This window comes from Myxococcus sp. MxC21-1, from assembly GCF_032612255.1.
Lineage (GTDB): Bacteria > Myxococcota > Myxococcia > Myxococcales > Myxococcaceae > Myxococcus > Myxococcus virescens.
This window is the reverse complement of sequence record NZ_CP123278.1, coordinates 4,293,260-4,350,930: the sequence shown is the minus strand read 5'-3', so window position 1 is coordinate 4,350,930 and position 57,671 is coordinate 4,293,260. Positions and strand designations below refer to the sequence as shown.

The 57,671-nt window shown below is 69.3% G+C and carries 48 protein-coding genes, 3 tRNA genes and 4 pseudogenes (2 of these 55 running past the window's edge); 14 read left to right on the top strand and 41 right to left on the bottom strand.

The genetic code is table 11. The features are described from left to right. Positions 1-699: the 3' end of a TIM44-like domain-containing protein gene (locus QEG98_RS19755; protein ID WP_316567710.1), read on the top strand. 927 nt of this gene lie to the left of the window's left edge; the window shows 699 of its 1,626 coding nt (coding positions 928-1,626); its start codon lies off the left edge, out of view; its stop codon occupies positions 697-699. Then, positions 657-1,037 carry a hypothetical protein gene (locus QEG98_RS19750; protein WP_316567709.1) on the top strand — a complete coding sequence of 127 codons (381 nt, stop codon included), beginning with the start codon at positions 657-659 and terminating at the stop codon, positions 1,035-1,037. The genes QEG98_RS19755 and QEG98_RS19750 overlap by 43 nt, the downstream gene beginning before the upstream one ends. 76 nt (positions 1,038-1,113) lie before the next feature. Here QEG98_RS19750 and QEG98_RS19745 read toward each other — a convergent pair whose 3' ends face one another. The 6 genes from QEG98_RS19745 to QEG98_RS19720 form a co-directional block, all read right to left on the bottom strand. Then, entirely contained in the window at positions 1,114-2,508 is a 1,395-nt protein-coding gene (locus QEG98_RS19745) for a methyl-accepting chemotaxis protein (protein ID WP_316567708.1), read from the bottom strand. A 319-nt stretch (positions 2,509-2,827) separates the two neighbouring features. After that, positions 2,828-3,805 carry a hydroxymethylglutaryl-CoA lyase gene (locus QEG98_RS19740; RefSeq protein ID WP_316567707.1) on the bottom strand — a complete coding sequence of 326 codons (978 nt, stop codon included), beginning with the start codon at positions 3,803-3,805 and terminating at the stop codon, positions 2,828-2,830. After that, the gene (locus QEG98_RS19735) at positions 3,798-4,526 is read right to left on the bottom strand and encodes a class I SAM-dependent methyltransferase (protein ID WP_316567706.1); all 729 of its coding nucleotides are present in this window, start codon (positions 4,524-4,526) and stop codon (positions 3,798-3,800) included. The genes QEG98_RS19740 and QEG98_RS19735 overlap by 8 nt, the downstream gene beginning before the upstream one ends. Further along, on the bottom strand, positions 4,523-5,713 hold the full coding sequence (locus QEG98_RS19730) for an aminotransferase class I/II-fold pyridoxal phosphate-dependent enzyme (RefSeq protein WP_316567705.1): 1,191 nt from the start codon (positions 5,711-5,713) through the stop codon (positions 4,523-4,525). Before QEG98_RS19730 ends, QEG98_RS19735 begins: the two co-directional genes overlap by 4 nt. A gap of 36 nt (positions 5,714-5,749) precedes the next feature. Continuing rightward, positions 5,750-6,658: a phosphatase PAP2 family protein gene (locus QEG98_RS19725; RefSeq protein WP_410478076.1), complete on the bottom strand. Its 909-nt coding sequence runs from the start codon at positions 6,656-6,658 to the stop codon at positions 5,750-5,752. A gap of 35 nt (positions 6,659-6,693) precedes the next feature. Next, positions 6,694-9,351, bottom strand: coding sequence for an efflux RND transporter permease subunit (locus QEG98_RS19720; RefSeq protein ID WP_316567703.1), 2,658 nt, complete (start codon positions 9,349-9,351; stop codon positions 6,694-6,696). 275 nt (positions 9,352-9,626) lie between these two features. On the opposite strand from QEG98_RS19720, the gene QEG98_RS19715 reads away from it, so the two are divergent. The 3 genes and pseudogenes from QEG98_RS19715 to QEG98_RS19705 all read left to right on the top strand — a co-directional run bounded on the left by QEG98_RS19715 (position 9,627) and on the right by QEG98_RS19705 (position 13,372). Next, positions 9,627-11,165, top strand: a complete 1,539-nt coding sequence (locus QEG98_RS19715; protein WP_316567702.1) for an aminotransferase class I/II-fold pyridoxal phosphate-dependent enzyme — start codon at positions 9,627-9,629, stop codon at positions 11,163-11,165. Positions 11,166-11,172: 7 nt separating this feature from the next. After that, positions 11,173-12,345, top strand: coding sequence for an N-acetyltransferase (locus QEG98_RS19710; protein WP_090492582.1), 1,173 nt, complete (start codon positions 11,173-11,175; stop codon positions 12,343-12,345). 27 nt (positions 12,346-12,372) lie between these two features. Beyond that, positions 12,373-13,372: pseudogene (locus QEG98_RS19705) on the top strand (NAD-dependent epimerase/dehydratase family protein). 68 nt (positions 13,373-13,440) lie between these two features. On the opposite strand, the gene QEG98_RS19700 reads toward QEG98_RS19705, so the two are convergent. Beyond that, positions 13,441-14,046: a phospholipid-binding protein MlaC gene (locus QEG98_RS19700; protein WP_090492577.1), complete on the bottom strand. Its 606-nt coding sequence runs from the start codon at positions 14,044-14,046 to the stop codon at positions 13,441-13,443. Positions 14,047-14,101: 55 nt separating this feature from the next. Continuing rightward, a complete protein-coding gene (locus tag QEG98_RS19695) occupies positions 14,102-15,460 on the bottom strand; it encodes a TolC family protein (protein WP_316567701.1) in 1,359 nt (452 codons plus the stop codon). Positions 15,461-16,099: 639 nt separating this feature from the next. Here QEG98_RS19695 and QEG98_RS19690 point away from each other — a divergent pair. Further along, on the top strand, positions 16,100-17,023 hold the full coding sequence (locus tag QEG98_RS19690) for a class I fructose-bisphosphate aldolase (protein ID WP_090492573.1): 924 nt from the start codon (positions 16,100-16,102) through the stop codon (positions 17,021-17,023). Positions 17,024-17,085: 62 nt separating this feature from the next. Here the strand turns inward: QEG98_RS19690 and QEG98_RS19685 are convergent. From QEG98_RS19685 to QEG98_RS19660, 6 genes are all read right to left on the bottom strand, one after another. Further along, a tRNA-Ala gene (locus tag QEG98_RS19685) sits at positions 17,086-17,158 on the bottom strand. 82 nt (positions 17,159-17,240) lie between these two features. Further along, a tRNA-Ala gene (locus QEG98_RS19680) sits at positions 17,241-17,313 on the bottom strand. A gap of 56 nt (positions 17,314-17,369) precedes the next feature. Next, complete coding sequence (locus tag QEG98_RS19675) at positions 17,370-17,771, bottom strand: hypothetical protein (RefSeq protein ID WP_026114128.1); 402 nt, start codon at positions 17,769-17,771, stop codon at positions 17,370-17,372. 56 nt (positions 17,772-17,827) lie between these two features. Next, entirely contained in the window at positions 17,828-19,114 is a 1,287-nt protein-coding gene (locus QEG98_RS19670) for an RsmB/NOP family class I SAM-dependent RNA methyltransferase (RefSeq protein ID WP_090492569.1), read from the bottom strand. 101 nt (positions 19,115-19,215) lie between these two features. Further along, entirely contained in the window at positions 19,216-19,890 is a 675-nt protein-coding gene (locus QEG98_RS19665; protein ID WP_316567700.1) for a response regulator, read from the bottom strand. A gap of 102 nt (positions 19,891-19,992) precedes the next feature. After that, a tRNA-Leu gene (locus tag QEG98_RS19660) sits at positions 19,993-20,078 on the bottom strand. A 96-nt stretch (positions 20,079-20,174) separates the two neighbouring features. Here QEG98_RS19660 and QEG98_RS19655 point away from each other — a divergent pair. From QEG98_RS19655 to QEG98_RS19645, 3 genes and pseudogenes are all read left to right on the top strand, one after another. Beyond that, positions 20,175-20,918 carry a tetratricopeptide repeat protein gene (locus QEG98_RS19655; protein ID WP_090492564.1) on the top strand — a complete coding sequence of 248 codons (744 nt, stop codon included), beginning with the start codon at positions 20,175-20,177 and terminating at the stop codon, positions 20,916-20,918. A 399-nt stretch (positions 20,919-21,317) separates the two neighbouring features. Continuing rightward, positions 21,318-22,274, top strand: a complete 957-nt coding sequence (locus tag QEG98_RS19650) for a diguanylate cyclase (protein ID WP_090492562.1) — start codon at positions 21,318-21,320, stop codon at positions 22,272-22,274. Between the two features lie 48 nt (positions 22,275-22,322). Next, positions 22,323-24,054, top strand: a pseudogene (locus tag QEG98_RS19645) (response regulator). On the opposite strand, the gene QEG98_RS19640 reads toward QEG98_RS19645, so the two are convergent. The 18 genes and pseudogenes from QEG98_RS19640 to QEG98_RS19555 form a co-directional block, all read right to left on the bottom strand. Continuing rightward, a complete protein-coding gene (locus QEG98_RS19640; RefSeq protein ID WP_316567699.1) occupies positions 24,042-25,010 on the bottom strand; it encodes a bestrophin family protein in 969 nt (322 codons plus the stop codon). The pseudogene QEG98_RS19645 and the gene QEG98_RS19640 overlap by 13 nt on opposite strands. A 76-nt stretch (positions 25,011-25,086) precedes the next feature. Beyond that, positions 25,087-25,647: an HdeD family acid-resistance protein gene (locus QEG98_RS19635; RefSeq protein ID WP_316567698.1), complete on the bottom strand. Its 561-nt coding sequence runs from the start codon at positions 25,645-25,647 to the stop codon at positions 25,087-25,089. A gap of 234 nt (positions 25,648-25,881) precedes the next feature. Then, positions 25,882-26,808: a tRNA (adenosine(37)-N6)-dimethylallyltransferase MiaA gene (miaA, locus tag QEG98_RS19630; RefSeq protein ID WP_316567697.1), complete on the bottom strand. Its 927-nt coding sequence runs from the start codon at positions 26,806-26,808 to the stop codon at positions 25,882-25,884. Next, the gene (locus tag QEG98_RS19625; protein WP_316567696.1) at positions 26,801-27,652 is read right to left on the bottom strand and encodes a hypothetical protein; all 852 of its coding nucleotides are present in this window, start codon (positions 27,650-27,652) and stop codon (positions 26,801-26,803) included. The genes miaA and QEG98_RS19625 overlap by 8 nt, the downstream gene beginning before the upstream one ends. Next, the gene (locus QEG98_RS19620) at positions 27,640-27,786 is read right to left on the bottom strand and encodes a hypothetical protein (RefSeq protein WP_167371169.1); all 147 of its coding nucleotides are present in this window, start codon (positions 27,784-27,786) and stop codon (positions 27,640-27,642) included. The genes QEG98_RS19625 and QEG98_RS19620 overlap by 13 nt, the downstream gene beginning before the upstream one ends. A gap of 36 nt (positions 27,787-27,822) precedes the next feature. After that, complete coding sequence (locus QEG98_RS19615) at positions 27,823-30,921, bottom strand: PQQ-binding-like beta-propeller repeat protein (protein ID WP_316567695.1); 3,099 nt, start codon at positions 30,919-30,921, stop codon at positions 27,823-27,825. A gap of 14 nt (positions 30,922-30,935) precedes the next feature. Continuing rightward, positions 30,936-31,463, bottom strand: coding sequence for a hypothetical protein (locus QEG98_RS19610; RefSeq protein WP_316567694.1), 528 nt, complete (start codon positions 31,461-31,463; stop codon positions 30,936-30,938). Next, positions 31,463-31,759, bottom strand: coding sequence for a PqqD family protein (locus QEG98_RS19605; protein WP_011553743.1), 297 nt, complete (start codon positions 31,757-31,759; stop codon positions 31,463-31,465). The genes QEG98_RS19610 and QEG98_RS19605 overlap by 1 nt, the downstream gene beginning before the upstream one ends. Positions 31,760-31,943: 184 nt before the next feature. Next, positions 31,944-32,093 (bottom strand): annotated as a pseudogene (locus QEG98_RS19600) (peptidase S24); the annotation flags it as partial. A gap of 214 nt (positions 32,094-32,307) precedes the next feature. Beyond that, a complete protein-coding gene (gene hisS, locus QEG98_RS19595; RefSeq protein WP_090492543.1) occupies positions 32,308-33,585 on the bottom strand; it encodes a histidine--tRNA ligase in 1,278 nt (425 codons plus the stop codon). Further along, positions 33,582-34,424 (bottom strand): archaetidylserine decarboxylase, encoded by an 843-nt coding sequence (asd, locus tag QEG98_RS19590; protein WP_090492541.1) that lies wholly within the window; start codon positions 34,422-34,424, stop codon positions 33,582-33,584. The genes hisS and asd overlap by 4 nt, the downstream gene beginning before the upstream one ends. 15 nt (positions 34,425-34,439) lie before the next feature. Further along, the gene (locus tag QEG98_RS19585; protein WP_316567693.1) at positions 34,440-35,168 is read right to left on the bottom strand and encodes a hypothetical protein; all 729 of its coding nucleotides are present in this window, start codon (positions 35,166-35,168) and stop codon (positions 34,440-34,442) included. A gap of 54 nt (positions 35,169-35,222) precedes the next feature. After that, complete coding sequence (locus QEG98_RS19580; protein ID WP_090492537.1) at positions 35,223-35,954, bottom strand: metallophosphoesterase family protein; 732 nt, start codon at positions 35,952-35,954, stop codon at positions 35,223-35,225. 27 nt (positions 35,955-35,981) lie between these two features. Beyond that, entirely contained in the window at positions 35,982-36,335 is a 354-nt protein-coding gene (locus tag QEG98_RS19575) for a TIGR02266 family protein (protein ID WP_217917601.1), read from the bottom strand. 100 nt (positions 36,336-36,435) lie between these two features. Then, positions 36,436-37,362, bottom strand: coding sequence for a PfkB family carbohydrate kinase (locus QEG98_RS19570; RefSeq protein ID WP_011553737.1), 927 nt, complete (start codon positions 37,360-37,362; stop codon positions 36,436-36,438). Between the two features lie 111 nt (positions 37,363-37,473). Further along, complete coding sequence (locus QEG98_RS19565) at positions 37,474-39,003, bottom strand: MlaD family protein (RefSeq protein ID WP_090492533.1); 1,530 nt, start codon at positions 39,001-39,003, stop codon at positions 37,474-37,476. A 107-nt stretch (positions 39,004-39,110) separates the two neighbouring features. After that, entirely contained in the window at positions 39,111-39,848 is a 738-nt protein-coding gene (locus tag QEG98_RS19560; protein ID WP_316567926.1) for an ABC transporter ATP-binding protein, read from the bottom strand. A gap of 41 nt (positions 39,849-39,889) precedes the next feature. Then, positions 39,890-40,705 carry an MlaE family ABC transporter permease gene (locus QEG98_RS19555; protein WP_090492530.1) on the bottom strand — a complete coding sequence of 272 codons (816 nt, stop codon included), beginning with the start codon at positions 40,703-40,705 and terminating at the stop codon, positions 39,890-39,892. A gap of 165 nt (positions 40,706-40,870) precedes the next feature. Here QEG98_RS19555 and QEG98_RS19550 point away from each other — a divergent pair, with 165 nt between their 5' ends. Both QEG98_RS19550 and QEG98_RS19545 read left to right on the top strand, forming a co-directional pair. Then, entirely contained in the window at positions 40,871-41,557 is a 687-nt protein-coding gene (locus QEG98_RS19550; RefSeq protein WP_316567692.1) for a hypothetical protein, read from the top strand. Beyond that, positions 41,487-43,013 carry a hypothetical protein gene (locus tag QEG98_RS19545; protein ID WP_316567691.1) on the top strand — a complete coding sequence of 509 codons (1,527 nt, stop codon included), beginning with the start codon at positions 41,487-41,489 and terminating at the stop codon, positions 43,011-43,013. The genes QEG98_RS19550 and QEG98_RS19545 overlap by 71 nt, the downstream gene beginning before the upstream one ends. 14 nt (positions 43,014-43,027) lie before the next feature. On the opposite strand, the gene QEG98_RS19540 is transcribed toward QEG98_RS19545, so the two are convergent. Genes QEG98_RS19540 through QEG98_RS19515 form a run of 6 tightly spaced genes read right to left on the bottom strand, consistent with a single transcriptional unit; the run spans position 43,028 to position 49,301 of the window. Continuing rightward, positions 43,028-43,732 (bottom strand): RNA pseudouridine synthase, encoded by a 705-nt coding sequence (locus QEG98_RS19540; protein ID WP_316567690.1) that lies wholly within the window; start codon positions 43,730-43,732, stop codon positions 43,028-43,030. Further along, on the bottom strand, positions 43,729-45,168 hold the full coding sequence (locus QEG98_RS19535; protein ID WP_316567689.1) for a pitrilysin family protein: 1,440 nt from the start codon (positions 45,166-45,168) through the stop codon (positions 43,729-43,731). Before QEG98_RS19535 ends, QEG98_RS19540 begins: the two co-directional genes overlap by 4 nt. A 29-nt stretch (positions 45,169-45,197) precedes the next feature. Beyond that, a complete protein-coding gene (locus QEG98_RS19530) occupies positions 45,198-46,511 on the bottom strand; it encodes a M16 family metallopeptidase (protein WP_090492520.1) in 1,314 nt (437 codons plus the stop codon). A gap of 27 nt (positions 46,512-46,538) precedes the next feature. Then, a complete protein-coding gene (locus QEG98_RS19525) occupies positions 46,539-47,204 on the bottom strand; it encodes a response regulator (protein ID WP_186817824.1) in 666 nt (221 codons plus the stop codon). Positions 47,205-47,206: 2 nt separating this feature from the next. Next, a complete protein-coding gene (locus QEG98_RS19520; RefSeq protein ID WP_316567688.1) occupies positions 47,207-47,989 on the bottom strand; it encodes a hypothetical protein in 783 nt (260 codons plus the stop codon). After that, on the bottom strand, positions 47,952-49,301 hold the full coding sequence (locus tag QEG98_RS19515) for a serine/threonine-protein kinase (RefSeq protein WP_316567687.1): 1,350 nt from the start codon (positions 49,299-49,301) through the stop codon (positions 47,952-47,954). Before QEG98_RS19515 ends, QEG98_RS19520 begins: the two co-directional genes overlap by 38 nt. A 380-nt stretch (positions 49,302-49,681) precedes the next feature. Here QEG98_RS19515 and QEG98_RS19510 point away from each other — a divergent pair, with 380 nt between their 5' ends. Further along, the gene (locus tag QEG98_RS19510; RefSeq protein WP_316567686.1) at positions 49,682-51,391 is read left to right on the top strand and encodes an HAD-IG family 5'-nucleotidase; all 1,710 of its coding nucleotides are present in this window, start codon (positions 49,682-49,684) and stop codon (positions 51,389-51,391) included. 116 nt (positions 51,392-51,507) lie between these two features. Further along, positions 51,508-52,101, top strand: coding sequence for a Uma2 family endonuclease (locus tag QEG98_RS19505; RefSeq protein ID WP_316567685.1), 594 nt, complete (start codon positions 51,508-51,510; stop codon positions 52,099-52,101). A gap of 9 nt (positions 52,102-52,110) precedes the next feature. Here the strand turns inward: QEG98_RS19505 and QEG98_RS19500 are convergent, their stop codons facing one another. Next, positions 52,111-52,974 carry a class I SAM-dependent methyltransferase gene (locus QEG98_RS19500; protein ID WP_316567684.1) on the bottom strand — a complete coding sequence of 288 codons (864 nt, stop codon included), beginning with the start codon at positions 52,972-52,974 and terminating at the stop codon, positions 52,111-52,113. Between the two features lie 183 nt (positions 52,975-53,157). Here QEG98_RS19500 and QEG98_RS19495 point away from each other — a divergent pair. Continuing rightward, positions 53,158-55,403, top strand: a pseudogene (locus QEG98_RS19495) (di-heme oxidoredictase family protein). Between the two features lie 61 nt (positions 55,404-55,464). Here QEG98_RS19495 and QEG98_RS19490 read toward each other — a convergent pair. Continuing rightward, a complete protein-coding gene (locus tag QEG98_RS19490; RefSeq protein WP_316567683.1) occupies positions 55,465-57,633 on the bottom strand; it encodes a diguanylate cyclase in 2,169 nt (722 codons plus the stop codon). Continuing rightward, positions 57,630-57,671, bottom strand: partial view of a septum formation initiator family protein gene (locus QEG98_RS19485; protein ID WP_316567682.1) — the 3' end only. Its footprint extends 240 nt past the window's final position; the window shows 42 of its 282 coding nt (coding positions 241-282); its start codon lies beyond the right edge, outside the window — the gene reads right to left on this strand; it ends in the stop codon at positions 57,630-57,632. Before QEG98_RS19485 ends, QEG98_RS19490 begins: the two co-directional genes overlap by 4 nt.

The following is a 57,671-nucleotide window of genomic DNA, read 5'->3' as shown; positions in this document are numbered from 1 at the left end:
ATCACCCAGGGCATCGAGCACGCGCCGTACCACAAGACGGTGGACGGACTGATGCAGGCACGCGAGTCGGACCCGGCGCTCAACCTGGAGATGCTGGAGGACCGCGCGTCGCTGCTGTTCTGGAAGTGGATTGACGCGCAGAGCCGCGGCGACACGAAGCCGCTGGCCAAGGTGGCCCGGACGGACACCGTGCAACGGCTGGAGACGGAGCTGGAGGGCCTGCGCCGCCAGGGGGTCCGCCGCGTGTTCCTGGAGTGCGCCGTGGGCTCCGCGGACGTGCGCGCGTTCCAGGTGGACCCGCAGGGCCAGGACGTGGCGCACGTGGAGATTCGCTGGAGCGCGCGCATGGGCGTGGGCCCCGCCAGCGAGCGGCCCCGCTCCCTGCCCACCGTGCCCCAGCGCTACATCTTCACGCTGACGCGCAAGCACGGCGCGCAGACGAACACCGCCAACGGCATGTCCACGAACCGGTGCCCGCAATGCAACGCGCCGCTGACGAACAGCGCCGCCACGGACTGCGACTACTGCGGCACACCGCTGGCCACCGGTGAGCGGGACTGGGTGCTCGCGGCGGCGCGCACGTTCGAGGCGTGGAACGCGGACGAGGACGCGCGGTTCCGGGCCCTCCCCCACGCCGGGCCGCGCCGCAACAGCGCATGGGTGACCAGGGCCACACGCCGCGGCCCGAGGACGCGGTGATGGACGTCCAGGAGCGGCAGCGCCTGCTGTACATGATGGCCGCCATCGCCGCCGCCGACGGCGAGGTGACGTCCGCGGAGCGCAAGCTGCTGAAGCTGTGCTCGGAGCGCTGGGGCGTGGTCTGGGACAACGTGGAGCTGGCGCTGAGCATGGGGCCACAGCTCTTCGACCGCCTCGTGGAAAAGGGCAGCCCCGAAGCGGAGGTGTTCCTGCGCAACATCGTGGAGATGGCGCTGGTGGACGGCCGCATCGACCGCAAGGAGCGGCGGATGCTGGTGAGCGCAGCCGCCCACCTCGGGCTTCAGGACCGGCTGGAGTCCATGCTCGACGGACGCTGAGGCGAAGGGACGGGCTCCGGGGCGCGGCGACACGCGCGCGCCCCGGCCGGCAGCCTCACACGCGGCGGGCGCCCGCTTACGCGTCCCGTCTGAGCGCAATCACCCGGCCCGCCTCGTTCGCTGGCGGCGCCTCATCCGTCCTGGCGCCTTGATAGGTGTCGATGACGCCATGGACACGGCCCGTCACCACGCGAAGCGTCTGGGCGGCGGTGGTCGTCTGCTCGACACGCCCCAGCGTCTGCTTCATCATCGCGGACAGCTCATCCACCGCGCTGGAGATCCGCGCCACGCCCGCGGCCTGGCTCGCCACCGCCACTGAAATCTGCTGCACGCCCTCCGTGCTGGTGCGCAGCACGGTGGACAGGCCCCGCAGGCGCTCTCCCGACGCGCGCACCACCTCGAGGTCCCGCGCCATCCGATCCGCCCCCTTCAGGGAGAGCTCCACGACGTGCTGGAGCGACTGGTGCACGGCGTCCAGGATGCCGCTCACCTGCCCCGCCGCCCGGACGGACTGCTGCGCGAGCCGCCGCATCTCCGTGGCCACCACCGCGAAGCCCTTGCCGTGCGCCCCCGCGCGCGCCGCCTCGATGGCCGCGTTCACCGCCACCATGTGGGACTGGTCCGCCAGGTCCTTCACCGCCAGGGTGACGCTCGAGAGCTGCCGCGCCTGGCCGTCCAATCCACGCAGGAGCCCGGCCATCTCCATCACCTGTGCGCGAATGGCCTCCAGGCCCTCCATGCTCTGGCCCAGCATGGCCTCGGCGTCAGCCCCCACGTCCCCCGCCTGGAGCGTGGAGGCAAGGATGGCATCCGCCTGACGAGAGGCCGTGGAAGACGCCCGCTGCATCTCGTTCGTCGCCACCTGCGTGTCCGTGAGCGCCGCGGACTGGCGCGACAGCATCGCGCGCTGGTCATCTGTGCTCGAAACGAGCGAATGGGTCGCCTCCGTCAGCGCCCGCGCCGAGTCCACCAGCGGCTCCACCACGCGCGTGCGAACCTCTCCTTGAGACAGCTCCAGCCAGGCCTGTCGCGCCGCCAGCGCCCGGGCATCCTTCACCGCGCCTCGCCCGCCAATCAGGAGGAACACGTTCTCGAACACCACCCAGCCGATGTGCTCCCATGCGCGCCAGGCACTGGCGGACTCCACGCCGAAGATGGACAGGGGCCAGTACTGGCCGCGAAGCAGGTGGTCCGCCGCCACCAGCGCCGAGTAGAGGAACAGCACCCGCGCGTCCCGGTACATGGCCAGCAGCGCCAGGGACCCGAAGATGTGGAAGTGCGTCTCGATGCGCCCGTCCGTCAGGTGGATGAGCAGCCCGGACACCAACGCCTGCGCCGTGGCGATGACGAACCGCGTGGCCTCCCGGCCCGGCAACGCCCACGCCATGGCCACCGGCAGGCTCGCCAGGAGGCCCCCAGCCCGGCCGCCGCCCAGACGTGCGGATGGACCTGACTGGACGTCCCACTCCACGTGCGGGGGGACAGCGCCAGGGCCACCACCAGCCCGCCAACCCACTGGAGCCCCATCAGCACGGCGAACATCCGGTCCGTGCGGCGGCTCAGCGCCACCTGGTGGGCGTCGAACAGAGATTGCGAACGTCTCGCGAGGACGTCGGCATCGAGCGAGACGTTCATCCGGCACTTCCCGTTGAGGCAGCAGGTGGGGTCAAAACGACCCTGACCCTACCCGCTCACCACCTCGAAACGTAAGTCCGAACAGAATTTTTCAATGATGCCCGGATTTTAGGACTGCCGGGTACTTCCTGACCTCCACACTGAGGAGGACCCGCTCACGTCTGGGCCCGGCGGGCGGCCTTCTTCTCACGCTCGCCCAGCGCGGCCTGGAGGTACTTGCCCGCCAGCTTCCGGCCGATCAGCTCCTGGGCAATCTCCCCGGCCTCCACCAGCCGGTCCAGGTTGATGCCGGTGTCCACGCCCATGCCGTGGAGCATGAAGACGGCGTCCTCGGTGGCCAGGTTCCCTGCTGCTCCCGGGGCGTAGGGACACCCGCCCAGGCCGCCAATGCTGGCGTCGAAGGTCGTCACGCCCGCGGACAGGCCCACCAGCGCGTTCGCCAGCGCGGTGCCGCGCGTGTCGTGCAGGTGCAGCGCCAGCTTCTCCACGGGGATGTGCTTCAGCAGCGCCTCCAGCAGGACCTCCGTCTGGCGCGGCGTGCCGATGCCAATCGTGTCGCCCAGGCTGAGCTGGTAGATGCCCGCGTCCACGAGCTGCCGGCAGATGTCCACCACGCGCTCCACGGGAACGTCGCCCTCATAGGGGCAGCCCCACACAGTGGACAGGTAGCCGCGCACGCGCATGCCCGCCTGAAGCGCGGAGGACGTCACCTCGCGCGCGCCCACCACGGCCTCGGCGATGCTCTTGTTGATGTTCTTCTTCGAGTGCGCCTCGGAGGCGGAGATGAAGACGGCGGCCTCCTCCAGGCCCGCCTCCTTCGCGCGCTCCAGGCCCTTGAGGTTGGGCACCAGCGCGGAGAACACGACGCCGTCGCGACGGCCCACCAGCCGCAGCAGTTCCTCGGCGTCCGCGAGTTGGGGAATCCACTTGGGTGACACGAACGACGTCACCTCGATGCGCTTCTCCCCCGCGGCCACCAGTGCGTGGATGAGGCGCGCCTTGTCCCGCGTGGGCAGCGTGCGCAGCTCGTTCTGCAAGCCGTCCCGGGGACCGACTTCGTAGACGTCGACCTGCTTGGGCAACTGGCCCAGCCAGCCCAACCTCGCCCTGGAGTGTTCCTGCATCTCAGCCATGGCGCCGCTCCGCTCCCACGATCAGGTCGGTTGACTGCGCGTCCAGCGGCCCACCCGCCAGGCCACCGTGCACCCAGACGACGGAAAATCCCGTGCTTTCCAACAGCCGCACCCAATCCGCAAGGGGATAGTAACGAAGGGAATAGGATGCGCGCAGGCATCGACCCTCCGGGGAGGTCAGCGTCCGACGTCCCTCGTCCCGCCCCGTCGAGGCGTCGAAGCAGCTCTCCTCCTCCAGGACGCTTCCATCCGGCAGCGTCTCGCGGAAGGCCGCCCGGGGGGACGCGGCCAGTCGCGCGAACGGCACCGTCTGGAACACCCACCGTCCTCCTGGCCGCAGCACGCGCGCGACCTCGCGGAGGATGTGCATGTGCTCGCCATCCGTGAAGGCAGCCAGCGTCGAGTACCACGCGTAGGCTCCCGCCAGAGACGCCTCGCGAAACGGCAGGGCCCGCAGGTCCCCCTGGATCGCCGGGAAGCCCGGGCGCCGCATGGCCAACGACAGTGCGTCCAACTCCAGGCCGATGACGCGCCCCGCCAGAGGCCCCACCGCGTTCAGCCGCGCCGCGTGGCGGCCATGGCCGCACCCCAGGTCCACCACCGGCGCCGGCCCCGCCACGTCCGCGAAGGCTCGGGCCAGGTAGTCCACCTCACGCGCGGTGACGGCCTCCGACAGGAACGGCAGCGTGCTGCGAAGGTAGAGCTCTCCGAAGAAGCTCATCGCGACGACAGGCCCGCGCGCAGGCGGCGCACGGCTTCGTCCAGCACCGCCTCCGTCTTGCAGAAGGCGAAGCGGGCCAGTCCCTGCCCCAGGTGCCGGTGCGCCGGGCCATAGAAGACGCTGGGCGGAATGGCCGCCACGCCCACCTCGGACACCAGGTGGCGGCAGAAGGCCACGTCATCGGCGAAGCCCTGGCGCGTGATGTCCGCGAGGATGAAGTAGCTGCCCTCCGGGGCGAACGCCGTCAGCCCAGCCTCGCGCAGCCCGGTGAGCAGCCGCTCCCGCTTCGCCGCGTAGGACGCCGTCAGCTCCGTGAAGTACGCGTCCGGCAACCGCAGCGCCTCCGCCATGGCTGCCTGTAGCGGCGCGGCGGTGGCGAAGGTCACGAACTGGTGGGCCCGCTGCACCGCGTTCCGCAGCGGCGGCGGCGCGATGACCCAGCCCACCTTCCAGCCAGTGAGGCTGAATGTCTTCCCGCCGCTGCTCACCGTCACGGTGCGCTCGGCCAGCCCGGGCAGCGTGGCCGGACGCAGGTGGCGGGCGGGCTCGAAGACGAGGTGCTCGTACACCTCGTCGGAGAGGACCTTCACGTCGAACTCGGCGCACAGTTCGGCCAGGAACGTCAGCTCGTCGCGGGTGAACACCTTCCCCGTCGGGTTGTGGGGCGTGTTGAGGATGAGCAACCGGGTGCGCGGGTTGAAGGCGGCGCGGACCTCGTCCCGGTCGAACCACCACTGCGCGTGGTCCGCGTCCGGCGGGCGCAGCGGCACGAAGCGCGCGGTGGCCCCCACGAAGGTGATGTTGGCATCGTAGGAGTCGTAGAAGGGCTCGAAGGCCACCACCTCGTCGCCCGGGTCCACCAGCCCCAGCAGCGTGTCGAGAATGGCCTCGGTGGCGCCGCTCGTCACCGTCACCATGGTGTCCGGATCCACTGCCTGGCCGTAGAAGCGCGCCGAGTGCTCGGCGATGGCCACGCGCAGCTCCCGAGCGCCCGCGCCCATGGCGTACTGGTTGCCCCCGTCGCGGATGGCGCGCTGCGCCGCTTCCTTGATGGCGGCCGGGCCGTCGAAGTCAGGGAACCCCTGCCCCAGGTTCACCGCGCCGTGGCGGGCGGCCAGGGCGCTGAACTCGGAGAAGACGGTGGTGGCGAACCGGGTGACTCGCTGCGCGGCTACGGGCCTGGACATGGGCGTCGGCTCCTCGCGCCGCCAACGTCCGGGCGCTCAGGGCCTGACGATAGCGTCCACCGGCACGGAACGCGCGTCCTTCGCCACTTCACGCTGTCGGGCCGCCCGGGAAACGCCCAGCGCCAGCCCCGTCACCAGCATGACCATGGGCACCGCGCAGAGCAGGTCCGTGGCGTAGTGGAAACGGCCCACCAGCGTGGCCGCGATGAGCCCCAGGCCCGGCAGCAACATCACCCAGAAGACGCGACGGGAGAACCGCCAAGCGTAATACAGCACCAACAGCGTGGCGCCGGTGTGTCCTGACGGGAAGCAATCACGCGCGAACAGCGGCTTGCGCATGAGTGAATCCAGCAACGGCGTCAGCGTGCCCCGCAGTGGCCCATCGAACGCATCGACCAGGAAGTAGCGAGGCCCCACCGCGGGCACCAGCGCATAGGCCGCGTAGTTGAGGAAGAAGAGCAGCCCCAACGCGGTGAGGTACTCGTCGTACTCCGCGCCGCCCGGGCGCCGGTAGAGCACCAGTCCCATCACCAGCGCCCAGACGAAGTGGCCGTAGTAGCAGACCATCAGGATGTCGTTGAGCCAGGCCGGGACGACGCGCGACAGCACCACCGCCGCCTGCATGCCGAAGAGCCGCTGGTCGGCCGCCACCAACTGCGCATCCTTGAGGAAGGGGTTCACCGTGTCCACCACGGGAGCCAGCCAGCCGTGCGTCATCACCGCCGTGGGCAGCAGCCACCAATCCGCGAGGACATGAATCCACTGGTGCCCCGGGAACGACGCGGCCAGCGTCCGGAGGACGAGCGGCCCCACGCCCACCACCGCGAACAATCCCGCGCACCGCAGCGCATCCGGCGCCCACCGGCCCGGCCCCAGCAGGAGCAGCGAAGCCAACGCGCAGGACACGACGATGATGAGGTCCACGGTGGTGAGTTGGACGCGCACCGCCTCACCGCGAACGCTTTGGGAAACCCAGGAACTCACGCCGACTTACGCTCCCCCGGCGGCGCGGCTTGCGCGCCAGAATCGCCGAGTTCGAGGCTCTGAACGACCGCTCCCTTCCCCGCCACCACATTCTCGCGCCCCTTCCACCGCTCCAGCAAGGCGAGCAGCGCGGGGAAGAAGACCGTGGTCCCCAAGAAGGTGCACATGACCCCCAGCAGCGCAATCTGACCGATACTCCGCAGGCCCTGGTGGTTGGCGACCAGTAGCGCGCCATACCCGGCCGCGTTGGACAGCGTGGCCACCACGGCCGCCAGCCCCGTGTGGCGCACCACCTTGCCGAGCGAGCCGGGCCCCTCTTCCTCGTACCGGTGGAAGAGATGCACCGAGTTGTCCACGGCGATGGCCAGCAGGTTCGGCAGGACCACCGCGTTGATGAAGTTGAGCTGGACGTCGAAGAGGTACATGCCACCCGCAAGGCACGTCATGCCCAGGAACAGCGGCCCGGTGACGAGCAACGCGCGCTTGAAGCTGCGCAGACTCACCAGGATGACGACGAACACCACCGCGGCGGCGGACCACAGGATGAGCGGCCCGTCCGCGCTCACCAACGCGAAGATGCGCGCGGCGATGCGGTTGCTGTCCAGCACGGCCATGTCGATGCCGCGCGCCTTCACGCCCTCCACCACCTGGTCGATCTGCGTGGCCCAGCGCCGCAGCTCCTCGGTGTCGGAGTTGGAGACGGAGGGGAACAGGAGCAGGAAGGTGCCCTTCCCGTCCGTGGCCTCGAAGCGCCGGCGCACCTCCACCGGCAACGCCTCCAGGCCGTAGGGCTTCGCCTCCAGCATCCGCTGGAACTCCTGGAGCCGCGCGTCCTCGCGAAGCTCCGCGGGCAGGTCCTCCAGTCCCTGGAAGGCCTCGCGCAGGGCCGCCAGCTCCACCTCCCGGCGCTCGACATCGGTAGGCAACAAGTCGTTGAGGGACGCGGAGTCGAGGATGGCGGAGTCCGCGCCGTTGCGCTGCTTCACCTCCGCGATGACGGCCTCCACCTGCGCCGCCTGCGCCACGTCATCCACCAGGAAGATGGCCGGGTTGAGGGGCTGGCCCAGCTGTTCGGTGACGCGGTCATCCAGGCGCGATGCCGGAGACTCACCCTTGAGCTTGCGCATGTCCGTCTCGAAGCCCAGCTGGGGCGCCACGGAGACGGAGAACGCGGCGAAGCCCACCACCGACAGCGCCAGCGCGGCGATGGCGCCCGTGGGCCAGCGCCGCCACGCCCGCTCCGGCTGGGACACCTGGGACGCGGTCGCTTCAGCCGCCACGTCCACGCGGGCCGGACGCAGCCGCTCCGCGATGGCCAGCAGCGAGGGCGCCATCGCATACGTCGCCAGCACGGCCAGCAGCACGCCCAGGCCCGCCAGCAGGCCGAACTGGTTGAAGGCCTGGAACTGGGCCAGCAGCAGCACGAAGAACGCCGCCGCGTTCGTCACCGCGGACGTCACCGCGCCGCTGAAGGTGCCGCGCACCGCCGTGACGATGGCCTCGCGGGCCGGACGCGCGCGCCGCTCCTCCCAGTACCGCATGCACAGGTGGACGCCGTACTCGATACCCAGGCCAATCAAGATGGCGACGAGGAACCCCGTCACGATGTTGAGGTGGCCAATGGCGAGCTGCGCCGCCGCGAACGTCAACACCACGCCCACCATGACGGGGATGCCGACCACGGCCAGCGCCGCGACACGCCGCGTGGCGAGCAGGATGAGCCCCACCGCGATGAGCGCCGACAGCGTGCCGGCCCGCGACAGGTCGCCGCGCATCACCGCGTCCTCTTCGATGCGCCCCTGGAAGTTGCCCGTGGCCTGCAACGTCACGCCCGGAAAGCGCTGCGCCGCGAGCGTGCGTCCGGTGCCCATCGCCTGGTCCACGAAGCGCCGCGCGAACCCCAAATCCCCGGCCGTCCCGGACGGCTTGATCATCAAATAGACTTCAGTGCCGTCCGCGCTGGCCAACGTCGCGCGCATGGGCGCGTCCGGCGCGTACTTCTTCGCGATGGCCTCGAAGTCCGGCGGCTCCGGCGTGCCCCCCAAATCGAAGAAAAACGGGTTGGCGCGTTGCCGCTCGTAACGCACACGCGCCGTCAGGTCCTGGCGCAGCGCGGCGAGCTTCTCGATGGGCAATAACAGCAGCGCATTTCGACGGAAGAAGTCCACGTCATAGCGGTGCTCGACGTAGCGGACCTCGGGCATCGCTTCCAATTGCGTCTGCAATTCGGCCGCGTATGCCTCCAGGCGCTCCGGAGTGTCTCCCTTTGCCACGAGGACCAGGTAGCCGTCCCCGCCTGCCTTCTCTGACACGCGTGTCAGATCCCGCACTTCTTGGGATCCCTGAGGGAGCAACTCCACGAACGACCCGCGGAATTCCAAGCGCGACGCCAGCGCCATACCGCCCAGCGCGAGCAGTGAAAACACCAGCAACACCTGCCAGGGGCGCGAAACCGCGGCCTGGATGAAGCCCTCGAACCACCGTTGTGACCTGGCCAACGTCGACTCCTCGGGGACCGGCGACCGAGCAAATTCCCGGCCAGTCAGCGGCGTCCTTGAACAGCGGGTGAAGCGGAGGGCTTCCAGGCGCGTCACGCCCACGGCAGGTGTGCAGCCCGATGCACACCTTGCACTCCAGTATCGACTGGAGAACACCGTGTGTCAGACGGCGGGGTGCCATCAAAGTCTCAGTGCTGTCAAGGCGAGCACGGATACGGGTGGCGACAGCGGGAGGGATGGCGCGGCGCTTGCCTTGACACTGCCGCGCTCCCTCTTTATTCACGGCCCCGCGTCCCCCGTGGGAGGCCGCCGGACGCACAAATCCCCGAAGCGGAACGTTCCTTCAATCGGGGGAGTCGCGACTGGAGAGCCCCAGGCTCCCGGGCCGGTCCATGCCTCCCGACGCAGCCTGAGAGAAAGACCGATCACCCATGAGCGACGTCTTCGACAAGTGCCGTAACTGGAAGGACTACCGTATCGCGAAGGCTACGGGTCTCTATCCGTACTTCCGTGCCATCGAAGCGTCGCACGGCGCCACCGAGGTGGAGATCGAAGGCAAGCGCGTCATCATGGTCGGGTCCAACAACTACCTGGGCCTGTCCGCCGATCCGCGCGTGAAGGAAGCGGCCATCAAGGCGACGGAGAAGTTCGGTACCACCAGCTCCGGCTCGCGACTGCTCAACGGCACACTGGCGCTGCATGAGGAGCTGGAAGCGCGGTTGGCGAAGTTCCTCAACCGCGAGTCCGCCATCGTCATCTCCACGGGCTTCCAGACGAACCTGGCGCTGGCGTCCATCCTGGGCCGGCACGACATCGTCTTCAGCGACCGGCAGAACCACGCGTCGCTGGTGGACGGCATCCGCCTGTCCTTCGCCACCGAGCGCAAGTTCCGCCACAACGACATGGACCACCTGGAGCAGCTGCTGTCCCAGGCGGATCCGGACGCGGGCAAGATCATCGTCACCGACGGCGTCTTCTCCATGGAGGGCGACATCTGCAACCTGCCCCGCATCGTGGAGCTGGCGAAGCACTACAACGCGCGGGTGATGACGGATGACGCGCACGCCATGGGCGTGCTGGGCACGCTGGGCCGGGGCACCTCCGAGTACTTCGACCTGGAGCAGGAGACGGACCTCGTCATGGGGACCTTCTCCAAGAGCTTCGCGTCGCTGGGCGGCGTGCTGGCCGGTCCCTTCGAGGTCATCAACTACATCCGCCACAAGGCGCGCTCGGTCATCTTCTCCGCGTCCATGACGCCGGGCTCCATCGCCGCGGCGCTCAAGGCGCTGGAGATCATCGAAGCGGAGCCGGAGCGCCGCGGCCGCCTGCTGGACATCGCGGAGAAGATGCACAACGGCTTCCGCGCCATGGGCTTCGACACGGGGGTGTCGGTGACGCCGGTGGTGCCGGTGCACATCGGCGACCAGGTGAAGTGCTTCCGATTCTGGCGCGCGCTGCATGAGGCCGGCGTCTTCGCCAACCCGGTGATTCCGCCGGCGGTGGAGCCGGGCCACGCGCTCATCCGCACCTCGTACATGGCCACGCACACGGACGCGCAGCTGGACCGCGTGCTCGACACCTTCGAGACCATTGGCCGGAAGCTGGGCGTGATTCCGGAGACGCGCCCCTCCGTCTACGAGCCGGTGCAGATTGCCCGCCCGGGCACCCGCATCCTGTCCAACCGCGCGAGCGAGAAGTGGGCCGCGGGCTCGAACGGCTTGCTGGCGGACAAGGGCGGCATCACCCTGGACCAGCTGTCGCGCATGTCGTCGCGCGAGGTGGCCGGACGCCTGTTCGACGCGGTGGAGCAGCTCACGTGGCGCGCGGCCAACCTCCAGCCGGAGGACCTGCGGAAGCTGGGCAACGCGCCGATGAAGCTGTGGGAGAAGCGCGGCGAGCTGCCGGGCTTGTTGCTGGAGAAGGGTGCTCACTTCTTCATGCGCAACGGCGCCCACTCCGACCGGAACTGAACCGCCCATGGCCCTCCACGCCGAGCCGACCCACGCATCTTCGTCCATGCCCTCGGACGTGCAGGTGACCCCTGTCCGCGGCGAGGCGGAGCGGATGCAGTTCATCCGCCTCCCCTACGCCCTCTACAAGAGCGACCCGCACTGGGTTCCTCCGCTGGAGATGGAGCGCCGGGACTTCCTGGACCCGAAGAAGAACCCCTTCTTCGAGTACGGCGAGCTGGAGCTGTTCCTCGCCCGGCGCGGTCCGGACGTCGTGGGCCGCATCGCCGCCATCCGCAATCCGCGGCACATGGAGATCCACGGCACGAAGGAGGGCTTCTTCGGTCTCTTCGAGTGCGTGAATGACGCGGGCGTCGCCCGGACCCTGCTGGAGTCCGCCGCGACCTGGCTGCGCCTGCGGGGCATGGACGCCATGCTGGGGCCGGCCAACCTGTCCTCCAACCAGGACTGGGGCCTGCTCATCGACGGCTTCGATACGCCGCCCGCGGTGATGATGCCGCACAACCCGCCCTACTACGCGGCGCTGCTGGAGGCCTGCGGCCTGACGAAGGCCAAGGACCTGTACGCCTACGAGCTGTCATCGTCCGCGCAGCCGCCGGAGAAGGTGGTGCGCATCGCGGAGAAGATTCGCGTGCGCGACGGCGTCGTCGTGCGTCCGGTCAACATGAAGGACCTGGACGCCGAGGTGAAGCGCATCCGCGACATCTACAACTCGGCGTGGGAGAAGAACTGGGGCTTCGTGCCCTTCACCGACGCGGAGTTCGACCACCTGGCCAAGGAGCTCAAGACGGTCGTCCGGCCGGAGCTCGCGCTCATGGCGGAGGTCCAGGGCGAGCCGGTGGCCTTCTCCCTGACGGTGCCGGATGCCAACCAGGCCATCCGCGCGGCCAACGGGCGGCTCACCACGTTCGGCCTGCCCATCGGCCTGGTGAAGCTGGCGCTGGCCTCGCGCCGCATCAACCGGCTGCGCCTCATCATCCTCGGCATCAAGGAGGGCTACCGGCGCCGCGGCCTGGACGCCATCCTGTACCTGGACACCCTGCGCACGGCGAAGCGGCTGGGCTACGTGGGCGGGGAGATCTCCTGGACGCTCGAGGACAACCACCTGGTCAACCGCGCCATCGAGTCCATGGGCGCCCAGCGCTCCAAGACGTACCGCGTCTACACGCGCGCGCTCTGACCACAGCCCGACTCCGAGGAGTCTTCCTTGCGATTCCTGCTCACTGGCGGCACCGGGTTCATTGGCCAGCGGCTCGCGCGCCGCATCGTGGAGCGTGGCGACACGCTGACCCTCATGGTGCGCGCCAGCTCGCGCCGTGGGCCCCTGGAGGGACTGGGCGCCCGCTTCGTGGTGGCGGACCTGACAACGGGCGCGGGGCTGGCCGAAGCCGTGCGCGACGTGGACTGCGTGCTGCACCGGCGGGTGTCACCAAGTCCCGCGAGCCCGAGGGCTACATCGAGGGCAACGCGAAGGGGACTCGCCGCCTGGTGGAGGCCATGGCCGCCCTGCCCCACCCTCCCCGGCTGGTGTACTGCTCGTCGCTGGCCGCCGCCGGCCCGTCCACGCCGGAGCGCCCGCGCCGCGAGGAGGACCCGCCCGCGCCCGTGTCCATCTACGGCCGCAGCAAGCTGGGCGGCGAGGAGGCGGTACGGGCGTTCGCGGACCGGGTTCCGTCCGTCATCGTCCGGCCGCCCATCGTCTACGGGCCCGGTGACGTGGAGTTCCTCCCGTCGCTGCTGCCCATGGCGAAGCTGGGGCTGGCGCTGAAGAGCGGCTTCGGGCCCAAGCGCTACTCACTCATCCACGTGGATGACCTCTGCACCGCCCTGCTCGCGGCCGCGGATCGCGGCCCCACGGTGTCGAAGGAAGACCCGGCGCGCGGCGTGTACGCCGTGTCCGACGGCGTGGAGCACTCCTGGGAGGACGTCTGCACGGCCATGGCCGGGGCGCTCGGCAAGGGCCGGCCCGCCGTGCTGCCCGTGCCGCAGACGGTCAGCTACGTGGTGGGGCTGGGCTCGGAAGCCGTGGCCCGCCTGCGCGGCACGGTGCCCATCCTCAACCGGGACAAGGTGCGGGAGATGCGGTGCCCCGCGTGGACATGCTCCACCGAGCGCGCGAGTCGGGAGCTGGGCTTCCTGCCCACCATCCCCCTGGCCCAGGGCCGGCCGGCACCCTGGCCGCATACCGCGAGGCGGGCGGGCGCTGAAAAGACGAAGGCCGAGGCACCCTGGAGGGCACCTCGGCCTGGACACGTGAAGCGGACCGCGTTGGGCGTCAGGGGACCGCGGTCTGCTCCGCGCTCTTCTGCGCCGACGCCGCGTTCTCCTTCTCCAACTGCGTCCGCTTGCTCTTCAGCGTGGACAGCAGGCCGTCGAAGCCCTTGTCGGCGAGCAGCTTGCGGAACTGCCCCTTGTACGTGTCCACCAGGGACACTTCGTCGGTGATGACGTCGTAGATGCGCCACGCCCCGGTCGCCGACGTGCGGTACAGGCGGTACTCGACGGGGATGGCGTCCTTCTTCACCGTCACCGTGGTGCCCACCGAGGCCTCGTTCCCGTCGATGCCCTCCTCGCCGTACTTCACCTGGGCTTGCGCCTGCCCCAGGGCCTTCTGGGCATAGGACGCGCGCAGCAGGCCCGTCATCGTCTCGGTGAACTCCTTGCGCTGGGCGGGCTGGAGGCCGGCCCAGGTCTTGTCACCCAGCGCACGCTTCGCCAGCTCCTCGAAGTCGACGAACTTCTCCACGACGGCGGCCAGCGACTGCGCGGTGGCACCGGGCGCGTTGGCGGCCTTCTGCACGTCCGCATTCCCGGATTGGACGACCGTCAGTGGGCCGGGCGCGGCGGCAAGCAGGGTGGCGGCAAGCAGGGACGCAATCATTCAATGGGCTCCGAGTGATGAAAGGACGACAGGGAAGACTGTGGTGAGCGCATGGTTATTCACCCGGAGCCAGCGGCGCCCCGGTTACCCGCGCGAGGGCGGCCATACCTACCCGAACGTCGTGCCAGCTCTTGCCTTTGTCACCTGAAGCCTGGGCATAGGCCGTGAAAGCGTCCACCAGGTCACGTGTGTCACCGGTCCCCAGGTCGAACGCGGTGAAGGCGGCCGTCACCCACCGGCGGGCGCTCCGCTCCGCCTCGCCAAAGGCCCGGGCGCGACTCCAGGCGGCCACCAGCTCGCCGTGCACCTTGGAGACCTCCAGGCGGATGCCCGCGCGAATCTGCTTCTCCTGCGCGCGCAGCTTGTCCAGCTCCGCGCGGGCCTGCTCGAGCTGAGCGTCCTTGATGGGAATGTCGAACGTCCCCCGCATCACCAGGCCCACGCCCCCGGTGCGGTCGTTGTACGGATCAAACGCGAACGGCGTGCGCTGCCGCGTGGCGCTGGTGGTGAAGCGCACATCATAGAAGCCGGCCAGGCCCAGGTCCGGGTAGTAGCTGCGCTCGCGGATGAAGACCTCCTGCTCGCGAGCGGCGATGCCGGCGGCGACGGCCGTCAATTCCGGACGGGACTGCTCCGCGCGAACCAGCGCCTGCTCCAGGCTGGGCACCGGCACGTCCTCTTCGAGCTCCAGGTCTTCTTCCACCACCGTCACGGCGTCTTCGGGCCCCACGTTCGCCAGCAGGCCGATGGCGGCGAGCGCGAACTGGCGCCCCTGCAGGGCCTCCGCCCTGCGCGCTTCGACAATCTGCCGGAAGAAGCGGACCTTGTACGAGTCCACCGCGGACACCTGGGCCGAGTCCTCCTTGAGCAGCCGCTCGATGCGCTGGCCAGCGTCCTCCAACCGCTTCGAGACCTCTTCAATCTGCTGAAGCCCGTTCCGTGCCAGCTGGTAGCCGAAGTACGCCTGCGCGGCCTGGAAGCCGACCTCGTTGCGCGTGCGCTCGCGGAGCGCGGCCCCCAGCACGGGCCCCTGCGCGCCCGCCTTCTCCAGCGCCGTCAGCTTGCCGAAGGTGTAGAGCGGCAGCACCGCGTTGCCGGTGGAGAACATCGTCACGCCGACGCGGCCGAAGTTCAGGTCTCCCTTATAGGTGGCCTCCGTGGTGGGCGGTCCACCCAGGCCGTCGTTGCGGGCCTCGGGCGTGGGGCCTCCCGCGCCCACGGTGATTTCGATCTTGGGGAACCAGGCCCACCGCGCCTGTTGGTAGAGCGCCTGGAACTTGCGCAGCTCCGCCGTCGCCTCCTCCACCCGGGAGTCCGCTTCGCGAGCCCGCGCCACCAGCTGCGCCAGCGTCAGCGGCGCCCGCCGCGCGGGTTTCTCCTCCGAGTCCGGCGCACCCGTCACGCCCTCCTTCACCTGCTCCGCCTCATTGGAGGGTTCCAGGGCTGGCGCGGGTGAAATGGCCTGCCCCCGCTGGGAGGAACCCGGCGTCTCCTCAATCGAGCCGGGCGCAATTCCCGGTGGACTCGGCGGCAGCTCCCGCCCCCGGTCCCCACGCGCGGCGTGGGCCGCGTCCCTCCCTGCGCCCCAGTGCCTGGCACCGTCGTCGGCGCGTCGGAGCCCGGCGTCCCCACGTCCGGCGCCTCTGGTGCTGGCGTAGCGCCGGGCGTGGAGGGGGCCGGCGTGCTTCCGGTGCCGGTTGAAGGGCTGCTCCCCGTCCCGACCGAGCCGGGGGTGAGCTGCGCTCCGGCAACGCCCGCCGCGAGCATCAGCGCCACTGTCACGCCATGATCCAGGTGTCTGCGCATCAACCCGCCTTGTGTAGCTCCCCAGAGCCGAGAACCTCACGGCGGCGCAGCATGTCCGTTCGGCAGCGGGCCGTCACCGGTGTTGTTCGTCGCACGGCACCGGCCCGAGCTTGTGGACGGCCGCGCCGGAAGGCACGGGGGATGTGCACTGTCGTGGAACCCATGACACTCGTGCGCGAAAAGGAGTTGGTAGGACGTGGCGCATGCAGCAGATTGCGCCTGTTCCCGAGACAGAGGATCCCCACACATGCCCCATACCGATCGCGTCAAGCAGATCCTGTCGTGGTACCCGTCTGACAACCCCGGCACGCTGACCAACCTGGCCCGGCTGCTGAACACCGGCACGCTGGCCGGCACGGGCAAGCTCGTCATCCTCCCGGTGGATCAGGGCTTCGAGCACGGCCCAGCCCGCTCCTTCGGTCCGAACCCCGCCGGCTATGACCCGGACTACCACATCAACCTGGCCATCGAGTCGGGCTGCAACGCCTACGCAGCGCCGCTGGGCTTCCTGGAGGCGGTGGCCGGCAGGTACGCGGGTGAGATTCCCCTCATCCTCAAGGTCAACAACTCCGACACCCTGGCCAAGGTGGCCAACCCCATGTCCGCGGTGACGAGCTCCGTGAAGGACGCCGTCCGCCTGGGCTGCACCGCCGTCGGCTACACCATCTACCCGGGCTCCGGGGCGCGCAACGAGCAGTACGAGGACCTCCGCGACATCATCGCCGAGGCCAAGTCCTACGGCCTGCCCACCGTTCTCTGGGCCTACCCCCGCGGCAACCTGTCCAAGGAGGGTGAGACGGGCATCGACGTGGTGGCGTACGCGGCGCAGATCAGCGCCCAGCTCGGCGCCCACGTCATCAAGGTGAAGCCGCCGCAGGACCACATCGAGCAGGCCGAGGCGAAGAAGGCCTTCGAGAAGGCCGGCATCCCCACCAAGACGCTGGCGGACCGCGTCCGCGAGGTCGTCCGCTCCGCCTTCAACGGCAAGCGCATCGTCATCTTCTCCGGCGGCGAGGCCAAGGGCACCGACGCCCTGCTGGAGGAGATCAAGCAGATCAACGCCGGCGGCGGCTTCGGCTCCATCATGGGCCGCAACGCCTTCCAGCGTCCGCACGGCGAGTCCATCAAGCTCCTCAAGGACGTGATGGCCATCTTCGCCGGCAAGGCGTAGTCGGCTCGGCGGAAAACAAAGAAGCCCGCCAGGTTTCCCTGGCGGGCCTCTTCATTTCAGAGTGGAGCTAATCGGGATCGAACCGATGACCTCTTGAATGCCATTCAAGCGCTCTCCCAGCTGAGCTATAGCCCCGTCGTCTTTTGCTGCGGGTGTCACCTACCGCTTCAAAACAAAAGGCCCGCCAGGTTTCCTGGCGGGCCTCTTCATTTCAGAGTGGAGCTAATCGGGATCGAACCGATGACCTCTTGAATGCCATTCAAGCGCTCTCCCAGCTGAGCTATAGCCCCGTCTTTTGCTGCTGAGCCGCTTTGGGGAGCGGCCCGACCGGCGAAGTGGGTGCCTTCTACCGTTTCTTCGCTCCAGGCACCAGAACTCTTTGAGGCCGCGGTGCGTTTTTTTGTTCGTTCAACCGCTGCGCCACTTCTTCCCCTTCCCGAAGGAGGTCGGTGAGCTCACGGGCGTGGGCTTCGACCGCCTGCTCTGCTGCTTCCACCGCCTTGAGCGCGACGCCGAAACCCGCCGGAAGGTCCAGCCGCCCCTTCTGGACCTGACGCCAGACGGCTTCGCCCAGCTCCTTGAGCGCCTTCTCCTTCTGATCCTTCAACACGGTGGTGCGAGCATTCGCCCGGGCCAGGTCCGTGTTGCGCTCCACGGCCTCGCGAAGCTGGGCCAACCGGTCCTGCGCCGCCTGGAAGGCCTCGTTGATCTGCTTCACTACCTCGGACTGCTTCGAGTCGGCCGCCAAGTCAGTCACACTCCTTGAGAAATCAACGATTGCGTAGCGTGCGCTCTCGGAGCCTGTCAACCCGGCCCCGCCCCTGTCCTCCGCAGCCGGGCCGCGAAGAATCCTCCCCCGGGAACCTTGGGAGGCAACGCCTTCAGATAGGGCCCCTGCGCGGCGAGCGCCGCCCGTTCCGCACCGAGTACGTCCTCGACCGGCTCCAGCGTGAAGTCCGGATGCTTCGCGAGGAAGGCCTCCACCACCGCCTCGTCCTCCTCCGGCATCACCGAGCAGGTCGCATAGACGATGAGTGCACCCGGCTTCGCCTGGCGTGACACCTCATCCAGCAACTCCGACTGCGTGGCCTGGTACTTGGCGATTTCCTGAGCGGTGAGCTTCCACTTCTGATCCGGCTCGCGCGCCAGGGAGCCCGTGCCGCTGCACGGCGCATCGATCAGAAGGACGTCCGCGTCAGACAGCGGAAGCGGATGCGGAAAAGCGACCTGCCGGAGCGAGAAGTGGCGCACGCGCTCGCGCGCCTCGGCCAGCCGACGCCGCGAACGGTCCCCGGCCAGCACCTTGCCCCGGGGCCCGACGAAGTCCGCCAACGCCAGCGTCTTGCCGCCCGCGCCGGCGCACACGTCCGCCACGGTGAAGCCCTCCAGCGAGCCCTCCCGGGGACGGCACAGCTCGGAGATGAGCTGGCTGCCCACGTCCTGCACCTGGAGCCGGCCGGACTTCATCATCCGAGTCTCGAAGACGCGGTGGCTGGAGTCCGTCACCCGCACAGCATCCGGCGCCGCCGCCACGGGCTCGGCGTTGACGCCCTCTTCCTTCAGCGCCGCCAGCACCGCGTCCCGGGTCCCCGGGGGCCGCGCGCGGAAGTGCAGCGACGGCTCCTCATCGAGCGACGCCAGCAGCCCTTCCAGCACATCCTCCGGGTACACCTGGGCCAGGCGCTGCACCAACCAGTTGGGGAACGAGTAGCGAATGGCCAGCCGCTCCGTCTGGGACTCCGGGAGCGGCGCCTCCGGCAGCGGCTGTTCCACCACGCGCTGGAGCAGGTCGTCCTTGATGGTGCGCGGACGCACGGGCCCCGGCAGCCGGACCTCGGGACCGATGCGGGCCCAGCCCTCACCACAGAAGATGCGGCGCCAGAGGGCGTAGCGCACCAGCGCCTGGTCCTCCGTCAGCCCCACCTTGCCCATGGTGTGGCCCAGCAACCGGGCCGCCAGATCCAGCAAGCGCTGGTGCCGGGACAGCTCGCGCACGGCCATGGCGGCGAAGCGCCGCTCCTGGCCGCCCAGGCCATTGGCCTCTCGCAAGGCGTTGGCGAGCGCGGCCTTCAAAGGCTCGCCGCGAAGCACTGCGATGTGCGCTTCGAGTGCCGCCGTCGCGCCACGACGGGAAGGACGACCCAGGCGCTCCGGGTCTACGGGCGTTGCCGGCCAGACGGAATCCACGTGCCTCAGCCCTGCCCTTTCAGTCCCACGGCCACGACCAGACAGCCTTCCGGGCTGCGCATCCGAGGCGCCTGCCCGGCCCCCAGGAAGAAATACCCGGGCGCCGAGTACGACACGTCATCCACTTCAAGTACACCTTCGACCACCTGAACCCCCACGCCCGAGGGGGTCGGGTGGAACGTCCAGCCGAAGTCGCCGCCGGCCGTCACGGACACCCACATTGCCCTCAGCGCGTCCTCCCGCGCGATCTGAACGTGGGCGCCCCGCGGCGACCAGACGCTCGCGGCTGGCCGCTGCCCCTGGGTGGCCAGCTGCTCCACGTCCTGACGCAGCGCGATGAAGCGCTCCACCAGGGCGTAGATGTCGTCGATCTGAAACGGCTTGAGGAGCATGGCGTCCGCCACCTGGGGCTGGACGGCCTGGATCACCTCGTCCGGCGTCGCGGCGCTGACAATGGCCACCGCCTGATGACGCTTCCGGGCAGCCTCGACGACCGTCCGGCCGCCCAGCTCGCCTCCGGAGATGCGCAGATCACTGATGACCAGGACGAAGCGCTCGGCCTCGATGGCCGCGACCGCTTCCTCCCCGGTGCTGACCGCGTGGACCTGCGCGAGCTCCGAGATGAGCTCGCCCATGCCTTCCCGCAGGCTCGCGTCATCCTCGACCAGCAACACCCTCATTAACGGGGGACCTCCGCCGCCCCTACCTGCTGGAGCCTGTCCTTTACCAGGACCGGGCGCTTCCAGCGGAAGACCACCTCGCCGGTCCTGCCCTTCGGATGATGGCCCTCCCCGGACTCGAACCGGGACGCGGGGTCAGCCGCAGCGGATTTTGAGTCCGCCTCGTCTACCAATTTCGACAGAGGGCCCCCTGCTGTCGCGACGAGCAGACGTATACCGCGACTTGAAACCAAGTGCATCCGAAGATTGCGGTGCTCCACGCACATCGCTAAGAGGGGCCCCCCATGTACAACCTTCTCATCTCCCTCGGTGTGGGAATCGCCGTCGCGCTCCTGGTGAAGGTGGCCGGCTTCTCCATCTGGGCGGGGCTCGTCCCCGGAATCCTGGCCCTCGTCGGCACCTACATCGTGCTCGCTCGCCGGGTGGCCAGCCGCGTCCAGTCGCTGATGACGGTGGTCCAGAAGGACCTCCAGTCCCAGCCCACCAGCCAGAAGGACGCCCAGTCGCGGGTGGACCGGGCGGTGAAGACGCTGGAACAGGGGCTCGTCTACGACAAGTGGCAGTTCCTGGTCGGTCCGGAGCTTCACTCCCAGATTGGCATGCTGAAGTACATGGTGAAGGACCATGAGGGCGCCAAGGCCGCCTTCGCCAAGGGCAGCGGCCGCAACTACATGGCCAAGGCCATGGAAGGCGCCCTGTACTTCCAGCGCAAGGACTTCGACGCCATGAAGAAGGCGTTCGAGTCCGCCACGAAGAGCGGCAAGAAGGAGTCCATTGTCTGGGCGGCCTATGCCTGGTGCCTGATGCAGAACAAGGACAAGGACGGCGCGCTGCGCGTGCTCGCCCGGGGCGTCGAGCAGAACCCCAAGGACGAGAAGCTCAAGGGCAGCCTCGCCCAGCTCCAGAACGACAAGCGCCTGAAGATGAAGCCGTACGAGCCCACGTGGTGGCAGTTCGGGCTCGAGGCTCCGCCGCCGGTCATGCCCCCCATGGGCGGCCGCCGCATGCAGTTCAGCACCCGACGCTAGCGCCCCGTCGCGCGGCCATCGAGCGTCCGCCCGCGCACGGGAATATCTACCGGTTTGCCCCTCAGCGCGCTGCAACGTCTTCCGACCCTGTACAACAGGGCGACGCAGAGGGTGCGCAACCGCCCGGAAACACTCTGACTGCCCTCCCCCACCGCAGGGCATGGTGCTTGCTCCCGCACCGTGCTCACGGATGACGGGGAAAGGCCTCGTCTCGCGGAGCCTGACAGGCTTGGCAGCCGGAGGTCTCGGGTGAAGGTTGTGGGCGTTGGGGTGTGCTTGCAGGACCGGGCGGCGGCGGGTGCGCGTGGGGCGCAGGGGCGTTGGGAGCACACGGCAGGGCGTGGCACCCGAGACTTTCGGCCTGCCATTTCGCAGCAGCCGAGTGAAGCGGAGTGGTGCATGGAACGGCGCGGCCGGACCTCCGAGCGGTCCCTTCTGCTCATCATCGAAGATGACGCACAGGTCCGCGAGAGCCTCGTAGACCTGCTCGCCGTACGCTTCGATGTGCTCGCCGCTCCGGATTCGGATGAGGGGCTGGAGCTGGCGCGGGAGCACCGCCCGGACCTCATCCTCCTGGACAGGTTCCTTCCCAGCGGAGACGGGCTCGCGGTGCTCGAGATGCTCCAGCGCGAGTCGCGCACGGAAGCCGTGCCCGTCATCTTCCTGACGGGCGACGCGGACGAGGCCACGCTGGAGCGCTGCCTGGAGATGGGCGCCGTGGACTTCATCCACAAGCCGGCCAGCGCGCGGGAGCTGCTGGCCCGTATCGACCGGGCGCTGCGCCAGAGCGAGCAGCAGCGCCGGCTGCAGATCCTGGCGCAGACGGACGGCCTCACGGGGCTGGCCAACTTCCGGGCGCTGAGCATCCGGATGGAAGAAGAGTTCCGCCGGGCCCAGCGCTACCAGTACCCGCTGAGCGTCGTCATCATCGACCTGGACCACCTCAAGGCCATCAACGACGGCATGGGCCATGACGTGGGCAACCGGGCGATTCTCGCGCTGGCCACCCAGTTGAAGCACGAGCTGCGTGAGTCGGACTTCGCGGCCCGCTTCGGTGGAGACGAGTTCGTCGCGCTGCTGCCGCACCAGACGGCGTTGGAAGCAGCCGTCTTCGCCGAGCGCATCCGCACCGGGCTGCGCGCCGTCGGCGTCCAGAAGAGCGACGGCCGCCCTGCCCCCTTCGGACTGAGCGTGAGCGTGGGCATCGCCGACCATACCTTCGAAGGGCCCCGCGAGGACACCGAGTCGCTGATGAAGGCGGCGGACGCGGCCCTCTACGAGGCAAAGCGCGAGGGGCGGGATCGGGTCGTCGTGTTCGGCCGGCCCGCGAATTCGCCTCCGGCGCAGCGGCACTGAACGGGGCGAGGTGAGGCAGGCAACGGCGGGGCAGCAGCGAGGGCGCGGATGATGCTGGGGAACAGACTGGCGACAGGTTCGAGGGTGGCGGTGGTGGGAGGCGGCATTGCCGGAGCGGGGCTTGCCGCCTCACTCCTTTTCAACGGGAGGGCTCGCGGGCTGGCGCTGGACGTGCGCGTCTACTCCGGAGGAACACAGGAGCGCACCGCCCCGCCGGCGGTGCTGACGCCGGAATGCCGCTCACGCCTGGCCGCGCTGGGCTGCCGCATCCCCTCCGAATGGCGTACCCATGAGCTGCGCGGCGTTGAAATCATCGCCGAGGGCCGGCGCGAGCTGCTGTCCTCCGCGCCCGGTGGCCTCTGGGTGGTGGACGGCTGGCCCCAGGGGCTGGGCGGCCTGGAGCAGGTGCGGGATGTGCTCGCCACCGCGGCCAGCGCCCAGGGCGCCCGCTTCCTTCCCCGCCACGTCGAGCGCGTGGAGCGGCAGGCCCCCGCGCCGGATGCGCCCGCCTCCGTGCGCGGCGCGGGCTCGCTGGTGGTGCGCGCCCAGGGCAGTGGCGATCGCTTCCATGCGGTGGCGCTGGCCTCGGGCGCCGGGCCGCTGATGGGTGACGCCTTCTTCAAGGGCTTCCGCCCTGCCCCCACCATCCCCGCGGTGCAGGCCCGCCTGCGCCACGCTTCGCCTCGGCTGGAGCTGGCTCCGGTGGGCCGGCTGTGGATTGCGCCCCTGCCAACGGTCGATGGCCTGTTCCTGCTGCCGGCGCCAACTCGGTGTACGCGCTGGCCTTCGGGCCGGCGGTGACGCCCGCGGACCTCTGCCGGTGCTGATGATGGCCGCGCGTGACGGACTGGTGGAGGAAGGCTTCGAGCTGGCGGCCCTGGAGACCACCCGCCTGCCCTACGGACCGGGCCGGACGCTGGTGGCGCCGGGGCAGCTCGCGGTAGGGCCCGCGGCCTTCGGCCACCCGCTCCAGGTGGGACTGTCGGAGACACTGGCTTCGTGCAGCCGCGCGGCGGTGGCGCTGCTCGACGGCGGGCTGGACACGGGCCTCCTGGAGCGCCGCTACGTGCGCGAAGGCCTGGGCGAGATGCTGGAGGACGCCGCCGCGGGAGCCCGGACGATGAACTGGCTGCGCCGAGCGGGGCCTCGAGCGCCGGAGGCCTTCGTCAGGGCGAAGGGGCGACGGACGCTGGGTGGCACCTTCGGCGGCGGGGTGCTGGGCCTGAGCGGCCCCGCGCCCATCGCGCTCCTGGGCGCCGCGCGCTGGGAAGGGCTCAAGGAGCTGGTGGGCTCCTGGCTGCGCACCACGGTGGAGCCGGTGCCCTCGGTGGTGCCGGAGTTGGAGCCGGACCTCTACTACGTCGTGGATGACGACCCGGACGCACGCGAGGCGCTCACGGCGCTGCTGGAGAGCACCGGAGCCACGGTGGTGTCCTTCGCCGACGAGCTGGCCCTCTTCTGCGCGGTGGCCCGGCGACCGCCCACGGCCATCCTCCTGGACGTGGTGCTGCATTGGGTGGACGGCCTGCGGCTGGCCGAGGGACTGAAGCAGCATCCCCTCACCCGGAACACCCGCGTGCTGGTGATGAGCGGCCTCAACCGGCCGCATGTCCGGCAGCGGGCCCTGGACGCGGGGGCGGAGGCCTTCCTGCCCAAGCCCGTGGACCCAGACCGACTGCTGCGCATCCTCACCGGCCGAGTCCCCGTCATGGAGCCCGCGCCCGCGGCGCACGCCGCGGACGACACGCACGAGCTGGCCGCGGACCGCTACGCGTCCTGACCACCGCCGGGAATGGCGACCACGGAGACCGGGGCGTGAATGGCCTCGGCGCTCCCGGGCATCAGCGCCTTGAGGTTGCCGCGGACCGTCTCGCAGATCCGCTCCAGCGGCAGGTCGTTGTCGTCGTGGCCGAACGGGTCCTCGATCTCCACGCCAATCTCCTCGATGCCGAAGAAGACGTAGGCGACGACGAACGTGGCCGGCACCGTTATCCAGCCGAACGAATCCACCAGCGCGAACGGCAGCGTGTAGCAGTAGACGATCAGCGCTCGCCGCAGGTGCATCATGTAGGCGAACGGGATGGGCGTCTTGTGGATGCGCTCGCAGCCGCCGATGTAGTCGATGAGCAGCTGGACGTTCTGGTCGAGCTGCATCTGGACGTATTCGGGGTAGTAGCCCCGCAGCCGGCCCTCATTGAGCACGGCGGACATCTTCTGCGATACCGCGAGCGGGACGTGCTGGCTGCCCAGCACGGCGTCCGCTTCATCGCGCGGCAGCTCGGAGGCGACGGGGCCCAGGTCGCGCTCCCCCCGCAGTGACGCGGCGGCGGCATAGGGGAAGGCGCTGATCCACCGCAGCAGCGTGCCGTAAAGCCCTGCGTCCCGACGCATGAAGACGCTGGATGCACGGGCCAGGTTGCGCGTCTCGTTGACGATGCCGCCCCACAGCTTCCGGCCTTCCCAGAAGCGGTCATAGGAGGCGTTGGTCCGGAAGACGAGCAACAAGCTGAGCGAGATGCCCGCCAGCGTGTGCACCGTGGCCGAGATGTCCAAGGGCCTGGTGTGATGATGGACCGCGGTGACCCCCACGGCCCACAACACACAGACGAGGACCCGGGCCACAATCTCGCGGACCATGGAACCGCGGAGGTAATGGAAGTAGCTCCACCAACGGTGCGGGTCGTAGTCGATCATATTGTCGCAGGGCGCATACGCTGCCGCGCCTGCGCGGGGCATGGCAAGCGCCAATCCAGGGGGACACGCGGGATGTGTCCGCCCTGGACGGGAGCCAGTGCCCTTGGCCGCCTGCCCGTCAGTGGGAGATGGAGGCAGGCGTCGTCGGACCGCCCGAGCGGAGCACCTTGCGCACGGTGAGGGCGCCCGCCATCAGCGCCACGCCCCGGAAGAAGATGCCGATTCCCACCAGCGTGCCCACCAGCCAGACGGCGGAGATGGGCCACTGCCGCATCACGATGATGCCCAGGAAGATGGACACGGCGCCGTAGAGGAAGTCCCAGCCCCACCGGGGATAGCGGTCCATCACCGACGTGACGGCGTGAAAGAGCCCGCTGGCGAAGAAGTAGCCCGCCAGCAGCAGGGTCATGGCGCCCAGTCCCGCCGCCGGGTAGACGAGGACGAACAGACCCACGACGACGGAGAGGATGCCGCTGAGCAGGTACAGCCAGAACGGCCCACCCTCCTTGCGCGTCCGGAAGGCGGAGATGACCTCCATGACGCCTGCCGCGGCCAGCATCGCGCCGAAGAGGATGGCCGACACCAGGCTGGTGAAGAAGGCGGCCCCCAGCGCGACAATCCCCAGCAGCGTCATCAGAATCCCCATGATGAAGGGGCCACCCCAGGCCGCCGAGTTCACCCTCGTCCTCGTGTCAGGGGTCAGGATTTCCGGTTTGCGTTCATCGGTGAAGGCCATGGTGACTGCTCCCGAAGCGAGTGCACTTCGGAGGCCGAGCCGCCTCGCGTGTCAGCCGCCTGTCGGCAGGCGGCAAAGGAACCCGGCACATCCATCGCCGAACATGGGCCCCCGCGTTGGGGCCGACAACGCTCGCTGACGCCGCTCCGTCCCCCGCCCGCCCCGGCCTCTGGGCCGTCAGGGTGAGCTACAGCCGCCGAGCGGAAGCGCCGCCTCGTACGGGGGAGCCAGGAAGACAGCACCGGGCTCCTTCCGGAACCACGTCAACTGCCGCTTGGCGTAGCGGCGCGTCTCCTGCGCGGTGTCGTGAATGGCCTCTTCGCGCGTCATCCGTCCCTCAACGACGGCGCGCGCCTGCACATAGCCCACGCTGCGCATGGGCGCCGCATCGGCGTAGCCCCGCGCCAGCAGCTCGCGGGTCTCCTCGACGAGCCCGCGCTCGAATAGCATCCGCGCGCGCGTGTTGATGAGCCCGTACAGCACGTCGCGCGGTGGCGCCAGAACGTACAGTTGGAAGGGATAACGGTCCGGCGCGAAGGCATGGGCCTTCCGGAACGCCGAGGCGGGCACGCCTGTCTGCGCATGAATCTCCAGCGCCCGGATGACGCGGACCAGGTCCTGCGGAGGGAGCTTCGCCGCCGTCTCCGGGTCCACCTCCGCCAGCCTCCGATGCACCGCCTCGCGCCCCTCACCGGCCGCCAGCGCCTCCAGCTCCGCCCTCAACTCCGGCAAGGCCCCGGGCGCCTCGAGCACACCGTGAAGCAACACGCGCAAATACAGCCCGGTGCCGCCCACGACGAAGACAGGCCGGCCGCGTGCGGCAATCTCCGTGATGACGGCGTCCGCACGGCGCTGGTACTCGACAGCGGAGAACGCCTCCATCGGGTCCACGGCGGACACCAGGTGATGAGGCACCGCGGCCAACTCCTCCGAGGAGGGCTTCGCCGTGCCGATATCGAAGTGCCGGTACACCTGCTGCGAGTCCGCGCTGACAATCTCGCCACCAGCACGCTGGGCCAGCGCAATCGCCAGCGCCGTCTTCCCCGACGCCGTCGGCCCGGCAATCACCGTCAACAGTGGCCGCTGCGCTCCACCCTCACCCATTCGCCAACGCTCCCTGAATCACCGCCGCCGCGGACGCATCACGCGCGAACACCAACCGCACGGGCGAAACCTCCGACAGCAACCGTCCCGCCGCGCCAAGCAGCCCACCTCGCCCCTCGGGCGTCGCCTCGGGCAGCAAGGCATTGACGAGCAGCATCCGTCCGACGTCGCCAGCGGCCTGCGGCTCCCACCGCGACACGCCGTCCCACGCCAGCGTCCCCACCGCGCTCAGCGCCGCCTCGGCGGCCTGCCCCACGTTCCACGGAGTCCCAGCCGCCCGCCAGCCCTGGCTGGGCTCCGGCCACACAGCCACCAACTCATCGGACAACACCTGCCCGCCCGCCTGCGCCCACAAGGCCCCCAGCGTGCTCTTCCCCGCCCCCGAGTGCCCCGTGAAGAGCGCGGCCCGGCCCTGGTGCGCTACCGCCACGCCATGCACCAGCAGCCCGCCACGCCGGGCCAGCGCCCGGGCAAGCATCACCTTCAGCACCGTCTCCACGGGAAACCGCCCCTGCCCCTCCAGGTGGGCCTGGAGGCCGTCGGCGGAGAGCGCCGCGTCGTAGTCCTCGCCGGCCAGGCGCAGCGCGCCGTCCTCCGCACGGAGGACCCGTGGCAGCTCGCGAATGACGGGAGCAGGACGCGCCTGGGCGGGGACCACGGCCACGAGCCGAGCCACCTCACTGCCCTGTCGCCTTGGGGACACCACGAACCGGGAGAACATGCGCCGGAGCGAGTCTCGCAGGCCCGCATCGCCGACTTCCACAACTCCCGTCCAACCGGCGATCCGCAGACAGAGGGCCGCGTCCGCCGAGGGGCCTTCCGGCGGAAGGCTCAGGGAATGCACTCCGACTCACCGGGGATGTTGCACTGGGAAATCTGCGCCAGTGCCACGAAGGGCTGCTCCCAGAGAATGGCCGGCGCCTCATAGACAGGGCCGGCGTCAGGAGGGGGCGTCGTCTGGAAGGCGTCCGAAGTCATGAGGAGTGCGAGCGAGGAAGAAGGGACGTTCTTCATTCAAGGGAAAGGGACGGGGAACGCGCAGATGCGGCCATCTTCGGAGCCCACGTGGAGGCGGCTCACCGTGTGGTCGATGGTGGGAGTTCCGATGCGCTGCGCACCACCAATCGAGACCTGACCGGAGTCGGAGCCATCCAGCAGCTCCAGTTGGTGGACCTGTCCGTCGGAGCTGCCAACGTAGAGGCGCACGACGCCATTCCGATTGAAGGAGAAGGTGCCAGAGGGAGACGCGATCGGCGTGCTCCACCGGAGCACCGGCGGCGACTGGGCGGGCCCCGAGACGTCGTACAGCGCCACCCGGCCGGCCGCGAGACTGGCCACGAAGCCCGAGCCCTGGGGCCGCACGAAGCTGGTGAAGGCAGGCGTGTTCGGCGCCGGGCGCGTGGTGACTGGCAGACTCCACACGAGCTGCGCCGAGGCGGCGTCCACGCCGTGCACGAAGCCATCGCTGTCCGTCACGAGAATCAGGTTGCTGTACGCATTGCGAACCAGGCTCAGCTCCACGTCGCCCACCGGGAGCTGGGCCAGCACCTGACCCGTCAGCGTGTTCAGCACGCGCAGCGTGTTCGGCGAGCCCGCGTGCGCGCGCGTCGCCACGAAGAGCCGGTTGGTGGTGTAGTCCACCACCATGCCGCCCGCCACCATGCCCAGATTCCCAGGCTGATAGCTCCAGACCAGCGCGCCGGTGGCGGCATTCAGGGCCACCACCCGGTTGCGCGAAGCGTCCGCCAGCCGCGTGGCGAAGAAGACGAGGTCGCGGTTGGGGTGCGCGGCCCGGTATGCGGCATTCGCGTAGTCGAAGAGCTGCGTGACCGGGAACGACTGGATGGTGCCAATGGGCTGGCCACCATTGTCCCAGCGCCACAGCAGCTGGCCGGTGGCGGCGTTGAGCGCGCTGGCCACTCCACCCTGGTCACCCACGAGGATGTACTGCCCGGACAGGCCATGCAGCGGCACCACCGGGAAGCGGCTGCCAATGAGGCCCGCCAGCGGGCGAGGCCGCCACCGCTCCGCGCCATCCGCCGACGGGTTGGTGACCTGCGTGAGGTTGGCGACGACGGAGTCGTTGAAGGCGCTGAAGATGCCCGTGCCCAGCTCGGTGATGGGCTGCTGCGAGGCATTCAGGCCCACCGAGTAGCACCACAGCGGCGCCGCGCCCACGCGAGCCCGAGGCGTGGCCACCAGGGCCTGCGACGTCGGCTGGTTGCCCGGCGAGTACCACCGCAGCTCATCCGAATTGAAGACGCGGTAGTAGTACGTGGTGCCGTTGGTGACGGACGTATCGGTGAACGTCGTGGTGGCGCCCACGTCGTCCGCGTACACCACCTGGGCGTTGCCCAGATTGGCCCCCACCGCGTAGGTCAGCCCCTGCGTCGGAGAGAGGTTCGGCGGCGCGCCCTCCGCGCGAAGAATCAGCACGCCCCCGTGCACCGCCGGGTTGTCCCAGGTGAGCGTCACGCTGCCATCGCGCGCCACGCCCGTGAGGCGGTTGACGTCGGGAACGGTGCCCTGCACCAGCGTCATCGGGGTGTCGATGCGAATCTGCGGCCCGCCGTAGTCATCGATGAGGTGGAAGCGATGACGGAACGTGGTGGGCCCGGACAGCGACGCGCCCGCCCCGAAGTTGGAATACACCACCGTGAAGGAGCGCTCGCCGTTGACCGGGATGCCCGTGGCGTTCGTCGACTCCCAGGTGATGCCCGTGGTGGCGCTGTTGGACGCCATGCGCCACCCGGGGGGCGTCTGCAGCACACCGCCGACGGTGAAGTAGTTGAGCGCGGGCCGCAGCAGCCGGACCTCATGCAGCGGCATGGGGCCCCGGTTCTGGATGGTGTAGATGACGGACCGGTTCGTGGAGTTGGCGGCCACCGCGCTGATGTTCGTCCGCACGCGGTGCTGCACGATGCGCCCCTGGTTCGAGTCCACCAGGTTCGACGTCACGGAGGCGCCGTTGCGCGTGGCATCCACCTGCCCCCGGAACCGGTAGTTCGCGAACGGGGCTCCCGTGAGCTGGTACGTCCAGACGAAGTGCGCGGAGGCGCCCGGGTCCAGCCGGGGAACGCCCGCGGTCCCAGGCCCCGACACGAGCGACGCGGCCGCCGTTCCCTGGAACACGGGCGCGCGCGGCGTCACGTTCAGGAACGTGTCCGTCGAGGACGGGTTGGTCACCGTGAGCCGCACGCGCACAGTCTCGTTGTTGAACGCGTCGTCGGTGTCCACGTCCATGGCCACCGGGAGCGCCCCCACGTTGACCATCCGCGCGTCCATCGTGGGCGACACGGTGTTGCCGTTCCCGCTGACGCCCCGCACCCGCGCCACCAGCGTTCCGGCCGAGCCCGTCCGCACTCGCGCGGAATAGACGCCCGCGTTCCGACTGGCGATGTTCATGCGGAACGGCGTCGGCTCGGTGTCCACCACCTGGAAGGTGACGGCGCCCGCGCCCGTGGAGGGTCCCTCAACCGTGGTGTTGTTGTGGTTCGTCCCCGTCCGGTTCTCCACCACCATCCGCGCGTCGATGTCGCCGCCAACCCCCATCACCCGAGGACGCACGTCCACCGTGGTGTACAGGCCGGAGCGACTCCAGCTCGCAGCCGAGGTCGTCACCGACGTGGTGAAGTCGCCCCCGGCGCATGTGTCCCGGGCGAACGTCTGACCCGCGACGAAGCGCTCGTTGTTCTGGTCGTTGTTCGACGTCGGCGGAACCACGCGAAGGACGAACCGGGCCGACTCGTTCTGGCCCAGGCCGTAGTCGCCGCTGCCGTTGCAGGAGTCCTGATTGTAGAAGATGACCCACCGCTCATTGGCGATGTAGTCCACCGTCCATCCCGGGGGCGGGATGGACGCGAGCGGGATGTAGCCGCTGGGCAGCGCGAACCACACCTCGTTGATGCGCCGGAAGAGCGGCGATCCACTGGAGGTGTTGTTGCGGACATCGACCGTCAGCTCGGAGGCCTCGTCCATCACCACCCGCGCGCGGGTATCCCCACCCTGCGGCTGCGTGGTCAAGACGGCGGTCGGGGTCATCGACTGCGCCCACCCCAGCGAAGGCGCCAGGAGCGCGGCGGCGGCGACGAGGGAGGCGGAGAATGGACGCATGATGAAAGGAGCCCTCACGGATCCAGGGTGAAGGAAGCCGCCGTCAGCGGCGCCCCATCGAGGAAGAACCGGGCCTGCCACGTCCCGCTCATGCCGGACGTCGCCACGGCGGTGCCTGCCACGGGCAGGGAGAAGCGCACCGTGCGCGACTCGTCCACGCGTGAATCCACTTCCGCCGACCGCCGCTCATACGGCAGCCCGGAAGGCGGCACGAACTCCACTGACACCGTGTGCCGGCCACGCACGCCGCTCACCGTCAGGTCCACGTCCACCTGCGCCACGGACAGCAAGCCGCGGCGGCCCTCTCCCAGGTCAACCACGATGGCCGAGCCCTGCGGAACCACGGGCGGCGGAGGCACTTCCGGCTCGTCCACCGGCGCGGGCGGCGGCCGGGCCTCCGAACCCTCGCGCGGGGGCAACACGTCCGTGGGCGCCACCGGCCCCTGCGCCGGGGGCGCATGAACCGGGGCATAGGGCGCCACGCCTTCCGTGCACGAGGCCAGCATCACCGCCGCCGCCACGAGCGCCAAACGCGTCCGCATCACCGCGCCTCCTCGAGCTCGTCGATGAGCCCCAGCCGGGTCAGCTCCGAGAAGAACTTGAGCGTGTCGGTCAGCACCTGCTCCACGTCCCATCCGTGACGCTGAGCCACCTGCTCCACCAGGGCCCGCGCCGTGCGCGTTCCGTCGCACAGCTCCCAGATTTCAATGGCCGTTCCGTTGAGCCCACGCAGGGTGTTGCCCTCGGCATCCAGGACGATGAAGTCCGAACCGAAGCGCTGGCCGGAGACGCCCTCGCGCCAGCGCGGCGCATGGTCCGCCGCGAAGTCCGTGCTCATCGCGCACCTCCCCGGCCCAGCAACGCAGCCGGCGCCACTTCACGGCCACCCGCAGCCGCCCCAGCCACCGGGGCCCCCGGTCCCACCCCGCCTCCAGGACGACACCGCCCCGGCGGACGCGCCGCACCCGCCCCAGCACCCGTGACGGATCCAGCGGTGCATCGTCCTGGGGTGAGTTGTCGCCTCGCAGCGCCACCGCCCCGGCCTCCCACCGCCGCAGCCGGTGCAGCACCAGGGCATGGTCGAAGCGCGCCAGCAGGACGTCACCCGGTCGCGGAGCCCCCTCCAGCGGCTCCACGCCGGCATGGTCGCCCGAGCGCAGCGATGGCCACATGCTGTCCCCGTGGACGGGGACCCAGCTCAGGGCCGGAGGCACAACGGGAGTGGAAGTGTCGCGTGGCATCGCAGGTCAGTCTAGCCGACCCGACCTGCGCCCGCGAGTTCCCACCGGCCCAATAGCCCAACGTTTATCAGGGGTTACGCGCCTACCTCAGTTTCTCAAACCTGGCAAGATTCGCCAGGAATGCCGCTCTCGGCCCCACAGAACGCTATGCCGGAACAGCCTGACGCTCCCGCACCACCTTGGCGACCTCGTCGAGCGCGACGGGGATGGGCTCGCCTCCGGCCATGGGCTTCAGCTTCGCCTGACCGCTGGTGCGCTCGGCCTCGCCCAGAACCAGGGTGAATTCCGCGCTGCTCTTGTCCGCGCGCTTCATCTGGCTCTTGAGGCTGCCTCCGCGGGTATCGAACTCCACGCGCAGTCCCTCGCGGCGCAGGCGGCTGGCCAGCACCAGGGCGGCATCGTGCGAGCCCGCGTCCGCCACCGCGACGAAGACGTCCGGCCGCACAGTGAACTGCTGGCCGCTCTCCTTGAGCAGCAGCACCAGCCGGTCCAGGCCACAGGCGAAGCCCACCGCGGGCGCGTCCGGCCCGCCCAGGCTCTTCACCAGCTTGTCATAGCGGCCACCGGCGCCCACGGTGCTGGCGGTGCCCAGCGCGGGGTGAGAGGCGATGAACTCGAAGACGGTGCGCGTGTAGTAGTCCAACCCCCGCACCATGCGCGGATTCACGACGTGCCGGATGCCCAGCGCCGTCAGCTTCCGCTGCACGTCGTCGAAGTGCGCGCGACAGGGCTCGCACAGGGACTCCAGCACGTTGGGGCCGGCCGCGGCGATGGCCTGGCACTTCTCATTCTTGCAGTCCAGCACGCGCAGGGGGTTCTTCTCCATGCGCTTCTGGCAGTCCCCGCAGAGCTCCTCGCGGTGGGCCTGGAGGTACTCCACCAACTTCCCGTGGTACGTGGGCCGGCAGGCCTCGTCCCCCAGCGAGTTGATGTTCAGGGTGATGTCCTTGAGCCCCAGCCGCTCCAGGAACTGCACCACCATGTCCATCATCTCGACGTCCTGGGCGCCTTCCTTCGCGCCGTAGGCCTCCGCGCCGATTTGATAGAACTGGCGGTAGCGGCCCGTCTTCATCCGCTCGTAGCGGAACATGGGCCCCGCGTAGAACCAGCGCGTGAGCGGCTCCTGATTTGCGATGGAGTGCTCGATGTACGCGCGCGCCGCGGGCGCGGTGCCTTCCGGGCGCAGGGACAGGCTGCGGTCCGCCTTGTCGTTGAAGGTGTACATCTCCTTCCCGACGATGTCGGTCTCCTCGCCCACGCTGCGCACGAACAGCGCGGTGTCCTCCACCATGGGCGTGCGGATCTCACCGTAGCCGAAGCGGCCGAACAGCTCGCGGGCCTGCGCCTCCACGTGCTGCCAGATTTCGATCTCCCCAGGGAGGAGATCGTTCATGCCCTTGACGCCCGCGACCTTCTGACTCACGTGATGACTCCGATTCGCTTGCCCAGCCGAACCACCGCTTCCTCCTGGAGGCTGTCGTCCCAGGTGACGCGCTTGGGCTCGAACAGGAGGATGACGGTGGAGCCCATCTCGAAGCGGCCCAGCTCCCCACCCTTCTCCACCGGCATGGCCGCGCCGTAGCGATGCACCTTGCCGGGCTGCCCGGTGTGCGTCGTCACCTCGTCGTAGGCCGCCTTGATGCGCGACACACAGGTGGCGCCCACCTTCACCACCGCGCACTTGCCCGCCACGGTGTCCAGGTACGTCACCAGCCGCTCGTTGACGCAGAACAGGGACTGCTTGTTCTTCACCGACGCGGGGTTCACCGGCCAGAACTCACCGGGGATGTACGCGTACCCGGTGATGGTGCCGCCCAGCGGCGCGTGGATGCGGTGGTAGTCGCGCGGCGACAGGTAGATGGTCGTCCAGGCACCGCCGTGGAAGGGCTTGGCGGCCTCGGAATCCCCCAGCAGCTCGTCCACCGTGTACTCGATGCCCTTGGCCTGCAGGCAGCGCCCGTAGTCCGAATAGCCCACCTGGGACACGCGGCCATCCACCGGGGACACCACCACCTTCTCCCCCGCGTCCACCGGGCGCAGGCCGGGCTTCAGGCCCCGGGTGAAGAACTGGGCGAAGGTCGGGTAGTGCTCGAAGGAGTGCTCGGCCTCCTCCATGTCCACGTTGTAGGCCTTGGCGAAGGCGCGCATGGCGGCCTGATGCACCGGTGCGGGCACGGGCAGTCGCGTGGCCATCCCCACCACGGTGGAGAGCGCGGACTTGGGCAACACCTGCATCAACTTCATGAAAGTCTGGTCGTTCATATCGGCGAATCGGTTCTAGCGACCGGCGTCGGTCGCGGGTGCCGGACCGCCGTCGGGAGTGACGGGGACGGTCTGCACGGCACTCTTGGGTAACAGCGTGAGGACCTTCCCCTCTTCAATCAGGAGGAATGAATCCTGATGCTGGGGGTATTCCAGGCGGCAGGCGGTGCGGTCGGCGAGCTGCCAGGTCTCCCGCATGCCCCGTCCCTGCACATCAATGGGGGTGCCCCGCTGGAAGCACCCCCGGAAGCCCGCCACCAGCTCGGACGCGGCCGTGCCAGCCTGGGGGCCACCGCCGGCACCGGCGTCCGGAGACCCGGCATCCGGCGCTTCCACCGGAGCCGCGGGAGGCGCCTGCTCCTCGGTGGACGGCGCGGTGTAGGAGCCCGGCGGCAGTTCCCGCGCGCTGGCCACGGCCTCGTCCCGCTCGTTGGCGGCCGCCGCCATCCGCTGCCGTCCGTCCTTGATGCGCTGGAGCAACTCGCGGGCGCCCTCGGCGTCCAGGCTGTCCGCGGGGACGCGCTGGAGCTGCGCCTCGATTTCCCCCACCTGCGGATCCAGGAAGGCGTCATCCAGCTTCTGCGCATACAGCTCGCGGAAGCGGCGGGCGGCCTCTTCGTACTCGGCGGAAGGGGCGGGAGGCTCGCGGCGGCAGGCGGTAGGCGCCAGCGTGAGCAGCACTGCGGAGACGACGCCCACGAGGGGCCTGAGGGACGCTCGGAGGACCAGGGTGCGCACGGACACGGGTTTATGTCATTTCCCCGCGCCTGTCCCCCTTTTGTGCCCCGGAAGCGCGCCTCAGACGCCCAGGAACAGGCGCTTGCCGAAGTTCAGCGCCAGGTCCGCATCGAAGATCTTCTGCGCCGACGTCTCGATGTCGTACTCGACGCGGACGTATTCCACCGTGCGCGCATCCGTGTCGCAGATGACGAAGCACGCCCGGTTGTCATAGTCGCGCGGCTGGCCCACGCTGCCCACGGAGATGATGTACTTGTAGCCCCGGCGGATGCCGAACTTCTGGGCCACCACGTCGTTCACCTCGCCATTGCCAATGGCGAAGGCGCGGCACAGGTGGCTGTGGCCGATGAACGTCACCTCCGGCAGTTCCGCCACATAGGGCGTCAGCTCCCGGGCCTGCTCCAGCGCGAAGATGTACTCGTATGCCTTCGGGTCGATGGGCGAACCATGGCAGAAGCCCACGTCGCCAATCCGGTACGTGTACGGGAGGCTGCGCAGCCAGGCCATGTTCTCGTCCGTGAGGACGTTGGCGGACCAGTCCAGCGCGTGCCGGGCGGCGTCGTAGTAGTACGAGTAGTCCATCCGCCCCGCCACCGCCGCGTCGTGGTTGCCCAGGAGCGTCACCTCCGCCACCGAGCGCACCAGCTCACAACACGGGTTGGGCGACGCCCCGTAACCGACGATGTCCCCCAGCGAGACGAACCGGTCCACCTTCTGGTGCTCGGCGACGCGGAGCACCTCGGTGAGCGCCTCGATGTTGGAGTGGATGTCGGAGATGACGGCAATACGCATGCGGGGCCTCGGTCCGGTGGCGTGGGCTCAACCCGCCCAGCCGGCCTTCACCTGGTTCTGCTGCTGCTGCGAAATCATCTGGCGAAGCCGTCCCAGGGTATCGCTGTCCAGGGACTCGAAACGCAACCCCATGCCCGCCGGAAGCGCTCGCTCCTCCGCCTCCCGAAGCCACACCACCGTGGCCTGGGCCTGGATGTCCTGGTGGCCCGCGGGAGACAGCTTCACCACCGTACGCGCCCCTCGTGCCAGGGGCGTGCTCGTGCGGAGGAACAGTCCTCCTTCGCTCAAATTCGAGATTCGCGCGTAGAGCGTGACGTTGTCACCCTCGCACCAGCACCGAAGCTGGGTGGGAATCCGCGTGGACTTTCGGTTTTCGCTCAACCCGGAACCTTCTTCCGTCACCCGAATCCGCAGCCTAGGGACGGCCTGATTCCACAGTCAAGCTCAAGGGTGGTGGGGCGCCCCACCCCGGCCCACGCCCTCATCGCTCCAGGGAGCCCAGGTCGTCGAAGTGGGTCAGCTTCCGGAACTCGGCGAAGCGGGCGTGGATCTCCGGCCGCGTCACCTCGCGCAGGCGCTCCAGGCTGAACTTCTCCACCGTGAAGGAGGCCATGACGCTGCCCATCACCATGGCGCGGCGCAGCAGCGCCTGATCCAACACGCCACTGGAGGTGGCCAGGGCGCCCATGAAGCCGCCGGCGAAGGTGTCCCCCGCGCCGGTGGGGTCGAAGACCTCGGCCAGGGGGAAGGCGGGGCACGCGAAGATGTGCTCGGCCTCGAAGAGGAGCGCGCCGTACTCACCGCGCTTGATGACCACGCGCTGCGGGCCCATGGCCATGATGGCGCGAGCGGCCTTCACCACGTTGTGCTCGCCGGCCAGCTGACGGGCCTCCGCGTCGTTGACGAACAGGAGGTTGACGCGGGAGAGCGTCTTGAGCAGCGCGGCCCGGCTGCCCTTGATCCAGAAGTTCATGGTGTCGGCGGCCACCAGCTTCGGCGCCTTCACCTGGTCCAGCACCTGCGCCTGGAGCTCCGGGTGGATGTTGCCCAGGAAGACGTAGGGCGTGTCCCGGTAGGACTCCGGCAGCTTCGGGGAGAAGGCCTGGAAGACGTTGAGCTGGGTGTCCAGCGTCTGCGCCTCGTTCAGCTCGTAGCTGTAGCGGCCCTTCCAGCGGAAGGTGCGGCCCGTCTCCCGGGTGAGGCCCTCCAGGTCGATTCCCCGCCCGCGAAGGAAGTTGAGGTGCCCTTCGGGGAAGTCCTCGCCCACCACCGCCACGACACGCGCGGGGCTGAAGAACGAGGCCGACGTAGAGAAGTAGGTGGCCGAGCCCCCGAGGATGTCCTCCTTCTGGCCGAAGGGGGTTTCCACTGAGTCCAGGGCAACGGAGCCGACGACGAGCAGGGACATGCGAGCTTCCTGGGGGGAGATGCCGTGAAATCAGGCACGGCGCTCCCCTGGGCCCCGTGCCCATGCCGGGTACGTCGTTTCCCGTTTTCCGTCAAGCACCGAGCGGTGGGTTCAGGGCGTCGGAATGCCTGTCAAGGTGAGGATGGCCTTCAGATCATCGTCCGTGAAGAACAGGCCGCCGCCCACGAAGAAGTCGCGGCCCGCCACCAGGCGCCGCGTCGCCAGGTCCCGCTGCTGCGCGTTGAGCATGTCGTCCATGCCGGCGATCAAATAGAGGTGATCGAGGGGCTGGGCGCGCAGGCTGGCGCGCAGGCGGGGGTAGCGCAGCTCGTCGTCCGCGAAGTTGAAGGCGTCCACCTGGAACCGGAGCGCGTCGTTGAAGAAGTGCAGGTCGGCGCCCACGCCGCCGGTGGACTCGATGAGGCCCACGCGCAGGGTGGTGAAGTACCAGCGCTTGGCGAACTGCGCGCTGACCTTGAGGCTCTCCTTGGTCACCTTCCGCGTCTGAACGACGGGGTCGCCCTCGGACGGCGGGTTCGTCTGCAACACCTCCGTCGTCACGCTGCCGCGGGGGTCGTCCACCAGCTCCAGCAGGTAGTACTTGTCCGGCTTGGGGATGAGGCGCACGGAGAAGACGTTCTTCGAATTCCCTTGCGCGGCCAGGTAGGTGCTCTGGATGCCAATCTCCGCCTGGAGGTCGGTCAGGCGGGACGTGAAGCGCGACACGTCCTGCACCGTCTCGCGGAGCTCGCGGCCCACGGCCTCGTCGGCCAGCAGCACGCCGGCGGCGCCCTCCCCGTCCTTCACCTTGCGAGTGATCTCCTCCAGGTTGCCCAGCGTGCCGTCCAGCTTCTTGAGCGTCTCCTTGAGGCTGGCGACGGTCTCCTTCACGTCGCCTTCACCCGTGCCCACGATGTTCTTCACGCTGCCGAGCACCTGGCGCACGTCGCGGGTGATGAACTCGATGTTGTCGATGATGCGGGTGATTTCCGCCTGGTTGCCCTGGGTGATGCCGCGCACGTCCGCGGAGATGGCCTCGACGTTGCCGACGATGGTGTCCAGGCGGTCCGCGTTGCGCCGGACCGTGGCATCCACGGAATCCGACAGCCGCACCAGGTTCTCCACGATGCGCTGGAGCGACCCCGCACCACGCTCACCGCCGAGCACTTCCCGCAGCGCCCCCGTCACCTCCTGGATGTCGGCGGTGATCTGCGACAGCGACTCGAAGACGGCCTCCATGCCCTGGGTGTCGACGACGCGCCGGATCTGCCCACCCGACTCCAGGCTGGGGGCGCCCTCCGTGCCGGGGTTCAGGTCCAGCAGGTAGTCACCCAGCAGCGATTCGGAGCGCTTGGTGACGACGGCGTCCTCGCGCAGGTCCACGTCGTTGCGGATCTTCAACCAGACCTTCGCCCGCGTCCCCTCGAGCGAGATGTCGTCGATTTCGCCCACCGGGATACCGGCGATCTGCACGCGCCCACGCACGGCGAGGCCGGACGCATCCCGGAAATAGGCCCACACCCTCGTGGATTCGCTGTCGCTCAAACCACCTTTGCGAGCGAACAGGACGAAGGTGACGAAAAAAGCCCCCGCCGCGATGACCAGCAGGCCCACACGGAAGGGCGTGACGAGCTTCTTCACCTGTTGTGACTCCGAGAGCGACCGGCCGGCGCGACTCTAACGTTTTGCATCCTGAGTGCCACATTTTCCTAGGGGGCTCCCCGCCCTCCTGCCGCTCCGAGCCCCGGTCAGTTCTTCCCGAACCAGGTCTCCAGGAACACCTTCACCGCGGGGTGATCCGCCTCGCGGAGCTGCTCCGGCGAACCGCTGGCCACGATGACGCCCTTGGAGAGGAAGGCAATCTGGTCCGCCACGTTGAAGGCGGAGGAGATGTCATGGCTGATGACCACGCTGGTGACGCCCAGCTCCTTCTGGGCGGCCAGGATCATCTCGTCCACGTAGTCCGTGGTGATGGGGTCCAGGCCGGTGGTCGGTTCGTCGTAGAGCACCACCTTCGGGTCCATGACGATGGCCCGCGCCAGACCCACCCGCTTGCGCATGCCGCCGGACAGGTCCGCGGGGAACCGGTCCTCGACGTCCTTCTTCAAGCCCATCAGGTCCAACCGCGCGCGGACCTTCTGGCGGATGACGTCCTCCGGATCCTTCGTGTGCTCCCGCAGCGGGAAGGCCACGTTCTCGAAGACGGTCATCGAGTCGAACAGCGCGGCGGCCTGGAACACCATGCCGAACTTGTTGCGCACCTTCTGGAGCGCCTCGACGCCCATGGGGACGATGTCCTCCCCGTCGATGATGACCTGGCCGCGGTCCGGCTTGAGCAGGCCAATCATGTGCTTCATCAGCACCGTCTTGCCGGAGCCGGAGCCGCCCAGGATGACGCAGGTGCTGCCGGCTGGCACGGTGAGGTTGATGCCGGTGAGCACCTTGTGGTCGCCGAACGTCTTGTGCAGGTCGACCACCTGGATCATCGGCGTGCCGGACGCCGGAGCGTTGGAAGCCGGGGGCGACATCAGAAGAAGAGGACGCCCAGGATGAAGTCGAGGATGAAGATGGACAGGGCGCTGGCCACCATCGCCTCCGTGGTGGCCTGACCCACGCCCTTGGCGCCGCCCGAGGCGTTGAAGCCCTTGAAGCAGCAGATGAGGGACACCGACAGGCCGAACACGGCGCCCTTGAGCAGGCCCTGGAAGATGTCCTCGGGCGCCAGCCACTGCTGCGTCCGGGAGAGGAAGGTTCCGGGGGAGATGCCCAGACCCCCGACGGCCACCACGTAGGCCCCGCCCATGCCCATGGTGTTGAAGAGCATGGTGAGCGCCGGCACCATGAAGAGGCCGGCCAGCACCCGGGGAACCAACAGGTACTGCACCGGGTTGACGGCCATGGTCTCCAGCGCGTCCACCTGCTCGGTGACGCGCATGGTGCCCAGCTCGGTGCACATGGCGGAGCCTGCGCGCATGGTCACCATCAGCGCGGAGAACACGGCCGCCAGCTCGCGGGTGAGCGTCAGTGCCACCGTGGGGCCCACCAGGCTCTCCGCGTCGAAGAGCTGAAAGGCGGTGGACGTCTGTAGCGCGAAGACCATGCCGGTGAACGTGCCGGTGAGCGACACGATGAAGATGGACCCCACGCCCACGAAGTCCAACTGGGCGAAGAGGTTGACCAGCCGGAAGGGGCGCCGCACGCTCCAGCGGAACACGGCCAGCCCCATGGTGATGATTCCGCCCAGGGTGCTGACAATATCGATGAGGCCCTGGCCAAAGCTCGTGACGGCCTGGGTGATGGGCCCTGGCTCGCGTGCCGGCTTGCTGGGGGTCTGCGTGGTCATGCGTTCGGGGCTACTCTTTATGGCGGCCCGGAGGCCGGCACAAGGCCCGGGGAGGCAAGCGACGAAGACACTTCCTCCCTTGGAAGCGATGCCGTTATGTTCCGCGCCCCTTTACTCCCATGCCCGGCGGCGTCCCCTGCCGGGCAGAGAAACAGACGAACGAACATGGCAACTCATAAGGTCGGCGGCGAGGTGGATGCGCTTTGTACCCGCTGCAAGCTCACCCTCGCGCACACCATCCTGGCGATGGTGGGAACGAAGATTGCTCGGGTGCGCTGCAACACGTGTGGTGGAGACCACGCCTATCGCGCGGCGCCTGGTGCGACGGATCGCCCCTCGTCCAGCACCACCCGCACCCCGCGCTCGTCCTCCAGCAGCAGCTCGAGCGCGTCCGCGAAGGCGGAGAAGGTCATTATCTCCTTCGAGGAGCAGCTCGCTGGAAAGGATGTCGCCAACGCGCCCCGCTACAGCCCAAAGGACACGTACAAGGTGGATCAGGTCATCCAGCATCCCACCTTCGGCACGGGTTACGTGTCGGCCGTTCGCGGCGACAAGGTGGACATCACCTTCCGCACCGACACCAAGACGCTGGTGCACGGCCGTGGTGGCGGCCCGGTGGAGAAGCCGGTCTTCAACCCGCCCAACCGGCAGGTGACCGGACCCGCGGACAAGCCCCTGCCCGTCAGTGACAGCGCCGAGCCGGCGCCCGCTGACGGCGCCGAGCCGCCCCCGCGTCGGAGGATTGACCGGGGCCGCACATTCATCAGGAGGGGCACGGACGATGACACTGCGCGCGCTGCCCCTCCTGATGGTCCTCGCCATGCCGGTGGCGGGGTTGGCGGCCACACCTGACGTCACCGTGTCCTGGTCGCCCGAGCGCATCGTGCTCGGCACCGATGCCCCGGTGACGTTGAAGGTCCAGGTCCCCGCCGGCACGGGAACCCTCCACGCCGCGGCATCCACGGGCACCTTCGACTCGAACCGCGTGGAGCGTGGCGCTGTCCGCCTCTTCCAGTGGCGGCCTCCCTCCGTTCGTTATCCCCAGGTGGCCGTCCTCCTCTTCTGGACGGACGCGCCTACCGCGGACGCGCCGCCCCCGGTGACGGTGGTGCGGCTGCCGCTGGTCGGACTCATGGATCTCGATGTCGCCACGGCGGCGGGCGCGCACGTCGAGGTGGAGGTCGCGAATCGTCGCTTCGGCCCTGTTCGAGCGAACGCCCGGGGACAGGCCCGCGTGCCTGTCGAAGTCCCTCCTGGCGTCCGGCAGGCGCGAGTGCTGGCCACGCGAGGGACGCTTCGCACCGATGCAGCCGTTCCACTGGACCCGCCGCCGGACTCGCCGCTGGCCGCGGCACTCACGCCGCCTTCCCTGCCCTCGGTGGAGGGAGGCTGGCTACTGATGGCAGGCGAAGCGCCCCTGCGCGCCAGTGACGTCGACGTGGTGGCGGAAGGCGCGGCGGTCGCCCTTCCCCATGAGGACATGCCGACATCAGCGGTGGTGGCCCCGACCTCCGAGGCCCCGCGGACGACGGGGCCTCTGTCAGATCCGGCAACGCGGACGGCACCCGCGAGGAGCAGCTCCGCTCCGCCAGCACAGGAGCGTCCAACGGAAGATGCGCCCCACTCGGCCGACGTCGGAGCCAATGCCCAGGACGTGCTGCGTGTTCGCGTCGTTCCCGCTTCCGGAGCCAGGCGGGTGAAGGTCCGCGTCCGCCACCGGGACCAGGCGCACGCATCACACACCGAGGCCGGCGTCACCGTGCGGTCCACGCCCGTCACCACGCCCGCATCCGAGGCGGTCGACACCTGGCGGAGTTCGTTCTTCCTGCTCGCGGGAGGCGTCATCGCGAGGAGCGCCAACACCGGTCCATCGGGCGGAGTGGGCGTCTCGGTCCTCACGCCTTGGTGGAGGCACCGCATCGCGGCGGAGCTGGAAGTCGGAGCCCGCACCGCCATGTACGGTGGCCCGGTCGAGACGCTCGGAGCGGTCCGCTCGCAGGTGCTGGCCTTGCCCCTGCTGCTCTCCGTTCGCGCGGAGCTCCTCCGCCGTGGCGCGTTCTCCCTCCACGGGCGGGCAGGCGCCGGTCCCGTCCCCTTCCACCACTACCTCTCCAGCGAATTCCAGGGCGAAGTGAAAGAGAGCAGGGTCTCCGGCATGGGCTTCGTCTCCCTCCAAGCGGCCCACCGCTTCGGCCGCTGGAGCGCGTTGGCGGAGGCGCGAGGCGCCTGGGCGCCGGTGCACACGCCCTGGCTGGACAGTCAGCTCGGCGGGCTCGCGATGTACCTGGGCATGAGGTTCGAACCGTGAACCGGCCCTGCGCTTCAAAGTGAAGTGACGGACGCCCGCAGCAACTCGCGGGCACGGGCCATGTCCTCATGCACGGGCGCTTCCACGGCGCGTGCCTCGACCCCTGCCAGGGCAGGCCACTCCACACGCGCGGCATGCAGCGGCGTGCGTGACAGCACCACCGAGTCCCCTTCCCCGCCCAGGTCCTTCTCCGTCAGCGGCGCCTCGCGGCCGTACTGATGGTCCACCAGCAGCGGGTGCCCCAGGGACAGCAGGTGCACGCGAATCTGGTGCGTCCGCCCCGTGAGCGGTTCGGCCTCCACCAGGGACGCACGCTCGAAGGTCTCCACGGGCCGCACGCGGGTGCGCGAGGCCTTGGCTTCCGTATCCCCAGGCCGAGCCACGCGCATGCGCCCCTTCCTGCCCGCCACCAGGGGCGCATCCACCATGTGCGGCGCTTCGACCCGGCCCTCCACCAGCGCCACGTAGCGCTTGCGCACCTTCCCCGTCTCGAAGGCACCCGACAGGGCCCGGTGCACCGCGGCGTCCAGTGCGAACACGAGGGCCCCCGAGGTGTCCCGATCCAACCGGTGCACCACGAAGATTTTCTGGCGCCGCTGCGTCTCCAGCAACTCCCGCAGCGAGGGGCCGCCTTCGCGCCCGGGAATGACGAGCATCCCGGGCGGCTTGTCCACCACGAGCACGCCGCCGCCCTCGAAGAGGATGCGGACGTCCGTCACTCGTACTCCGACGCCGGCACCACGGTGATGGGGCCCAGGCCCTTGAGCTGCTTCTTCACCACGTCCGCCTTGCCCAGCACCACCACGGCGGGCGCCTGCGCGAAGCAGTACTTCTTGGCGGCGGCCACGACTTGCTTCGGCGTCACCGCGCGCAGCCGGTCCCGGAACCGCTCCACCCAGTCATCCCCCAGCCCGTGCAGGCGGGCCTCGGCGATGCTTCCAGCAATGGACTCGTTCGTCTCCGTCCGCAGCGGGTACAGGCCGGCGAGGTAGGCCTGGGCATCCGCCAGCTCGCGGGGCTTGAGCCCCTTCTCCCGGACGCCGCCAATCTCCGCCAGCGCCACGTCGATGATTTCGCGCGTGGACTCCGTCTTCGTGAAGGTGGACAGCGCGAAGACGCCGGCCGCGTTCATCGAGTCGAACCACGAGCTGACGCCGTACGTGAGGCCGCGGTTGACGCGAATCTCGTTCATCAGGCGCGAGGTGAATCCACCGCCCAGGGCGATGTTCATCGCCGTGGCCGGGAAATAGTCCTCGTGGCCCATGCGCATGCCGGGGCCGCCCAGCCGCACCTGCGACTGCGTCTGGTCCGGCTTGTCCACGATGATGACCCGCCCCCCCAGGGCAATGCGCTCCGGCGCGGGAATGGCCACGGGCGCATCCGGCCCGCCCGTCCAATCAGCGAAGGCGTCTTCCGCCGCAGCAGCCACACGCTGCGGGTCCACCGCGCCCACCACGATGAGCATGGACACCTTGGGGCCCATGCGCTCCTGGTGGAAGCGCACCACGTCATCGCGCGTGAAGGTCTTCACGGTCTTCGACGAACCGCCCACGTCGTGGCCGTAGGGGTGGTTGCCCCAGAGCGCGCGGACCATGGCGCGGTCGGCGATGATGGACGGGTCGTCCAGGTCATTGGCGAACTGCGCCAGCTCGCGCTCGCGCGCATCGTCCACTTCGGACTGCGGGAACGTGGGCTCGCGCACCAACTGGCCCAGGATGTCGAGCATCTGCACGAAGTGCTCGGACGGCGTGGTGAGGGCCACCGACAGCGTGTCTTCACTCACACCCACGCCCAGGCTGGCACCGACGAACTCCACCGCTTCGTCGATGGCCTGCGCGTTCAGCCGGCGGGTGCCCCGGCGCAGCAGCCGGGCGGTGAAGTCCGCCAGGCCGTGCTTGCCATCCGGGTCGGTGGCGCTGCCCGCGCGAATCACCAGCCGCACGGACACCATCGGCAGGGGGCCGCGCTCGGCGGCGATGACCTTCAGGCCACTGGACGTGGTGCTTTCGTGCAGCGTGGGAAGCGTGAGGGCGCTCGTCGTGGCGCGGGGCGCGCCGCGCTTCGGCGAAGCCTTGCGAGCGACGGGGGCCTTGCCGCCGGCGCGCTTCGCCGGACGTGCGGGGGACTTTCGGGAGGGGCTCTTGCGAGAAGCCATATCGGGAGGTTTCCTTGTACGGACCGGGCTCAGGCTTCGGTGGGCGCGGGAACCAGCGTCACCACGGAGCGGCGCTCGGGCGCGAAGTACTTCGCGGCCACGGCCTTGACCTGGTCGTTGGTGATGGAGGCGTAGGTGGAGGGCAGCGTCAGCAACCGGCGCCAGTCGCCGAGCAACGCCTCGTAGTGGCCCAGGGCATGCGCCCGGCCGCTGTTCGTGGCCAGCTCGCGCAGGTGGTCCGAGCGCAGGTTGTTCTGCGCCTTCTGCAGCTCGCGCTCGGTGATGCCCTCGCGCGCGATCTTCTCCAGTTCGGCGTACAGCGCGGCCTCCACCTTCTTCGGGTCGGAGTCCGGCTTCAGGGCCAGGTAGAAGAGGATGGTGCCCGGGTCGATGCGCCAGCTCCAGTCGAGCATCAGCGACACGGCCAGCTTCTGCTCGTACACCAGCGAGCGGATCAGCCGGCTCCCCTCCCCCTTCGTCAGCACGTACTGGATGACGTCCAGCACGAAGGTGTCGTCATCGCGCGCGGCCGGCCCCCGGAAGCCCAGCATCAGCGCGGGGGACTGCGCGGGGTGACGGACCTCGGCGCGGCGCTCGCCCTTCTGCTCGGGCTCCGAGTTGAGCACCGCCGCGGGCGCGGGGCCCTTGGGGATGTTCCCGTAGTACTTGCGCACCAGCGCCAGCGTCTTCTTCGGGTCGATGGCCCCGACGATGTAGAGCACCGCGTTGTTGGGCGCGTAGTAGGTGCGGAAGTAGTCCTGGCAGTCCTCGCGGCGGATGGCCTCGATGTCCGCCATCCATCCAATGACAGGCCAGCGGTAGGGATGCGCCTTGTAGACGAGCGTGCCCAGCTCCTCGTCCATGAGGCCGAAGATGTCGTTGTCCACGCGGACGCGGCGCTCTTCCTTCACCACCTCGCGCTCGCTGGTGAGCGTCGCCTGGGAGATGCGCAGCGAGCGCATCCGGTCCGACTCCAGGTCCAGCACCGTCTCCAGCGCGTCGGCGGAGAAGTCGTCGTAGTACACCGTCAGGTCGGTGGACGTGTACGCGTTCGAGCGGCCGCCGTTGGACTCCAGCGTCTTGTCGAACATCTTGGGGCCGTACTTCTTCGCCCCGTTGAACATCATGTGCTCGAACAGGTGGCTGATGCCGGTGATGCCGGGCCGCTCGTTGCGGCTGCCGACCTGGAACACGGTGTAGAGACTGACGACAGGCGCCTGGTGGTTGGCGAGCAGCCGCACCTGGAGGCCGTTGGGAAGCGTGGCCTCGTGGACGTCGAACAGGGACTCGAGTGCGGGGTCCGCCACGCGAGTGGGTACTTTGCTCGGGGAAGCCTTGGACATAGGACCCCGAACCTAACCAGAGCGTGGCTATAGATCCACGACACCCGCACGCAAGGCCATCACCACGGCCTCCACGTGAGAGTTGACGCCCATCTTCCGGTAGATATGCGACAGGTGCGTGCGCACCGTCCGCCGCTCCAGCGTCATCACGTGCCCCACCTCGGCGTTGGACAGGCCCTTGGCCACGTAGCGCAGCACCTCGAACTCCAGCGGCGTGAGCGACCAGGGGTTCTCCGGCTTCTTCTCCGCCTGGGTGGACTTCGCCTGAACGGACTGGAAGTAGTTCCAGAAGCGCTTGGCGATGATGGGCTCCAGGACGGTCCCGCCCTCCATCACCTCCTGGATGCCGGAGCGGATCTTCTCCGGCCCCACCCGCTTCACCAGGTAGCCGGAGGCCCCGGCCTGGATGGCCTCATACACCTTCGTCTCGTCGTCGAAGGACGTGAGGATGAGGATCTCCACCTCCGGGGCGCGGCGCTTCACCCGCTGGGTCACCTGGATGCCGTTGATGCCGGGCAACTCCAGGTCCAGGAGGACGAGCTGGGGGCGGAGCTGGACGATGTCCTCCACCGCGGCCTCCCCTTCCTGGGAGGTACCGACCACCTCCAGTTCGGGGAAGGTGGCCAGCACCTTCACCAGATTCTTCAGGAGCTGGGGTTGATCCTCGACGACGAAGATGCGGGTCGGGTCCATGGTCACCGCCTCGGAGACGTGAACGAGTCCACCAGGACCTTGAGGTGCTGCCCCCGCTTGATGCGCAGGTCCAGCTCCTTGGGCTCACCGGTGGCGACGGACACCAGCTTGATGCGCCGGGTGCCCGCCTTGACGGGGTATCGGTTGAGGGGCGTACGACGGCTCAGCCGCGTGCCGTCGACGTAGACGCTCGCCGGCACATTGGTGGTGATGGTGACATACGCGCGCTGAGACTTCGGGGGAGGCTTCGGCTCGGGGGCCGCGTCCTCCTCGCCCCCTCGCGACGCGGCTTCTGGAGCGGGCGGCGGCGGACGCGCCGGCACCGGCGGCGACGGCGGCGCGATGGGCATGGCGGGCGGTGGGCCCACGGGGACGGCCTCGGCCTGCGCCTCCCGCGGGGCCTCCTCCGGCGCGGGTGCGGAATCACCACCGAGCTGCCACGCGGCCACCAGGAAGGTGACCAACCCCACCCCGGCGATGGCCGCCGCGATGCCCAACCGGCGTCCATACCGGTGCTGGGCCACGGACAACCGCTGCTCCGCGCTCACCAGGCGCCGGTGCACGTCGGACGTCGAAGGCAACGCCGGATCGGACGGCGGCATCGCGATGTCGTCACGCGCTCGCGCCGAGGCTGGCTGCACCGCGGGCAACACGTCCGGAATCGTCTTGGGCCCCTTGGCCTCCACGGGGGCGCGGCGGATCCGGGCGCCGCGGCGACCTGGCGCGGAGACGGAGACCGAGCCCTCGTCATCCGCGGACGGCTCGGGCGCGGAGAAGTCCTCCACGACCTTGAGGCGCGGGTTTCTCCCGATGCGGGTGTGGCCGCTCCCTCCCCCACCGCCGACTGGTGGCGGCGAGGCTTCGGCGGAGCCGCGCCGGGCGGCGCTTCCCACCCCTGCTCCAGCGGTCCGGCGGGAGCGGGCCCGGTGTCCTCCCCTGCGCGGAGGTGGAGTCGGAGGCGGACGCGCGCGAGGGTGCCCGCACCCGCGTGGCTACGTCCGCCACGTCCCGCGCGTACAACTCCGGGCGGTACTCCTCGAACGCGGGCTCGGAGGCCTGCTGCGTCTCCGCGTTGGCCTCGTCCTCGGTCAGCGCGCGGCTGTATGGGGCTCGCTGAACCACGGACTTCTCGAGCTCCTCCGCGCGCAGGTCGTCCATCTCCGCGCCGGAGATGGGCTCCAGCGTGAAGGGCTCCTTGAACGGCGGGGGCCCCGAGCTGACGAGGCTCATCTCGTTGGGGAACAGCTCCCGCACGAAGCGGCGGACGTCGTCCGCCGAGGGCATGCCGCCGCTGGCCGTGAGCTGATTGCGAAGCGACGTGGCGAACTCGCCACAGGAGCGGAAGCGGCGCTGGGGCGTAGGCTCCAGTGCGCGGAGGATGAGCGGGTCCAGCCGTGAATTGATGCGCCGGTCCACGCGGCTGGGCGGCGGTAACGCCTCGCTGCGCCGAGTGGACACCCCGCCGCTGCCGGGCACCACGGGCTCACGCTGGGTGAGCAGTTCGTAGGCGATGGCGCCGAGCGAGTAGATGTCCGACTGCGCGGAGTGCGGCTCGCCCCGCGTGACCTCCGGCGCGCGGTACGTGCCGCGGCCCCGGTGGCCAAACGACTTGCGCAGCTGGGGCACGGCCATGAGGGCGCGCAGCGCGCCGAAGTCGCACACCGCGGGCAGGCCGTCATGCGACAGCACCACGTTGCCCGGGGTGATGGCGCCGTGCACCACGCCCGCCTCGTGCGCCTGATGCAGGGCCTCCAGGAGCTGGATGATGATGTGGAGCGCCACGGTGGGCGGCAGCACCACGTCCTTGGAGTGCAGGCGCTGGAGCGCGGTGCCCAGGGTGAAGCCGTCCACGTCCTCGCGGACCACGGCCAGGCGCTGGCGGATGACGCCCAGGTCCACGACGTGGAGGATGCCCGGGTGCCGCACGGGCTGGAGCAGCCGCGTCGTCTCCGCCAGGTCATGGGCATAGGCCGGATCGGACGTCCTGGGGTGGAAGAGCTTCACCACCACGGGGATGCCGGGAAGCTCGAGGCCCTGATACAGCTCGGCCAGCTCCCCGCCTTCCACCTTGCCCGTCAGCCGGTACGTGGCGGTCATCGCTTCTTTCGCGCCGGACGTCGCCGCATGACGGCGGAAAAGACGAAACCACACCACACGCACGACTCACCGCGGCGGCCACGCGGCAGCTCCAGCGTGCACCCCGGGCAGCGGGGACGGGCCCGGGCCGGACGCTCGGCCGCACGCTGGGCGGTTCTTCGCGCGGCGGGCTCGGTGGCGGCGACTTTCAGACGCAACCGGGCCTCCAGGCGGCGAACCCGATCTTCGAGCGCGGCGATCCGGGCGGACAGGCGAGCTTGAACCGCCTCGGGGGCCTCCGAGGGCTGTCGTCGGGTGGGCGAGCGCATCGCAGACCCCGAAGCGTGCCATGCCGACTCCAAACCCCGCAAGGTAAGAGCCGGGCCACCCACACGCGTGTTATGTGTCTGAGTCCCTTGGCACCATCACTTTCCCCGTTCCGTCCCATCCCGGGTGGGCCCGCGCCGGACCCGCTTCACGGGAGCTTCCGTTCTCCCCTCAATCGCTCCCGCGCCGAGGACGCCGCGCAGCGGGCCGACGGACTGCTCGCCGACGAGGAACTCACGCGGCTGCTCACGTCCCCCCGCGAGCGCCGGGTGGTGGTGCAGCGGGCGCGGGACATCTTCGTCAACCGCAACCTGCGCATGGCCAGTGTCGAGCTGTTCGGCTTCGACATGGATTACACGTTGGCCATCTATCACATGCGCCGGCTGGAACAGCTGTCGTTCGACATGACGCTGGCGAAGCTGGTGAGTGAGTACGGCTATCCGCCGGTGGTGGGCGGGCTGCTGTACGACCACCACTTCGTGATGCGCGGGCTGGCGGTGGACCGCGTCAACGGCAACATCCTGAAGATGGACCGCTTCGGCCACGTGGGCCGCGCGTACCACGGGCTGCGCCCGCTGAAGCGCGAGGTCTCGCGTGAGCTGTACCGGAACAAGCGCGTGCGGCTGCGCAACCCGCAGTTCGCGTGGAACGACACGTTGTTCGCGTTGCCGGAGACGTGCCTGTTCGCGGGCATCATCGAGCTGCTGGAGTCGCTGGGGCACACGGTCCAGTACGGCAAGCTGTACGACGACATCCGGGAGGCCATCGACACGGTGCACCGGGACAACTCGCTCAAGCGCGAGGTGCGCAAGGACCTGGCGCGCTACGTGTTCCTGGACCCGGAGCTGGGGCCGGCATTGCACAAGCTGCGCTCGGGCGGGAAGCGGCTGTTCCTGCTGACGAACTCCGCGTGGGACTACACGGACGCGGTGATGAAGTACCTCCTGGACGGGCAGCTCGCGGAGTACCCGAGTTGGAGGAACTACTTCGACGTGGTGGTGACGTCGGCGGGCAAGCCGGGCTTCTTCACCGACTCGCCCCCCTTCCTGGAGCTGGATGCCTCCACGGAGGAAGGCCGCGTGTTGGGCGAGGCCACGTCGCTGGAGCGCGGCAAGGTGTACTCGGGCGGCAACCTGGCGCGCTTCGAGGAGCTGACCGGCTTCCGGGGCGAGAACATCCTGTACGTGGGCGACCACATCTACGGCGACATCCTGAAGTCGAAGAAGTCGTCGCTGTGGCGCACGTGCATGGTGGTCCAGGAGATTGAGGACGAAATCACGTACACGGCGACGCGGCAGGAGGAGATTGGAACGCTGTCGCAGGTGGAGGTGCTCCGTGAGCGCCTGGACGACGAAGTGAACCACCACAAGACGCTGCTCAACATCCTGGATCGGCGGCTGGAGCGAGAACAGCTGGCACCGGACGAGCGGCTGGGCGTGGAGGAGCTCCGCAAGCAGACGAAGGCGGAGCTGGACCGGATGCGGCGGGCCTTGAAAGAGGCCAACGAGATCGCGGACACGCTCGAGCAGGACGTGGAGGAAGGCTTCAATCCGTACTGGGGGCTGCTCTTCAAGGAAGGCAACGAGAACAGCCGCTTTGGCTACCAGGTGGAGCAGTACGCCTGTCTGTACACGAGCCGGGTGTCGAACTTCCTGCACCATTCGCCCATGCAGTACTACCGCTCACCGCGGGACAAGATGGCCCACGAGCAGGCCGGAGCCCTGTCCGCCCGGCTGTCCCCGATGGGCAGCGAAGGCCCCCCGAAGGGCGCCGGGAACGAGTAGGCCTCATACGACGTGTCAGAGCCTCCCGTAGGATGGGAACCTGTCAGGTAGTCACCCCTGGAGGTCGGGTGCTACCTTGAGGACGTCACAGGTTCCATTCACGGCGAGGTGTGGGCATGAGCAGGGGCAAGAATCGGAAACCAGCGACCTACGGGGACATCGAGCAGCTTCCGGTCGGTTGGGTCGGTGAAATCGTCGATGACTCGCTGTACGCCTCGCCCAGGCCCGCATACGGGCACCTGCGCGCTGCCGCCCGGCTGACGAGCCTCCTCGCGCATCCCTTCGAACTCTCACATGAGGGGCCTGGGAGCTGGTGGTTCCTGGTGGAACCTGAACTCCATTTGGCTCGCGATGTGGTGGTGCCCGACGTGGCCGGGTGGCGCCGCGAGAGGCTGCCAGAGCCCCCAGACCCCGAGCTGCCCTGGATCAGCACTGCGCCAGATTGGCTGTGCGAAGTCCTGTCCCCCTCCACGCGGAGCCTGGACCGGGTCCGAAAGATGCCGCTGTACTTCCGCGAAGGCGTGGCGAGCATGTGGCTCATCGACCCCGTGCGCCAGTCCCTGGAGGTCTACCGGCGTGGGACCACGAGCTGGGTCCGGAGCCAGTTGTTCACGGGGAACGTCACCGTGAACGCGGAGCCGTTCGAGGTCCTCCCCTTGGACCTGGGCCTGCTGTGGACGCCGCGAATGGGAGGCACCGTGCAGCCGTGATAACGGCCCTCACGGCTCGGCGGAGGGCCCCACGCGGCCCCAGATGACGTCGGTGAAGCGCGAGCCGGGCTCGTCCTCCAGGCCCAGCTTGCGAAGGTCGTCCGTGTACTTCGCGCCCTTCACCACCACCCACCGCCGCGCCACGCGCCGGGCTTCCTCCAGCGTCTCCTGCGTCAGCGGCGCGTGTTCCGCGAAGCGGCGCAGCATGTCGAACGCCGGCTGTGACTTGCGCGGCTTCGCGAACATCGGATCGAAGAAGACAACGTCGAACGCGCGCGACGGCAACGTCTTCAGGTACTCGCGCGCATCCGCGTGCACCACTTCAATGGGCCCAGAGTCCTCGCCCAGCGCATAGCGCCGCAGCCCCTCCCCCGCCACCGCCCCCAGCGCCAGGCTCCGCTCCAGCCCCACCACGCGCCCCGAGGGCCCCACCGCCAGTGACGCCACCATCGCGTCCTGCGCCAGCCCCAACGTGCAGTCCAGCACCGCGTCCCCGGCGCGAAGCTCCGCCACCCGAACGAAGGCATCCGGCTCCCCCGCCCGCAGCCGCATCCGCCGCAGGTGCGCCATGCCCGCGTGGAACCCGAACGAGCCCTCCGCGTCCCACAGCGTCACGCCGTCACCGCCCACCACCAAGAGCGCCGCCGCCTTCGTCCCCAGCCACGGCGCCACGCTCTCCTTCGCGCGCCGAGGCAGGAAGGGCACACCCCACCGCGCCGCCACGGCCCGCGCCTCGCGCACCAGCGCCGCGTCCACCTTCGTGCTCGTCGTCACCGCCAGCGGTACCAGGGTCACCCTCCTGCCTCGCATCCACCATGCCCGCAGCGAAGGAGCAACGGATTCCGCCATCCACGACGCTCCGCGCCGCGCCACGACTGGCCCATCGCGTCAACCGAGGAAGGCCCTGCCAGACTCCGTCTCGGAGCCGACAGGATTAGTACGAATTAACGAACTCCATAGGAATTCGCGCCCTCGTGCCTCAGAATCGGACTTCCTTCGGACGATGGAGAATCTCCCCAATCCGCGCCCGGAGTGGTTCGCTTGGAGAGGACAACGATGGACAACAGAGCAGCAGGAATGGCCGCTGTCGTACTGGTCGCAACCCTCTTGGTGGGCGACGCGTTCGCAGCCACCTTTGGAGTCACGCCGTCGGGCTCGTCCGCCATCTTCTACGTCGACACCAACGCCTGGGCGGACATCCACTACGTCCGCAACAATCAGGGGCAGCTCAACTATCGGATGGGCATCGTCAACGGCCGGAACCAGTACACGGTGACCGGCCTGTCCGCGGGCGAAACCATCGACTACGCCTTCACGTACTGGGACGTGTCCTGCAACTGTGCCCGTGACACGGCGTGGACGCGCTACACGCACTCCGACACGAACCCGCCTCCGCCCCCGCCGGACGCGGGCACCGACGCGGGCACGCCGCCGCCTCCCACGGACGCGGGCACGCCCCCCATGGGCCCCATCGTCCCGCTGTACACCACGTCCACGCCGCTGGAGCCCGCCACGGTCCAGGAGACGGCCTCCGCCATCATCACCCGCGTGGGCGACCGGGTCCGGGATCGACACGCACGCGAGGACATGTTCCAGGCGTACGACCACTACCTGCCCCTCTACTTCCAGGCGCGCACGCACTCCATCGAGATCGTCGACGAGGTCGCCAAGGGCGGCAACCGCATCACGGTGAACCTGCACACCGTCTATCCCTACGAGCGCCCTGACTTCCGCGCCTTCTTCCGCGGGCTCGGCACCGTGGCGGAGTACTTCCACAACGCCCAGTTCACCCCGGTGAACGACCGTCACTTCACGTCCAGCGTCAACTTCAACGCCAAGGAAGGCCGCGCCATCCGCGTGGGCGACCGAATGGAGCTGGAGGTGGGCGTCTTCCTTCGTCAACCGGTGGAAGGCCGTTTCAACTACTACGCCACCACGTACCTCTACATGGTCGGCTCGGGCGGCGTGGTGCCCTTCGACGTCACGGGTTCCATCCGGGACTCCATCCCCATGCCGCAGGCGGGCTGGAGCGGTGGCCGCACCACGCTGAGCTCGCCGCAGTCCAACGAACCCGACAACCGCTTCCTGCAGATGGCCAACAACCTGGCGCCAGTCAGCGCGCAGCCCTTCGTGGAAGGCCGCCGCATCCACCACACGCACTTCGGTGATGGCAGCCACTCCGAGCCGGGGAACCCCGCGCTCACGCAGCATCAGGGCAAGCTGGGCCCAAACTACGTCGCCCCGTCCTGCGTCGCCTGCCACGTGCAGAATGGCCGCGCCCTGCCTCCGGGCAACAACACGACGTTGACGAACTACGTGGTGAAGGTGGGGCAGGCCAATGGCGCCGCCGACCCGTTCCTTGGCTACCGGCTGCAGCCGCGCCGCACCAGCGGCACGCCCGAGGGCGAGGCCCGCATCACCGGGTGGACCGTCAGCTCCGGCACCTACGGGGACGGCACCCGGTTCGAGCTGCGCCGGCCCAACTACGGCTTCACCAACAACACGCCCACGAACTACTCGGCGCGCATCACCCCGCAGCTGGTGGGCATGGGCCTGCTGGAGGCCATCCCCGAGTCGGCCATCGCCGCGCTGGCGGACCCCAACGACAGCAACGGTGACGGCATCTCCGGCCGCATGCACCCGGTGCGCGACCCGCAGACGGGCGTGACGCGCCTGGGCCGCTTCGGCTGGAAGGCCAGCACCGCCACGGTGCGCCACCAGGTGGCCGAGGCCCTCAACAGCGACATCGGCGTCACCACCTCCGTGTTCCCGTCGCTGGACTGCGGTCCGTCGCAGCAGGGTTGCACCGGCACCAGCACCGAGCTGGCCAACACGGAGCTGGACAAGCTCACGCGCTACATCTCCCTGCTAGGCGTGCCGGCGCGCCGCGACCTGAGCGACGCCACGGCGCTGCGCGGTGAGACGCTGTTCAACAACGCGGGCTGCGCGCGGTGCCACGTGGCCACCCTGACGACCAGCGAGTTCCACCCGCACGCGGAGCTGCGCGGCCAGACAATCCGCCCCTACACGGACCTGCTACTGCACGACATGGGCGCGGGGTTGGCGGACAACCTGCCGGACGGCCAGGCCACCGGCGCGGAGTGGCGCACGCCCCCGCTCTGGGGCATCGGCCTGACCGCGGGCGTCAGCGGCGGCGAGGCCTACCTGCACGACGGCCGCGCCCGCAACCTGGCCGAGGCCATCCTCTGGCACGGCGGCGAGGGCCGGCGGCGCGCAACAACTTCGCCAACATGAACAGCGCGGACCGCAACGCGCTGCTGGCGTTCCTGCGCTCGCTGTAATCCGCCGAAGGCAACGCCCGGGGGCCGCGCGTCATGGGCGGCCCCCGGCTGCATCAAGGACTCAGGACGCGTTCGCCGCCTTCAGCTGCTTGCGCCCTCCCTGCATGATGTCCACGGTGACGGACTGGTTCCGGCCGTTGCGCTTCGAGTGGTAGAGGCACTGGTCGGCCAGGTCGATGAGCTGCTGCTTCTCCATGGCGCTGTCGGGGAAGGTGGCGATGCCCAGCGACATGGTGATCTTCAGCGGCCCCATCTCCGTCTGGAAGGTCTCCGCCTTCACGGCCTCGCGGATGCGCTCGGAGATGGTGAAGGCGCCCTTGGCGTCCGTCTCCGGCATGATGATGACGAACTCCTCGCCGCCGTAGCGGGCGACGATGTCCGTATCGCGCGCCATCGTCTTGATGATGCGGGCCACGCCCTTGAGCACCTGGTCGCCCGTCGGGTGGCCGTAGGTGTCGTTGACGCTCTTGAAGTGGTCCACGTCCGTGAGGATGAGCGAGAACTTGCGCTGGTAGCGCCGGGACTGGGCCAGCACCTCGTCCGCCTTCGCCTGGAAGGTGCGGTGGTTGAACAGGCCGGTGAGGCCGTCCGTGGTGGCCATGCGCTCCATCTGCTCGTAGAGCTGCGCGCGCAACACCGCCTGCGCGGCCTGGATGGCGATGACCTCAATCATCCGCAGCACGTCCTGCTCGAACGCGGCCTTCTTGCGCGAGCCGGCAACCAGCGTGCCCAGGATGCGGTCCCCCGCCACCAGCGGGAAGATCTTCAGCGCCCCCAGACCGCGAATCTGCGTCTCGTCGTCGAAGATGATCTGCCGGTCCATGGCCTTGATGTCGCGGCCCGGCAGCGGCGCCCCGTAGCGGACCACGTTGGCCACCAGCCCGTTGTTGTCCTCGAAGCTCTGGCCGGACAGCGCCTGGCCCTGCGCCGTCACGCCGGACATGCGCACCACGCGGTGCATGCGCTTGCCGTCGACCTCGGACACCAGCGTCACCGCGCAGAAGTCCAGGCCCGCCAGCTGCCGGGTGCTCTCCAGCACGGCCACGAACACCTGGTCGGGGCTGCCCGCGCGGTTGAGCTCCTCGATGGCGCGGAAGAACCGGTCCTTCTCGTCGCGTGTCTTGCGGATGTAGCTCATCACCCGCTCCACCTCGATGGAGCGCAGCACCTCGCCGGCAATGGTGGAGAGCAGCTTTTCGTCCTGGTCGCTGAAGGGCTCGTTCGCCAGCCGGTCCGCCACCAGCACGCCGCGCACCAGGCCGCTGGCCTCCAGGATGGGCACCGCGAGCAGCGCCTGCACCGCGGGGCCGCTGCCCTCGTAGTGCGTCACGCCCTTGAGCCCGTTCGGCGAGTTCATCCGCACCGGGGCGCGGCGCTTGAGCACGCCGCCGATGATGCCCTCACCCGCGTTGAAGCGCTCGCGCTGCACGCGCTCGGAGCCGGAGCGGCAGTCGTACAGCTTGAGGCTCCGGTCATCCGACGTGAGCAGGAACGCGGCGCAGGTGTACGTGCGCAGCCCCGTCTCCGCGATTTCGAGCGCGGCCTGCACGGCGCCTTCGATCTCCTTCACCGAGGCCACCAGCCACTTCTCGTCCGAGCTCATCCCGCTGAAGCTGTCCTGCGTACCGGACGACACCAGCCGGAAGGTGCGCGCCCGCTCCTCCACCTCGCGGATGCGCTTTTGCACCGCGTCGCTCTCCGCCCGGCGCGCGGCGGCGATGCGTGCCGCCAGCACCAGGTGGTAGAGGCCGGAGAACAGGGCCAGGAAGGCCGCGTGCGTCAGGTAGCCCGTGGCGTTGGGCACCGGACCGCCCAGGGTCACCAGCGCGTCGTACACCAGCGCCACGCCCAGCAGCGTGAGGCCCGCGTTGCGCGGCAGGAAGGCCACCAGGAACGCCATCAGCAGGTAGACGATGGGGAACAAGTCCCCGCCGCCAATGGCCACCACGACGAAGGCCGCGGAGAGGAGCGTGCCGCCCAGGTCCAGGTCATCGCGCAGGTCGACGACGGCGCCCACCGCGCCACGCATGGCCCGGCGCCAGGCGGCCACGGCGATGCCCACCAGGAGGCAGCCCACCAGGGCCGCCTCGGTCCACCCCAGGGTGTTCAGCCCCCGGAAGCCGCCGCGCGCCAGGTGGATGAATGTGGCGAGCGAGGCCGCGGCGGGAATGGACCGGACCGCGAGACGCAGCAACCTTCCGGGAGACGGAAACTCGGGAAGCGACGTCATGGAGACTCCAGGTGGAAGACGAGCTCGCCCGGCTTCAC

Bases quoted from the DNA above. Each gene is read 5' to 3' on its own strand.
- QEG98_RS19570 (WP_011553737.1), bottom strand. From the start codon at position 37,362: ATGTCCCTGCTCGTCGTCGGCTCCGTTGCCCTGGACTCAGTGGAAACC.
- QEG98_RS19560 (WP_316567926.1), bottom strand. From the start codon at position 39,848: ATGATCCAGGTGGTCGACCTGCACAAGACGTTCGGCGACCACAAGGTG.
- QEG98_RS19610 (WP_316567694.1), bottom strand. From the start codon at position 31,463: ATGCGGACGCGTTTGGCGCTCGTGGCGGCGGCGGTGATGCTGGCCTCG.
- QEG98_RS19750 (WP_316567709.1), top strand. From the start codon at position 657: ATGGGTGACCAGGGCCACACGCCGCGGCCCGAGGACGCGGTGATGGAC.
- QEG98_RS19580 (WP_090492537.1), bottom strand. From the start codon at position 35,954: ATGCGTATTGCCGTCATCTCCGACATCCACTCCAACATCGAGGCGCTC.
- QEG98_RS19525 (WP_186817824.1), bottom strand. From the start codon at position 47,204: ATGGACCCGACCCGCATCTTCGTCGTCGAGGATCAACCCCAGCTCCTG.
- QEG98_RS19620 (WP_167371169.1), bottom strand. From the start codon at position 27,786: ATGACTTCGGACGCCTTCCAGACGACGCCCCCTCCTGACGCCGGCCCT.
- QEG98_RS19665 (WP_316567700.1), bottom strand. From the start codon at position 19,890: ATGAGGGTGTTGCTGGTCGAGGATGACGCGAGCCTGCGGGAAGGCATG.
- miaA (WP_316567697.1), bottom strand. From the start codon at position 26,808: ATGGGTGAGGGTGGAGCGCAGCGGCCACTGTTGACGGTGATTGCCGGG.
- QEG98_RS19740 (WP_316567707.1), bottom strand. From the start codon at position 3,805: ATGGCTGAGATGCAGGAACACTCCAGGGCGAGGTTGGGCTGGCTGGGC.
- QEG98_RS19535 (WP_316567689.1), bottom strand. From the start codon at position 45,168: ATGGCTTCTCGCAAGAGCCCCTCCCGAAAGTCCCCCGCACGTCCGGCG.
- QEG98_RS19555 (WP_090492530.1), bottom strand. From the start codon at position 40,705: ATGACCACGCAGACCCCCAGCAAGCCGGCACGCGAGCCAGGGCCCATC.
- QEG98_RS19715 (WP_316567702.1), top strand. From the start codon at position 9,627: ATGAGCGACGTCTTCGACAAGTGCCGTAACTGGAAGGACTACCGTATC.
- QEG98_RS19550 (WP_316567692.1), top strand. From the start codon at position 40,871: ATGGCAACTCATAAGGTCGGCGGCGAGGTGGATGCGCTTTGTACCCGC.
- QEG98_RS19735 (WP_316567706.1), bottom strand. From the start codon at position 4,526: ATGAGCTTCTTCGGAGAGCTCTACCTTCGCAGCACGCTGCCGTTCCTG.
- QEG98_RS19615 (WP_316567695.1), bottom strand. From the start codon at position 30,921: ATGCGTCCATTCTCCGCCTCCCTCGTCGCCGCCGCCGCGCTCCTGGCG.
- asd (WP_090492541.1), bottom strand. From the start codon at position 34,424: ATGAACGACCAGACTTTCATGAAGTTGATGCAGGTGTTGCCCAAGTCC.
- QEG98_RS19730 (WP_316567705.1), bottom strand. From the start codon at position 5,713: ATGTCCAGGCCCGTAGCCGCGCAGCGAGTCACCCGGTTCGCCACCACC.
- QEG98_RS19710 (WP_090492582.1), top strand. From the start codon at position 11,173: ATGGCCCTCCACGCCGAGCCGACCCACGCATCTTCGTCCATGCCCTCG.
- QEG98_RS19605 (WP_011553743.1), bottom strand. From the start codon at position 31,759: ATGAGCACGGACTTCGCGGCGGACCATGCGCCGCGCTGGCGCGAGGGC.
- QEG98_RS19700 (WP_090492577.1), bottom strand. From the start codon at position 14,046: ATGATTGCGTCCCTGCTTGCCGCCACCCTGCTTGCCGCCGCGCCCGGC.
- QEG98_RS19655 (WP_090492564.1), top strand. From the start codon at position 20,175: ATGTACAACCTTCTCATCTCCCTCGGTGTGGGAATCGCCGTCGCGCTC.
- QEG98_RS19515 (WP_316567687.1), bottom strand. From the start codon at position 49,301: ATGACCGCCACGTACCGGCTGACGGGCAAGGTGGAAGGCGGGGAGCTG.
- QEG98_RS19545 (WP_316567691.1), top strand. From the start codon at position 41,487: ATGACACTGCGCGCGCTGCCCCTCCTGATGGTCCTCGCCATGCCGGTG.
- QEG98_RS19505 (WP_316567685.1), top strand. From the start codon at position 51,508: ATGAGCAGGGGCAAGAATCGGAAACCAGCGACCTACGGGGACATCGAG.
- QEG98_RS19640 (WP_316567699.1), bottom strand. From the start codon at position 25,010: ATGCCCCGCGCAGGCGCGGCAGCGTATGCGCCCTGCGACAATATGATC.
- QEG98_RS19650 (WP_090492562.1), top strand. From the start codon at position 21,318: ATGGAACGGCGCGGCCGGACCTCCGAGCGGTCCCTTCTGCTCATCATC.
- QEG98_RS19510 (WP_316567686.1), top strand. From the start codon at position 49,682: ATGTGTCTGAGTCCCTTGGCACCATCACTTTCCCCGTTCCGTCCCATC.
- QEG98_RS19490 (WP_316567683.1), bottom strand. From the start codon at position 57,633: ATGACGTCGCTTCCCGAGTTTCCGTCTCCCGGAAGGTTGCTGCGTCTC.
- QEG98_RS19530 (WP_090492520.1), bottom strand. From the start codon at position 46,511: ATGTCCAAGGCTTCCCCGAGCAAAGTACCCACTCGCGTGGCGGACCCC.
- QEG98_RS19690 (WP_090492573.1), top strand. From the start codon at position 16,100: ATGCCCCATACCGATCGCGTCAAGCAGATCCTGTCGTGGTACCCGTCT.